At 69.7% G+C, this 43,479-nt stretch carries 37 protein-coding genes; 28 read left to right on the top strand and 9 right to left on the bottom strand.

The annotated features are described in order from the left end of the window. The coding region (locus tag MMG85_RS16425; protein ID WP_241047010.1) for a DUF3418 domain-containing protein at window positions 1-793 on the top strand (793 nt) is incomplete at its 5' end. 15 nt (window positions 794-808) lie between these two features. Here the strand turns inward: MMG85_RS16425 and MMG85_RS16420 are convergent. Continuing rightward, window positions 809-1,270: a hypothetical protein gene (locus MMG85_RS16420; protein ID WP_241047009.1), complete on the bottom strand. Its 462-nt coding sequence runs from the start codon at window positions 1,268-1,270 to the stop codon at window positions 809-811. Window positions 1,271-1,303: 33 nt separating this feature from the next. Continuing rightward, window positions 1,304-1,810, bottom strand: coding sequence for a hypothetical protein (locus MMG85_RS16415; protein ID WP_241047008.1), 507 nt, complete (start codon window positions 1,808-1,810; stop codon window positions 1,304-1,306). A 71-nt stretch (window positions 1,811-1,881) separates the two neighbouring features. Between MMG85_RS16415 and MMG85_RS16410 the strand changes: the two genes are divergently transcribed. Further along, window positions 1,882-4,038, top strand: a complete 2,157-nt coding sequence (locus tag MMG85_RS16410) for a bifunctional (p)ppGpp synthetase/guanosine-3',5'-bis(diphosphate) 3'-pyrophosphohydrolase (RefSeq protein ID WP_241047007.1) — start codon at window positions 1,882-1,884, stop codon at window positions 4,036-4,038. 17 nt (window positions 4,039-4,055) lie between these two features. Further along, on the top strand, window positions 4,056-5,654 hold the full coding sequence (locus tag MMG85_RS16405) for a hypothetical protein (protein WP_345778863.1): 1,599 nt from the start codon (window positions 4,056-4,058) through the stop codon (window positions 5,652-5,654). An 88-nt stretch (window positions 5,655-5,742) separates the two neighbouring features. On the opposite strand, the gene MMG85_RS16400 is transcribed toward MMG85_RS16405, so the two are convergent. Beyond that, the gene (locus MMG85_RS16400; RefSeq protein ID WP_241047006.1) at window positions 5,743-7,854 is read right to left on the bottom strand and encodes a glycosyltransferase; all 2,112 of its coding nucleotides are present in this window, start codon (window positions 7,852-7,854) and stop codon (window positions 5,743-5,745) included. A gap of 125 nt (window positions 7,855-7,979) precedes the next feature. Here MMG85_RS16400 and mrcB point away from each other — a divergent pair, with 125 nt between their 5' ends. From mrcB to tsaB, 4 genes are all read left to right on the top strand, one after another. Then, a complete protein-coding gene (gene mrcB / locus MMG85_RS16395; protein ID WP_241047013.1) occupies window positions 7,980-10,361 on the top strand; it encodes a penicillin-binding protein 1B in 2,382 nt (793 codons plus the stop codon). A 2-nt stretch (window positions 10,362-10,363) separates the two neighbouring features. Continuing rightward, entirely contained in the window at window positions 10,364-10,957 is a 594-nt protein-coding gene (locus MMG85_RS16390; protein ID WP_241047012.1) for a hypothetical protein, read from the top strand. 64 nt (window positions 10,958-11,021) lie between these two features. After that, window positions 11,022-13,103 carry an ATP-dependent DNA helicase gene (locus MMG85_RS16385; protein ID WP_241047005.1) on the top strand — a complete coding sequence of 694 codons (2,082 nt, stop codon included), beginning with the start codon at window positions 11,022-11,024 and terminating at the stop codon, window positions 13,101-13,103. Between the two features lie 54 nt (window positions 13,104-13,157). Next, window positions 13,158-13,901 (top strand): tRNA (adenosine(37)-N6)-threonylcarbamoyltransferase complex dimerization subunit type 1 TsaB, encoded by a 744-nt coding sequence (tsaB, locus tag MMG85_RS16380; RefSeq protein ID WP_241047004.1) that lies wholly within the window; start codon window positions 13,158-13,160, stop codon window positions 13,899-13,901. Window positions 13,902-13,913: 12 nt separating this feature from the next. Here the strand turns inward: tsaB and MMG85_RS16375 are convergent, their stop codons facing one another. Next, on the bottom strand, window positions 13,914-14,789 hold the full coding sequence (locus MMG85_RS16375) for a TonB family protein (RefSeq protein WP_241047003.1): 876 nt from the start codon (window positions 14,787-14,789) through the stop codon (window positions 13,914-13,916). A gap of 1 nt (window position 14,790) precedes the next feature. Beyond that, window positions 14,791-15,735 (bottom strand): glutathione synthase, encoded by a 945-nt coding sequence (gene gshB / locus MMG85_RS16370; RefSeq protein WP_241047002.1) that lies wholly within the window; start codon window positions 15,733-15,735, stop codon window positions 14,791-14,793. 243 nt (window positions 15,736-15,978) lie between these two features. On the opposite strand from gshB, the gene MMG85_RS16365 reads away from it, so the two are divergent. From MMG85_RS16365 to MMG85_RS16340, 6 genes are all read left to right on the top strand, one after another. Beyond that, window positions 15,979-16,380, top strand: coding sequence for a response regulator (locus MMG85_RS16365; protein WP_055940451.1), 402 nt, complete (start codon window positions 15,979-15,981; stop codon window positions 16,378-16,380). Window positions 16,381-16,433: 53 nt separating this feature from the next. Continuing rightward, the gene (locus MMG85_RS16360; protein WP_241047011.1) at window positions 16,434-16,964 is read left to right on the top strand and encodes a chemotaxis protein CheW; all 531 of its coding nucleotides are present in this window, start codon (window positions 16,434-16,436) and stop codon (window positions 16,962-16,964) included. A gap of 34 nt (window positions 16,965-16,998) precedes the next feature. Continuing rightward, window positions 16,999-19,035: a methyl-accepting chemotaxis protein gene (locus MMG85_RS16355; RefSeq protein ID WP_241047001.1), complete on the top strand. Its 2,037-nt coding sequence runs from the start codon at window positions 16,999-17,001 to the stop codon at window positions 19,033-19,035. Between the two features lie 90 nt (window positions 19,036-19,125). Next, window positions 19,126-25,242 carry an Hpt domain-containing protein gene (locus MMG85_RS16350; RefSeq protein WP_241047000.1) on the top strand — a complete coding sequence of 2,039 codons (6,117 nt, stop codon included), beginning with the start codon at window positions 19,126-19,128 and terminating at the stop codon, window positions 25,240-25,242. Next, on the top strand, window positions 25,229-26,470 hold the full coding sequence (locus MMG85_RS16345; RefSeq protein ID WP_241046999.1) for a chemotaxis protein CheB: 1,242 nt from the start codon (window positions 25,229-25,231) through the stop codon (window positions 26,468-26,470). The genes MMG85_RS16350 and MMG85_RS16345 overlap by 14 nt, the downstream gene beginning before the upstream one ends. A gap of 10 nt (window positions 26,471-26,480) precedes the next feature. Next, window positions 26,481-26,951 (top strand): chemotaxis protein CheW, encoded by a 471-nt coding sequence (locus tag MMG85_RS16340; protein WP_241046998.1) that lies wholly within the window; start codon window positions 26,481-26,483, stop codon window positions 26,949-26,951. 131 nt (window positions 26,952-27,082) lie between these two features. On the opposite strand, the gene MMG85_RS16335 is transcribed toward MMG85_RS16340, so the two are convergent. Both MMG85_RS16335 and bioA read right to left on the bottom strand, forming a co-directional pair. Then, the gene (locus MMG85_RS16335; RefSeq protein WP_241046997.1) at window positions 27,083-27,814 is read right to left on the bottom strand and encodes a 16S rRNA (uracil(1498)-N(3))-methyltransferase; all 732 of its coding nucleotides are present in this window, start codon (window positions 27,812-27,814) and stop codon (window positions 27,083-27,085) included. After that, window positions 27,805-29,205: an adenosylmethionine--8-amino-7-oxononanoate transaminase gene (bioA, locus tag MMG85_RS16330; RefSeq protein WP_241046996.1), complete on the bottom strand. Its 1,401-nt coding sequence runs from the start codon at window positions 29,203-29,205 to the stop codon at window positions 27,805-27,807. The genes MMG85_RS16335 and bioA overlap by 10 nt, the downstream gene beginning before the upstream one ends. A gap of 74 nt (window positions 29,206-29,279) precedes the next feature. On the opposite strand from bioA, the gene nudE reads away from it, so the two are divergent. The 5 genes from nudE to MMG85_RS16305 all read left to right on the top strand — a co-directional run bounded on the left by nudE (window position 29,280) and on the right by MMG85_RS16305 (window position 32,325). Then, window positions 29,280-29,828 (top strand): ADP compounds hydrolase NudE, encoded by a 549-nt coding sequence (gene nudE / locus MMG85_RS16325; protein ID WP_055940469.1) that lies wholly within the window; start codon window positions 29,280-29,282, stop codon window positions 29,826-29,828. After that, window positions 29,825-30,661, top strand: coding sequence for a 3'(2'),5'-bisphosphate nucleotidase CysQ (gene cysQ, locus MMG85_RS16320; protein WP_241046995.1), 837 nt, complete (start codon window positions 29,825-29,827; stop codon window positions 30,659-30,661). Before nudE ends, cysQ begins: the two co-directional genes overlap by 4 nt. Further along, a complete protein-coding gene (mazG, locus tag MMG85_RS16315) occupies window positions 30,645-31,487 on the top strand; it encodes a nucleoside triphosphate pyrophosphohydrolase (RefSeq protein ID WP_241046994.1) in 843 nt (280 codons plus the stop codon). Before cysQ ends, mazG begins: the two co-directional genes overlap by 17 nt. A 195-nt stretch (window positions 31,488-31,682) precedes the next feature. Beyond that, on the top strand, window positions 31,683-32,006 hold the full coding sequence (locus tag MMG85_RS16310; RefSeq protein ID WP_241046993.1) for a YnfA family protein: 324 nt from the start codon (window positions 31,683-31,685) through the stop codon (window positions 32,004-32,006). Window positions 32,007-32,022: 16 nt separating this feature from the next. Next, window positions 32,023-32,325, top strand: a complete 303-nt coding sequence (locus MMG85_RS16305; RefSeq protein WP_055940484.1) for a DUF962 domain-containing protein — start codon at window positions 32,023-32,025, stop codon at window positions 32,323-32,325. 109 nt (window positions 32,326-32,434) lie between these two features. On the opposite strand, the gene MMG85_RS16300 is transcribed toward MMG85_RS16305, so the two are convergent. Next, entirely contained in the window at window positions 32,435-32,776 is a 342-nt protein-coding gene (locus tag MMG85_RS16300; protein WP_241046992.1) for a DMT family protein, read from the bottom strand. Window positions 32,777-32,905: 129 nt separating this feature from the next. Here MMG85_RS16300 and MMG85_RS16295 point away from each other — a divergent pair, with 129 nt between their 5' ends. From MMG85_RS16295 to MMG85_RS16250, 10 genes are all read left to right on the top strand, one after another. Beyond that, window positions 32,906-33,607 carry a response regulator transcription factor gene (locus MMG85_RS16295; protein WP_055940490.1) on the top strand — a complete coding sequence of 234 codons (702 nt, stop codon included), beginning with the start codon at window positions 32,906-32,908 and terminating at the stop codon, window positions 33,605-33,607. 49 nt (window positions 33,608-33,656) lie between these two features. Then, window positions 33,657-34,928 carry a HAMP domain-containing sensor histidine kinase gene (locus MMG85_RS16290; RefSeq protein ID WP_241046991.1) on the top strand — a complete coding sequence of 424 codons (1,272 nt, stop codon included), beginning with the start codon at window positions 33,657-33,659 and terminating at the stop codon, window positions 34,926-34,928. 96 nt (window positions 34,929-35,024) lie between these two features. Continuing rightward, window positions 35,025-36,554: an efflux RND transporter periplasmic adaptor subunit gene (locus MMG85_RS16285; protein ID WP_241046990.1), complete on the top strand. Its 1,530-nt coding sequence runs from the start codon at window positions 35,025-35,027 to the stop codon at window positions 36,552-36,554. Window positions 36,555-36,556: 2 nt separating this feature from the next. Beyond that, window positions 36,557-37,303, top strand: coding sequence for an ABC transporter ATP-binding protein (locus tag MMG85_RS16280; protein ID WP_241046989.1), 747 nt, complete (start codon window positions 36,557-36,559; stop codon window positions 37,301-37,303). A gap of 97 nt (window positions 37,304-37,400) precedes the next feature. Next, window positions 37,401-38,636, top strand: a complete 1,236-nt coding sequence (locus MMG85_RS16275) for an ABC transporter permease (RefSeq protein WP_241046988.1) — start codon at window positions 37,401-37,403, stop codon at window positions 38,634-38,636. Between the two features lie 75 nt (window positions 38,637-38,711). Next, complete coding sequence (locus tag MMG85_RS16270) at window positions 38,712-39,668, top strand: isoaspartyl peptidase/L-asparaginase (RefSeq protein ID WP_241046987.1); 957 nt, start codon at window positions 38,712-38,714, stop codon at window positions 39,666-39,668. Beyond that, window positions 39,669-40,385, top strand: a complete 717-nt coding sequence (locus tag MMG85_RS16265) for a hypothetical protein (protein WP_241046986.1) — start codon at window positions 39,669-39,671, stop codon at window positions 40,383-40,385. Continuing rightward, window positions 40,364-40,741, top strand: a complete 378-nt coding sequence (locus MMG85_RS16260; RefSeq protein WP_241046985.1) for a VOC family protein — start codon at window positions 40,364-40,366, stop codon at window positions 40,739-40,741. Before MMG85_RS16265 ends, MMG85_RS16260 begins: the two co-directional genes overlap by 22 nt. 4 nt (window positions 40,742-40,745) lie before the next feature. Continuing rightward, the gene (locus MMG85_RS16255) at window positions 40,746-41,255 is read left to right on the top strand and encodes a hypothetical protein (RefSeq protein ID WP_241046984.1); all 510 of its coding nucleotides are present in this window, start codon (window positions 40,746-40,748) and stop codon (window positions 41,253-41,255) included. Between the two features lie 149 nt (window positions 41,256-41,404). Next, on the top strand, window positions 41,405-42,775 hold the full coding sequence (locus MMG85_RS16250) for a S8 family peptidase (RefSeq protein ID WP_241046983.1): 1,371 nt from the start codon (window positions 41,405-41,407) through the stop codon (window positions 42,773-42,775). A 72-nt stretch (window positions 42,776-42,847) separates the two neighbouring features. Here the strand turns inward: MMG85_RS16250 and MMG85_RS16245 are convergent. Then, the coding region (locus MMG85_RS16245; RefSeq protein ID WP_241046982.1) for an SGNH/GDSL hydrolase family protein at window positions 42,848-43,479 on the bottom strand (632 nt) is incomplete at its 5' end.

Here is a 43,479-nt window from a genome sequence, read left to right as displayed (position 1 = left end):
TGAAGCAGGCGTGCCCGCGTATCCGGCACTGCGCGACGACGGCGAGACCGTGGCGTTGCAGGTGTTCGCCGATCCGGCGGAAGCCGCTGCCGCGCACCCGGGCGGCGTCCGCCGACTGCTGGAGATCGCGCTGGCCGACAAGGTGAAGCAGGCGCGCAAGCAGCTGCCGGTGTCGCCGAAGACCGGCTTGCTGTACGCGGCCATCGAATCGCAGGAGCGGCTGCGCGGCGACATCGTCGATGCGGCGATGAACGCGGTGCTGTCGGCCGGACTGGACGCGGTGCGCGACCGTGCCGCGTTCGAGCAGCGGCGCGACGACGCGGGCAAGCGCCTGTTCGGCGAGGCGATGGAGCGCCTGAAACTGGCCGAGGCGATCCTGTCCGCGGTGGCGGAACTGAAGCCGCAACTGGAGGCGCCGCTGATGGGCTGGGCGCGCGGCAACCTCGACGATCTGAAGGCGCAGCTGGCGTCCCTGGTGCATCCCGGATTCCTGCGCGACACCCCGGCCGACGCACTGGCGCAACTGCCGCGCTACCTGAAGGCGATGACGTTGCGCGCCGAGCGCGCCAAGCGCGATCCGGCGAAGGACCAGGCGCGCATGCTGGAGCTCAAGCCGTTCGCCGATGCATTGGCGCAGGCACGCCAGGACGGCGCGTCGGACCTGCCGGCATGGCAGGTCCTGCGCTGGGAACTGGAGGAATTGCGGGTGTCGGTGTTCGCGCAGGAGCTGGGCGCGAAGAGCGGCATCTCGCCGAAGAAGCTCGCGCAGCGCCTGCAGGCCCTGCGCGGGTGAAGCCGGGTGCGCGCCTCAGTCGGCGCGCTGCACCTTCGGCCTCGGGTTGTGGCCGTCGACCTGGAGGTACCAGCCGCTGATCTTGCCCGGCGACACCACCACCTTGGCATTGCCCAGCGGCTTGGTCGCGCTGTAGTCGCCTTCGGTCACCCGCCAGCGCTGGCCATTGGCGAGGGTGAACACCGTGCCGCGCGACCAGCCGCGCAGGTTGCCGGTCAGCGTGCTGGTCACCGGCTCCAGTCCGGCGCCGCCGAACAGCGTGCCGGTGACGCGCGGGCCGTCGTCCTTGCGGACCGCCTCCACGGTTGCCCTGTTCTCTTCACTGAGAAGGGCGTTGAGTAGCCGAAGCTGTTCGGCGTTCAGCGTATCCAGGCCTGTAGCCTGCATCTGCTCGGGCGTGAGCCGCTTCTCGAGGGCGACATAGTCGCGTGCGGCCCATGCCGGGGAACACGCGCCGAACAGCAACGATAGAACCATCAGCCTTGAGGTAAGCATGGGAAGTCCTCGTAGTCACTCGACCCGGCGCACGGACGCCGCAGAATTGTAGCCATCGATCCGGAAGTACCAGTTGTTGCCGACGCGCGATGGCGTGATCTTCACGCCCGGCTTCTGCCGGACCACGCCGGACAGGGTCGCGCCGTCCACCTGTTCCCACACCTGTCCGTTCTCCAGCTTGTAGCGCCGGCCCTTGGCGAAGCCGCGGAACTCGCCCGCCAACACGTCGACGATCGGTTCGGCACTGCCGAAGTCGAAGAAGCCGCGCGTGGACTGCTGCACTTCGCGGCGCCCGGCTTCCTTCGCTTCCGCCGACACCCGCGCGGTCTGTTGTTCGATGCGACGTCCGAGCCATGCATCCAGCGCGGCGAGTTCGGCCGGGGTCAGTTTGTCCAGGCCCGCGGCCTTGAACTCGCTTTCGCTCATCGCCTCGCGCAGCGGCTCGGGCGTGCTGTCCTGGGCGACGGCGCACGTGGAGGCGACCGACAAGGCGATGGATAGAAACAAGCGGCTCATCTTCATGGTTGTTCCTGCGGTCGACTGGCCGGTAGTGTAGTCATTCCGGCGACGCTTGGTTGCCCCTCCGCACGGCCATGGTTCCCCCCGTCCACGACATCGCCACGCTGCTGCAACGGCCCGCCCTGCAGGCGCTGCCGGCGGCGCTGCGCCACGCGCTCGCCGGTGCGGCGACAGCCGCGGGCGCGCAGGACGGGATGCCTGACGCCATCGACATCCTTGCCGATACGCTGGACACGCTGGCGACGCTTGGAGCGGACGGCGAGGTCATCCTTGCCGCGGTATTGCATGGACTGCCGGCACTGCAGCCGGCGCTGGCCGCTGCCGCCGGCAAGCAGGTGCCCGGCCTGGCCGACCTGCTGGAGGGCCAGGTCGCGGCGGCCCAGGTCTGGGCGCTGCATGCGGAACAGTCGCGCGGCGTGAACACCGAGGGCCTGCGCCGGCTGTTGCTGGCGATCGTGCGCGACCTGCGCGTGGTGACCATCCTGCTGGCCCGCCAGCTCGCCCGCATGCGCGCGGCGGGCGCATTGCCGGAGGAGGCGCGCCAGGCGCTGGCCCGGCTCACGCGCGACATCCACGCGCCGCTGGCGAACCGGCTGGGCATCTGGCAGCTGAAGTGGGAACTGGAGGATCTGGCGTTCCGTTACCTGCAGCCGCAGGTCTACAAGCAGATCGCCACCCAACTGGACGAGAAGCGCGTCGGCCGTGAACGCTACATCGGCGCCGTCCTCGATGCCTTGCGCACGGCGCTGGCCGAACACGGCATCCATGCCGAGGTCAGCGGCCGGCCGAAGCATATCTACAGCATCTGGCGGAAGATGCAGCGCAAGCAGGTCGGCTTCGACGAACTCTACGACCTGCGCGCGGTCCGCATCGCGGTGGATGACGTGGCCGCCTGCTATGCCGCGCTGGGCATCGTGCACGCGCTGTGGGTGCCGATCCCGAGCGAGTTCGACGACTACATCGCGCGCCCCAAGGCCAACGATTACCGTTCCCTGCATACCGCCGTGGTCGGCCCCGAGGGCCGCACGCTGGAAGTGCAGATCCGCACGCACGAGATGCACGCGCAGGCCGAACTGGGCGTGGCGGCGCACTGGAAGTACAAGGAAGGCAAGAGCGGCGGCGACGCATTCGACCGCAAGATCGCCTGGATGCGCCGGCTGCTGGACGGCGCGGCCGACGGCGCCGGCAGCGAAGGCGCGCTGGCGGGCGAGCTGGATGCCGAGCTGGTCGAGGACCGGGTCTACGCACTGACCCCGAAGGGCGAGGTGGTCGACCTGCCGCGGGGCGGCACCGTACTCGATTTCGCCTACCACGTGCACACCATGGTGGGTCATCGCACGCGCGGCGCGAAGGTCAATGGCCGTATCGTGCCGCTGAACCATGTGCTGCGCAGCGGCGACCGTGTCGAGATCCTCACATCCAAGGAGCCGGAGCCGCGCCGCGACTGGCTGCTGCAGGCCAACGGCTTCCTCGCCAGTGGACGCTCGCGCGACAAGGTGCGCGCCTGGTTCCACAAGCTGGATCGCGCACGCAACCTGCAGGCCGGACGCGAGCTGCTGGAAAAGGAACTGAAGCGCCTCGGGCTTCACCATGCCGACCTGACCGGGGCGGCGAAGAAGTTCCATGCCGACAGCGTGGACGAGCTCTACATCCAGGTGGCGCTGGGCGACGTGGGGCCGCACCAGGTGGGGCGCGCGCTGCACGAGGAACAACGCGCGACGGTCGAGCCAGATGCGTCCGCATTGCCCGTACGGCGTCCGCCACGCAAGGTCGCCAAACCGGGCAAGTCGAAATTCACCGTGCAGGGCGTGGGCAACCTGCTGGTGCAACTCGCCCGCTGCTGCCAGCCGGTGCCCGGTGAACCGATCGCCGGCTACCTGACCCGCGTGCGCGGCGTCACCGTGCATCGCACCGACTGCGTCGCTTTCGCGCGGCTGGCCGCCACCAGTCCGCAGCGCGTGTTGCCGGTGGAGTGGGGCCAGGCCGGTGGCGGCTACGAGGTGGACGTGCAGGTCACGGCGTTCGACCGCAAATGGCTGCTCAAGGACATCACCACGCTGATCGCCCAGGAAGAAGCCAACGTGCTGGACATCAACAGCCAGAGCAACCGTGCCAGCGGTCGCGTGCATCTGCGCCTGCGGCTGAAGGTCGCCGACTTCGGCCAGCTGTCCACGCTGCTCGGCAAGCTCGACGCATTGCCCGGGGTGGAGGACGCGCGACGTTCAGGCTGAGTGGGTATGCTGCGGGCGTGACCCGCGAAGACCACCACGACGCCGGACGGGGCCGACGCATCGAGCCGCGCATCGACTGGACGCATGGCACGACGGCGGCCGACGGCCACCCCCGCGCGACGGTCCCGGCACGGCGTGATCGATCGCGTGCGCGCTGGCTCGCGGCAATGGCGGTCGCCGTTGTGCTCCTCTTGTCCGTCATCTTCCTGCGCCAGCCGCTGGCCGACCTGCTGTGGCCGCAGACCCGCGTGCAAGCGCTGCTCGACCAGGCGCACCAGGCCCTGCGTGCCGGGCGGCTGGATGCTGCCGATGGCACGGGCGCGCGCCAGCTGTATGAAGCGGCGCAGGCGCTGGATACCGACCGCACCGAGGCGAGCGAGGGCTTGCGCCGCGTGGCGCAGGCCGCCCTCGCGTCGGCGGACGACGCGCTGCGGCAGGACCGGTTCGAGGAGGCGCGTGCTCACCTGGCCCTGGCGCGTGAGCTGCAGGTGCCCCGTCCGCAGGCCGACGCGTTCGCGGCGCGGCTGCGCGCGCGCGAGGTCGAGCACGCCGGCATCGATGGACTGCTGGCAGCGGCCGCGCGTGCCCACGCGGATGAACGGCTGTGGGGCGGTGAGGACACGGCGTTGCCGCTGTACCGCCGCGTGCTGGCGCTGCAACCCACGCGCATCGAGGCGCTCGAAGGCCGGGAGGACGCCTTGTCCGACCTGCTGCACCAGGCAGCGCAGCGGCTCCAGCGCGGCGAGCTGGGCGATGCCGCGGCCCGGGTCACGGCCGCCCGCAGCTTCGATCCGGGCCATGTCGATCTGCCGCGGGTCGAGGCGGCCATGGCGACGGCCGTCGATGCGCGTCGACGCGCGGCTACCCGCGACCTGGCGCGCGGTCGACTGCCGTCCGCGCGCTCCGCGTACGAAGCGATCCTGTCCGCCATGCCGGGCGACGACGTGGCGCGGCAGGGCCTCGAGCAGGTAGGCGTCGCCTACGCCCGCCAGGCGGAACGCCACGCCGGTGATTTCGACTTCGTGCAGGCGCAACAGGCGCTCGAACGCGCCCGCCTGCTGGCGCCGCAGTCCCCGCGCGTGGCGCAGGCAGTGCAGGCCATCACCCGGGCGCGCGAGGTGCGGCAGCGGCAGGATGCGGCGCTTTCGATCCCGCCGCGCGAGCGCGAGCGACGCGTCGCCGCGCTGCTCGCGAAGATGGCGCAGGCCGAAGCGCAGGGCCACTGGCTTACGCCTCCCGGCGAAAGCGCCTACGACACGCTGCGCGCCGCACAGGCGCTGTCGCCCGACAGTGCCGACGTGAAGCAGGCTGCCACGCGCCTGTTGCCCGCCGTCCGCCGCTGTTACGAAGACGAACTGCGTGCCAATCGCATCCGCCGCGCGCAGGCCTGCCAGCAGGCGTGGCAGACCCTCCTGCCGCGCGACCCCGCCCTGCCTGATGCGCGGCGGCGGCTGGCGGAAAAATGGATCGCGGTGGGCACGGAGCGGCTGGGTGCGGGTGATGTCGCGTTTGCGGCGCAGTCGTTGCAGGAAGCGCGAGCGCTGGATGGCGCCGTGCCGGGGCTGGAAGACTTCGAGGCCCGCGTGCGCGTCGCCCAGGCGGCCACGGCGCCCTAGGGATACTCTGAACAACTCTACGTTTGCTCGTCATTCCCGCGGCTTTCAACAGGCGCATGTCTTTTGAAATCCGCGCGGACGCCGGCCGTTATTCAGGCCTTCCCTGGTGCCGGAAAACGCGTTGCACCGTGTCGCGCGCGGCCTCCATGGAGAAATGGCGCGCGATGTTCTCCCGGCCATTGCCGGAAAGCCGCTGCCACAAACCGGCATCGCCATACAGTCGCAACACGGCCTCGGCGAAGGCATCGGCCTCATCGGCGACCAGCACATCGTGTCCGTCGGTCAGATGCATGCCCTCGACCGCGCACGACGTGGCCACCACCGGCTGACCGTGCGCCATGCTCAGGTTGATCTTGCCCTTGACGCCGGCACCGAAACGCAGCGGTGCGATCGCGATGCGCGCGCCATCCATGTAGGGGCCCACGTCCGCCACGTGCCCGTGCACGACGATCCCCGGCTGCGACTGCAGCGCCAGCACGTCGGCGGGCGGGCTCATTCCGATGCAGTGGAAGCGGATGTCGGGCTGCCGCGCATGGATCAGCGGGAAGATGTGGCGGCCGAACCATTGCACGGCATCCACGTTCGGCGGATGGCGGAAACCGCCCACGAACACCAGGTCGCGCCGTTGTCCGAACGGAAGGCCGGTCGTGGCCATCTCGTGCAGGTTCGCCACCACCTCCACGCGAACCTCCGGCAGCAGCGTCGACAGCATCTCGCGCTCCACGGGACTCACCACCAACGTGGTGTCGGCCTGCCGCATCAGCGCGAACTCGCGATCGCGCGTGCGCTCGGCCGTGCGGCGCAGGCCGGCATCGTCGGCCAGTTCGGCGCCGCGCAGCTCGCGCAGGAAGTGCAGGTCGACCGTGTCGAACACCACCCGCGCCTGTGGCGCGAAGCGACGGACCAACGGCAGGAACTCCGCCGCAACATAGTGGCGGGAGAGCATCACCACGTCGAAGCGGGGGCCATGTTCGCGGAGCCAGGCGGCGGGGCGCGTCGCGAAGGGCGCATGCCACGATTCGATGCCGTGACGGCGAAGGCGGTCGGTATCGCGTTCCACGTAGTGCAGGTCCGCGGGCAGGAAGACCACATGCGCGTCGTCGGCGACCAGCAGCCGCATCAGATTGACCAGGCGCAGGGAAGCGGAATCGTGGTCCGGGCGCGGTGTTTCCGCATCGACCACCAGGATCTGGCGCCGGGGACGCACGATCGAGCCGGCCGTCGGCAGGCTGCCGGCCTGCGGTTGGCGCGCGAGCGCGTCCTTCCACTTCGCCGCGAACACGTCGCGATTGCGTACCTGATAGGCCTTGGTCCCGCTGCCGGTGTCGGTGCCGGAGGTGACGCCCTCCAGGTGCACGACGCGCGATGCAGGCTGGTACAGCACCCGAAGGCCGTGTGCGCGGAGGCTGAAGGCGAGGTCGGTATCTTCGTAGTACGCCGGCGCGTACCGCGCATCGAAGCCGCCTGTTTCCCGGAACAGCTCCGCGGGGACGGCGATCGCCGCACCGGAGCAGTAATCCGCGTCGCGCAGGCTGGCGTAGCGGGGATCGTCGGGCGAGTCGAAGCGGCCGTAGTTCCAGGCCGAGCCGTCGTCGAACACCACGCCGCCGGCTTCCTGCAGGCGGCCGTCGGGATACACCAGCTGCGCACCGACGAGGCCCACGCCCGCATGTGCGTCGAACGTCGCGAGCAGCGCATCGAGCCAGCCCGGTTGCGGCACGGTGTCGTTGTTGAGGAAGACCAGGTAGTCACCCTGGGCGAGCGCCGCGCCATCGTTGCATGCCGCGATGAAGCCGCCATTGGTGGGACGCCGGTGATAGCGCAGCCCGTCGATCTGCGGCATCCACGCGCCGGTTTCGTCGGTGGAGCCGTCATCGACCACGATGATCTCGCACGTCGCAGCCGCCGGATGCGCCGCCAGTGCGCGCAGGCAGGCGAGCGTATACGCCGCCTGGTTGTAGACCGGGATCACGATGCTGGCGCACGGCGCCTCGCTGGCGGGCACGGTGAACGGAGCGAAGGGTCCGGCGGCGGGAAACCAGAGCGGCCGGGAGATCGGCGGCGCGCGGCGCGCGAACTGCCGTCGCACCCGCGCCCAGGTGGGCCCGAGGCCGCGCGTACGCAGGCTGGCCAGGCCCCGACGGATCAGGCCGCGCGCGCGTTCCAGCATGAAGCGCGCGTCGGCCCACGACATCGACATTCCGTTGCAACTCCAGCTGAGCGAAGGGGAAACGGGCCGGGCGCACCCGTGGCGGCTGCGCTAGACTCGCCCGAATTCCCATTGTCGCATCCCCTGTGGCCCGCAACGACTACGACGACGAAGCGCTGGACGAAGACGACATCGATGACGGCGATGGGCCCGGCTGGCGGCAGCGCCTGCTGACCTGGGGCCTGGCGGCGGTGGGCTTGGGCCTGGGATTCCTGATCCCGTACACGCTGTATCTGAACCACCAGGTCACCGAGCGCTTCGGCGAACTGCGCTGGCAGATCCCCACGCGCGTGTACGCACGGCCGCTGCAGGTCGCGCCGGGGCTGGCGATGGATGCGCAGACCCTGAAGACCGAGCTGGATGCGGCGTCGTACCGCGACGACGGCGCGGGTGAGAGGCCGGGCACGTACATGCGCGACGGCGGTCGTTTCACCATATCCAGCCGTGGCTTCATCGACGTGGACGGGCGGGTGGCGCCGCGCCGGTTGCAGGTCAGCCTGTCCGGTGGCCGGATCGCCGCCGTGCGCGACGTGGCGCGCAAGCAGAACCTGAAAGTGGCGCGTCTGGATCCGGCGCGCATCGCCACGCTGTACGGGCAGAAGCAGGAAGAGCGCCGGCTGGTGCGGCTGGAGGAAGTGCCGGAACTGCTGGTGACCGGACTGCAGGCGGTCGAGGACCGCGATTTCAAGGACCACCACGGTGTCGACCTGTCGGGCATGGTCCGCGCGGCGTGGCTGCTGGTGCGTTCCGGTGGCGATACGCGCCAGGGCGCCAGCACGCTGACCCAGCAGCTCGCGCGCAGCGGCCTGCTCGGCATCGGCAAGGAACAGACGCCGACCCGCAAGTTCAACGAGATCCTCTACGCATTGATTCTCGAGGCGCGCTACGACAAGCGCACCATCCTGGAGGCGTACTTCAACCAGGTGTATTTGGGTCAGCGCGGCAGCCAGGCGATCCACGGCGTCGCCGCCGGTTCGGAGTTCTGGTTCGGTCGCGATCTCGACAGTCTCACTACCGAGCAGGTCGCGCTGCTGATCGGCATGGTGAAAGGTCCTTCGTACTACGACCCGCGGCGCAATCCGACGCGCGCGAAGGAGCGCCGCGACTACGCGCTGCTGAAACTGCACGAAACCGGCCTGATCGACGACGCCGAATACAAGCGCGCGCTCGCCGCGCCGCTGGGCGTGACCAAGACGCCTGGCATGGCCGCCGCCAACCGCTTCCCCGCCTACGTGGACCTCGTGCGCCGCCAGCTGGCGCGCGACTATCCCGAAAGCGCACTGCAGGGCGCGGGCCTGAGCGTGCTGACCGGCATGTCGCCGTCGGCGCAGGCCTATGCCGAAGCCTCGGTGACGCGCACGATCAAGGCGCTGGAGAACAAGCGCCGGCCGCCGCTGCAGGCCGGCATGGTGGTGACCGACGTGCACGACGGCGACGTGCTGGCCGTGGTCGGCAGCCGCAACGTGTCCGAAGTCGGCTTCAACCGCGCGGTGGAGGCGCAGCGGCCCGTGGGTTCGCTGCTCAAGCCGTTCGTCTACCTGCTGGCGCTGGCACAGCCGGACCAGTACTCGCTGGCGTCCTGGGTGGACGATTCGCCGGTCACCGTGCAACTCGGCAAGAACCGGCGCTGGACGCCGGCGAACTCGGACCGCCGCAGCCATGGCACCGTGCGCCTGGTCGATGCGCTGGCGCGCTCGTACAACCAGGCCACCGTGCGCGTGGGCATGAAGGTCGAACCGGACCGGCTGGCGCAGCTGATCCGCGTGCTGGCCGGGATCCAGGCCGAACCGAATCCTGCGTTGATCCTCGGGGCGACCGACCAGAGCCCGTACGCGATGGCGCAGCTGTACCAGTTCCTCGCCTCGGGCGGCGAGATCCAGCCGCTGCACGCGGTGCGTGGCGTGCTGGACCCCGATGGCAAGCTGCTCAAGCGCTACGACAAGACGCCGGCACCCGCGCAGGAAGGCGATTCCATCGCCGCCAACCTCATCACCGTGGCGTTGCAGCAGGTGGTGTCCAATGGCACCGGTCGCCAGCTGATCGGCGATGGCCTGGGCCGTTTGCAGTCGGCCGGCAAGACCGGCACCAGCAACGATGGCCGTGACAGTTGGTACGCCGGCTACACCGGTGACCACCTGGCGGTGGTGTGGATGGGCAACGACCAGAACGAACAGACCGGCCTGTACGGCGGCACCGGTGCGATGCGCGTGTGGTCGGGTCTGTTCGCCCGCCTGCCGAGCGCGCCGCTGAAGGTGTCGGGCAAGGGCCTGGACTGGCAGTGGGTGGTCGGCTCCAACACCACGGATGCCGGCTGTCCCGAAGCGCGCCAGTTGCCGTTCGTGTCCGGCTTTGCGCCTGCCTATGCCGCCTGCGTGGTCGAGCAACCGCCGGTCGAGGGCGAAGAGCAGGAAGGCGGCGGCTGGCGCAGCTGGTTCGGCCTGGACCGCAAGGAAGAACCCGCACCGCCGCCCCCGGAAACTCCCCCGCAGCAGCCGTGAAGATGAAGTCCGCCTTTCCCCTGTTCCTGTTCCTGTTCCTGTTTCTGCTGGCCGGTTGCGTCTCCGCGCCGGTGCCCGAGGTGCCGGTCGCGCGCGATCCGCTGACGCCCGAGCAGCGCGTGGCCGCCATCCACGCCGCGGCCGGCGCCGATGACCGCGAGCTTGCCGTGCAGCCGCTGCGCGATCCGCGGATCGAGGACCTGCGCGAGACGGCGCAGCAGGCCCGCGCGGTGCGCGACTTCGCCGCCGCCGCCGACGCGCTGAACCAGGCACTGCTGCTGGTGCCGGAAGATCCCGCCGTGCTGCAGGAGCGCGCCGAAGTGGCGCTGCTGCAGGGCGACTACGCCCGTGCCGACACGCTGGCGCAGCGTGCGTTCCAACTGGGCTCGCAGGTCGGCCCGTTGTGCCGCCAGCATTGGGAAACCGTGCGCCAGGTACGCCAGCACGAACTCGCCGTGCAGCCACCCTTGCCCGCACGCCACGCGCCGGAAGACGCCGCGCAGCACACCGCTCGGGCAGCGACCGCACAGGCCGCCATCGCGGAAGCGGAAAGCAGGCGCGATGCCTGCACCGTGCCGGTGATCGAGCGGATGTGAGGCGCATGCCGCGTCCGGCGCGACGCGGTACCCTTGCCGCTGCACGCCGCTCTCCGTTTCCCCGATGTCCCAGCTAGCCCAGGCCAGCCGCGACGCCCTCAGCGAGGGTGGTGCGCTGGCGGAACGACTCGATGCCTTCGCGCCCCGCGACGCCCAGCAGCGCCTGACGGCGGCGATCGCCGATGCCTTCGATGGACGCGACGTGCTGCTCGCCGAAGCCGGCACCGGCACCGGCAAGACCTTCGCCTATCTGGTGCCCGCGCTGCTGTCCGGACTGAAGACCATCGTCTCCACCGGCACGCGTGCGCTGCAGGACCAGCTGTACCACCGCGACCTGCCGCGCGTGCGCGACGCGCTCGGCGTGGCAGGGCTGAAGTCCGCGCTGCTGAAGGGCCGCAGCAATTACCTGTGCCGCTACCGCCTGAACCAGGCCAAGGGCGATCCGCAGGCGCTGCGCACCACGTTCACCAGTCGCGAACAGGTCGACCAGTTCCAGCGCATCGTCGCGTGGGGCGGACGCACCAAGTTCGGCGACATGGCCGAACTGGCCGCGCTGCCGGACGACTCGCCGCTGCTGCCGCTGGTCACCTCCACCATCGACAACTGCCTGGGCAGCGAATGCCCGTTCTGGGAGGACTGCTTCGTGGTGCAGGCGCGCCAGCGCGCGCAGGCCGCCGACATCGTGGTGGTCAACCACCACCTGCTGCTGGCCGATCTGGCGCTGAAGCAGGAAGGCTTCGGCGAAATCCTGCCGGGCGCGCAGGCCTTCGTCATCGACGAGGCGCACCAGTTGCCCGAACTCGCCGCCAACTTCTTCGGTGAAGGCTTCGGCATGCGCCCGTTGCAGGAACTGGCGCGCGACTGCCTGGCCGAGTCGAAGGACGCCGCCGGCGCGCTGTCCGCCCTGCAGCCACCGGTGCGTGCGCTGGAACAGGCGCTGCGCGAGGCCCGCGCGGCGATGGAAGGCCTGCCATCGCGCGGCACCCGCGAGCGCTTGCTGGCGAAGCCGGAGGTGGCAGCAGGTTTCGACGCGCTGATCGACACGCTCGGCGACCTGTCCGCAGCCCTCGCGCCGCTGGCGCCCGCATCGCTTGGACTGGAAGCCTGCGCGGCGCGGGCGAAGGAATTCGGCACACGGCTGTCGCGGTGGTATGAAGCGCCGGGAATCGGGAGTAGGGAATCGGGAATGGGTGAGCGGGGCGCTCCGGCGATTCCCGATTCCCCACTCCCCACTCCCGAGTCCAGCGACGTGCTCTGGTACGAACTGACGCCACGCGGCTTCCGCTGCCAGCGCACGCCGCTCGATGTGTCCGGTCCCTTGCGGCAGCACCGCGAGCAGTCGCGCGCGGCGTGGGTGTTCACCTCGGCCACGCTCGCCGTCGGCGGACGCTTCGACCATCTCGCCGAGCGCCTGGGCCTGGATGATCCGCCGACGCTGCTGCAGCCCAGTCCGTTCGACTGGCCGCAGCAGGCGCTGTGCTACCTGCCTAGCGGCCTGCCCGATCCGAATGCGCCCGGCTACGGCGCGTCGCTGATCGCCACGCTGCGGCCGGTGCTGGAAGCCTCGCAGGGGCGCGCCTTCCTGCTGTTCGCCTCGCATCGCGCCTTGCGTGAAGCGGCCGACGCCTTGCGCGGCGGGCCGTGGCCGCTGTTCGTGCAGGGCGAGGCGCCGCGCGGCACCTTGCTGGAGCGGTTCCGCGCATCGGGCAATGGCGTGCTGCTGGGCGCGGCGAGTTTCCGCGAGGGCGTCGACGTGGTCGGCGATGCGCTCAGCGTGGTGGTGGTGGACAAGCTGCCGTTCGCCGCGCCGGACGATCCGGTGTTCGAGGCCCGGCTGGAAGCGGTGCGGCGCGCCGGCGGCAACCCGTTCCGCGACGAGCAGCTGCCGCAGGCGGTGATCGCGCTGAAGCAGGCCGTCGGCCGGCTGATCCGCAGCGAGACCGACCGCGGCGTGCTGGTGCTGTGCGACCCGCGCCTGACCGGCAAGCCGTATGGGCGCGTGTTCCTCGATTCGCTGCCGCCGTTCCGGCGCACCCAGCGCGTGCAGGACGTGCAGCGCTTCTTCGGTGCCGAAATCGAGGAGGCGGTTGCGGCGCCGATGCGGGCTGCCGATGCCGACGACTGGTTCGCCGACGCGCGCTTCTGATCGTCCTTCCGTCGCAGCGTTTAAGCTAGCCCCCTCTTTCCGCGCGTCCGTCCCATGAAGCTGCTCGCCTTCGAAACCGCCACCGAAGCCTGTTCCATCGCCGTGTATGTCGATGGCGAGGTGCGTGAGCGCTTCGAGGTTGCGCCGCGGCGGCATGCCGAGCTGGCCTTGCCGTGGGCCGAGCAACTGCTTGCCGAAGCGGGGATCGCGCGGACGCAGCTCGACGCCATCGCCCTGAGTCGCGGACCGGGTGCGTTCACCGGCGTGCGCCTGGCGATCGCGCTGGCGCAGGGCATCGCGCTGGCGCTGGACCGGCCGCTGGTGCCGGTCTCCACGCTGGCGGTGCTGGCCGCACGCGTGCCGCCGCCGTGCGTGGTCGCCGGCGAGGCCGGCTGTGCCGTCGTGGCGGCGCCGCCGATCCTGGCCGCGATCGACGCGCGCATGGGGGAGGTCTACACGGGCACGTTCGCCTGGCGCGACCACGTGCTGACCGCGACGTCCGCGGAAGCCGTGCTGGCGCCGGCCGGCTACGACCTGCCCGGCGATGACGCCGGCTGGATCGGCGTGGGCACGGGCCTCGCCGCCGCAGACGGCGTGCTCGCCACGCGCCTGCAGCCCCGCTTCGCCCGCATCGACGCGCAGGCGCTGCCGCATGCGGCCGATCTCGCGCGGCTGGCGGCGGATGCCTTCGCGCGCGGCGAGGCGGTCGCGCCCGAGCAGGTCGAACCGGCCTACCTGCGCAACAACGTCGCCCTGACCCTGGAAGAACAGAAGGCCCTGCGCGCCTCGCGCGCCTGAGCCTGCCGCCGGCTATTCGTCGCGCACTTCGCCGCCCGGCAGGAAGCGCCAGGTGCGGGTGACATGCAGGACGTCGACGTTCTCCGCCGTTTCCGGCAACGGCGGGAACGGCGAGGACAGCTGCACGATGCGCTGCGCGGTGGAATCCAGCAGCGGGATGCCGCTGGACTGGATGATGCGGGTCTGCTCGACGCTGCCGTCGCGGCGCACCGCCACGCTGATCACCAGCGTGCCGGCCAGGCGCCGGCGGCGCGCCTCGTCGGGGTAGTTGAGGTTGCCCACCTGCTCGGCGCGGTCGACCCAGGCGCGCAGGTAGTTCGCGTACACGTATTCCTTGGTGCTGGCCGAGACGAACTTGCGCTTCGGCCGCTTGGCGTACAGCTCGGAGCGCAGGTGGTACTCCGCCGCCAGCCGGGCCATTTCGGCGTCGCGCTGCACCTTCTGCTGTCCCAGCGGCAGGTCGGGCTGGTCCGGCTGCGGGCGGGCTTCCGGCGTGGGCGTGCGCGTTTCGCTGTCGCGCGTGGTCACCACGCGGCTCTCCGGCGGCGGTACCGGTGCGGTGGTCTGCGCGCGCAGCGGCTGCGGTGCCAGGCCGGTGTCGGGCTGCGGAATCCAGCCGGCCTGGCTGTCGCGCGGGCGCTTGGCCTGCTCGCTCTCGCCGCCGCCTTCCTGGTTGGCCGCCGCCAGGAAATCGGCTTCCTTCGGGGTCAGCGGGGTGCTGGTCTGGCTGAGGATCACGTCCAGCGTGGGCATCACCGGCGCGGCGTCGTCCAGCGCGAAGCCCACGCCCAGCACCAGCAGGCCGTGCACGATCAGCGACAGCGCCAGGGTGGCGCCGAGGCGTTCGTTGGCGCCGATCTTCGGCGGTGGGACGGGAACCGCCGACATCTCAGGCCAGCTTCTTCTCGATGACGTCGAACAGCTGCCCGGCGATGTTCAGGCCGAACTGCGCGTCCAGCTCGCGCACGCAGGTGGGGCTGGTGACATTGACCTCGGTCAGGTAGTCGCCAATCACGTCCAGGCCGACGAACAGCATGCCGCGCCGCTTCATCTCCGGGCCGACCTGGGCGGCGATCCAGCGGTCGCGTTCGCTGAGCGGGCGGCCTTCGCCGCGGCCGCCGGCGGCCAGGTTGCCGCGGAACTCGTCGCCCTGCGGAATGCGCGCCAGGGCGTAGTCCACCGGCTCGCCATCGACCAGCAGCACGCGCTTGTCGCCGTCCTTGATACCGGGGATGAAGCGCTGCGCCAGGGTCAGGCTGCCGTCGCCGATCAGGGTTTCCAGGATGACATTGGTGTTGGGGTCGCCGGCCTTGACGCGGAAGATCGAACGGCCACCCATGCCGTCCAGCGGCTTCAGCACCGCCTCGCCGTGCTCGGCGACGAAGGCCTTCAGCGCGGCCGGGTCGCGGCTCACCAGCGTGGGTGGGCAGCACTGCGGGAAGAGCAGGGCGGCCAGCTTCTCGTTGAAATCGCGCAGGCCCTGCGGGTCGTTGACTATCAGCGCGCCGGCCTGCTGGGCGATGCCCAGCACATGGGTGTCGTAGAGATACTGGTCGTCGAACGGCGGGTCCTTGCGCATCAGCACGACCTGGCCGGGGCCGAAGGCCAGGTCCTGCGGCTCGCCGAGGGTGAACCAGCCGGTCTTGTCGTCGCGGACCGTCAGCGGCGCCACCTGGGCGTGGGCCACGCCGTCGCGCAGCGACAGCCGGCCAGGGGTGACGTAGCGCAGGCGGTGGCCGCGCCGCTGGGCTTCCAGCAGCATGGCGAAGGTGGTGTCCTTGGCGATCTTGATGGACCCGATGGGGTCCATGATGACGATGACGTCCAGCGGCATGGGGGAGGTTCGGCAGGAGACGCCGCGATGGTATCAGGGCGCGCGATATCGCCGCCCCGGTCGGTTGTGGAACGCATCTTGCCTCCCGTCACGACAAACTGCGACGCAGTTCGCATCATCCCGTTCATCGGGACGGCCGTCGACGCTGTCGCTTGACAGTGCGCGCCGGGATAGGGGATATAAGCAGCAACGCAGCGTGGCCGGTTCGTCAATGAAGCCACGCGCGCACGGGGAAATCAGGTAATGACGCAGAACGAAGGCCAGGCCGGTGGACTCCACGGCCTACGGGTCATGGTGATCGATGACTCGAAAACCATCCGCCGCACCGCGGAAACCCTGCTCAAACGCGAGGGTTGCGAGGTCGTGACCGCGACGGACGGGTTCGAGGCCTTGGCCAAGATCGCCGACCAGCAGCCGCAGATCATCTTCGTGGACATCATGATGCCGCGCCTGGACGGGTATCAGACCTGTGCGCTGATCAAGAACAACCAGGTGTTCAAGTCCACGCCGGTCATCATGCTGTCGTCCAAGGACAGCCTGTTCGACAAGGCGCGCGGGCGCATCGTCGGCTCGGAGCAGTACCTGACCAAGCCGTTCACGCGCGAGGAACTCCTCGACGCCATCCGCGCCCACGTCAGCACCTGAGGGGCTGGCGCCGTGGCGATCATTCGCATTGAAGGCACAGGGGGCGGGCGATGATCCGCACACCGTTCGATACGCTGGCCGAGTACGAGCGCCGCAGCCTGGCGCATGCCGTGCTGCAGCCGGCGCGCGAGGTAGCGCAGGACCAGTACCGCGGGGTCGGCTACCGGGTGGGCAAGCGCCGGCTGATCTCCAACTTCGGGGAAGTGGTGGAAATCGTGCAGATGCCGCCGGTCACGCCGGTGCCGGGCGCGCACCCGTGGCTGCTGGGCATCGGCAACCTGCGCGGCAACCTGTTTCCGGTGGTGGACCTGAAGCAGTTCCTTGAAGGCGAGCGCACCGTGCTGCACGAAGGCCAGCGCGTGCTGGTCATGCGCCAGGCCGGCGGCGACGTCGCGCTGACCATCGACGAACTGTACGGCCAGCGCAGCTTCCACCAGTCGCAGCAGGTCGAGCCGGGGGATCTGGCGGACGGCCGCTACGGGCATTTCATCGATCGCGCTTTCGCCAGCGACGATCAGCGGTGGGGCGTCTTCGCGTTGGGGTTGCTCGCGCGCACGCCCGAATTCCGCCAGACCGCGCTTTGAGCGCGCACGACAAGCACAATCCAGGGGTTGAACGATGAGCACTGCGACGGATTCTCCTAGCGCCGGCAAGGTCGGCAGTTTCGGCAACAACTTCTGGTTGCTGCTGCTGGCGCTGTCGGTGCTGGTCTTCGGTGCCAACACCGGTGTGGCCACCTACCAGGGCAGCCGGCTGTCCGGTGCCAGCACCGGCGCATCCGACATGCGCGTGCTGTCGCAGCAGCTGACCAACCAGGGCCGGGAAGCGGTCGCCGGCAACGCCGAGGCGTTCAAGGCGTTCAAGGAGACCAAGCGGTCGGTCGAGTCCACCGTGTCCGACCTGCAGAGCCGCTTCGGCAACGAAGCCGCCATCTCCGGCCCGCTGGCCAAGCTGAGCGCCACCTGGGCGCCGCTGGGCAAGAACGCCGACCAGATCGTCGCGTCCGAATCGGCCGTGCTGGCGCTGGCCGGCAACGCCGACCGCTTCGCCACCCAGGTGCCCAACCTGCAGGCGCAGCTCAACGAAGTGGTGCGCGCCATGTCCGCCGGCGGCGCGCCGTCCTCGCAGATCTACAGCGCGCTGCAGCAGGTCGTGCTGGCCGGCACCATGGCCCGTCGCGTGACCGAAATCCGCGCCGGCGGCGCCGGTGCCGCCACCGCCGGCGACGCGCTGGGCCGCGACGCCGTGCTGTTCGGCCAGGTGCTGGACGGCCTGCGCGACGGCAACCCGGACCTGGGCATCGCCCCGGTCCGCAACGCCTCCGCCCTGTCCGCGCTGCAGAATTCGCAGACCCTGTGGACCGCGATGAAGAAGGACCTGGACGCGATCCTGGCCAGCTCGCGCAACCTGTTCGCCGCGCAGTCGGCCGCCGCCGCGCTGACCAACGGCTCGGGCCAGATGCTGCAGGACAGTACCAACCTGTTCCAGGCGTTCTCGGCCTTCGGTTCGGTGCGCGACACGCGTCTGTTCCCCAACTTCTGGCTCGGCATCGCCTCGGGTATCGCGGCGCTGGTCTCCATCATCGGTCTGTTGTGGTCGCTGTACCGCACCCGCCAGCGCGAGCAGGAAATGCGCTACCAGACGCAGGTGGAATACAACAGCCGCAACCAGCAGGCGATCATGCGGCTGCTGGACGAAATCAGCTCGCTGGGTGAAGGCGACCTGACGGTGAAGGCCTCGGTGACCGAGGACATGACCGGCGCCATCGCCGACGCCATCAACTACGCCGTGGACGAACTGCGCAACCTGGTGACGACGATCAACGACACCTCGGTGCAGGTGGCGGCGTCCACGCAGGAAACCCAGGCCACCGCGCTGCAGCTGGCGGAAGCCGCCGGCCACCAGGCCGACCAGATCACCACCGCGTCCGACCGCATCAGCGAAATCGCGACCAGCATCGACCAGGTGTCGAAGAACTCCACCGAGTCGGCCGAAGTGGCGCAGCGCTCGGTGCAGATCGCCACCGAGGGCGCCGGCGTGGTGCGCGAGACGATCCGCGGCATGGACCAGATCCGCGACCAGATCCAGGAAACCTCCAAGCGCATCAAGCGCCTGGGCGAGTCCTCGCAGGAAATCGGCTCGGTGGTGGAACTGATCAACGACATTTCCGAACAGACCAACATCCTGGCGCTCAACGCGGCCGTGCAGGCGGCTTCGGCCGGTGAAGCGGGCCGCGGTTTCGCGGTCGTGGCCGACGAAGTGCAACGCCTCGCCGAACGCACCTCGGGCGCCACGCGCCGTATCGAATCGCTGGTGCAGACCATCCAGGCCGACACCAACGAAGCGGTCAGCTCGATGGAGCAGACCACCGCCGAAGTGGTGTCCGGTGCACGACTGGCCGAGGACGCGGGTACCGCGCTGGGCGAGATCGAGCGCGTGTCGAACGACCTGAACAACCTCATCAAGGGAATCTCCAGCGCCGCGCAGCAGCAGTCGTCGGCCGCCCTGGACATCACCCAGACGATGGGCGTGATCCGCCAGATCACCTCGCAGACCTCGCTGGGTGCCGGGCAGACCGCCGAGTCCATCGGCCACCTCGCGCAGTTGGCCGCGGACCTGCGCCGCTCGGTCGCCGACTTCAAGCTGCCGGGCTGAGGACGGGACGCACTGCATGAACTTCCTACGCCATCCCGCCCGCCTGCAGCGCGAGGCTGACGGCTCCGCCGTCGCCGCGGGAGCACGCCCATGAGTGCGCTGCGCGAAGCCATGAGCCACGCCGTGCTCGGTTGGGTGAAACCCGAACTGGACGAAACGCTGCGCCTGGTCCGCCAGGAAATCGAGGCCTTCGTCGAGGCGCCTGCCGACACCAGCCGCATGCGCTTCTGCGCCGGCTACCTGCACCAGGTGCAGGGCACGCTGCGCATGGTGGAACTGTATGCGCCGGCGATGGTGGCCGAAGAACTGGAACTGCTGGCCAAGGCCCTGCAGGACGGCAGCGCGGGCGACCGCGACGAAGCCTGCGCCACGCTGATGCGCGGCGCCGTGCTGCTGCCGGATTACCTGGAGCGGCTGCAGGAAGGCCATCGCGACATCCCCATCGTGCTGCTGCCGCTGCTCAACGAGATCCGCGCAGCGCGCGGCGCGTCGGGCCTCAACGAAAGCATGCTGTTCCCGCCCGGCAGCCGCGAGGAAGCGACGCCGAGCGAGGCCGAGATCGACCATGCGCGCAGCAGCCTCAGCGGTCGTAACCGCGAACTGCTCGACACCGTCGGCAACGCGGTCAAGGAAGAACTGCTGCGGGTGAAGGACGCGCTGGACCTGCACCTGCGGACCGGCAGCGATGCGCACGAACTGGAGTCGCAGGTCACCGAACTGGGCAACGTCGCCGATACCCTCGGCATGATGGGCCTGGGCGTGGCGCGCGACGTGGTGATGCAGCAGCGCGACACGCTGCGCGAAGTGGTGGCCGGCACGCGGCCGGCCGACGAAGGCACCCTGCTGGATATCGCCGGCGCGCTGCTGTACGTCGATGCGTCGCTGGACGACCAGGTCGCGCGGCTGGGCAGCGGCGGCGACGCCGCGCCGGATCCGAGCGCGGCCGAATCGCAGCGCACGGTCGAGGTGCTGGCGCAGGAAGCCATCATCAACTTCGCCGGCGCACGCGAGCGCTTCGTCGCCTTCATCGAAACCAACTGGGACCATGCCGAACTGGCGGATGTCCCGCGCCTGCTGGACGAAGTGGCCGGCGCCCTGCGCATGCTCGAGCTCGGCCAGGCCGGCGACTACGTGGTCGGCGTCAAGCGCTACGTCAGCGGTGAGCTGATCGGCAAGAAGCGCGTGCCCGGCGGCCAGCAGCTGGACACGCTGGCCGACGCGATGGCCAGCCTGGAGTACTACCTGGAAGCGTTGCGCGAGCGACGCCCCAATCGCGACGACATCCTCGAGATCACCCGCGGCAGCCTGGAGACGTTGCGCTACTGGCCGCTGCCGGCCGACGCCACCGCAGCCGCGGAAGCGCCCGTTGTCGAGGCGCCGGTCGCCGCACCGACGCCGACCCAGGTCGCCGAAGCGCCCGCCGCACCGGAACCCGACGTCGAGGCGGCTGCGCCCGCAGCGGTGTCGTTCGGTGCGCTGTCGCTCGAGCCGCTCGATGCCGCACCGTCCGTGCCGGCACCCGGCGGCGCCAATCCGTTCGATCCGGTCGGCTTCGAGGAAGCCGATGGTAGTGATGCGCCGGTGCCGTTCGAGGCGCAGACGCTCGCGCCTGAGGCGCCGGTCGAGGCCGACGACATCGCGGCGTTCGACAGCACAGCGGTCGACCTGCCGGTCGAAGCCGCCGTCGCGGAAGCGCCTGCGCCGGTCGTCGACACCGAAGCCGACACGCTGCCCGACCTGCGCCACGAGATCGCCGCTGCCGCCGCGGCCGTGCCGCCGGCGGTCATGGGTGGCTTCGATGGCGACAGCACCGATATCGACGACGACATCCGCGAGGTGTTCCTCGAGGAGTTCGACGAGGAAATCGTCAACCTGCGGCAGCTGCTGCCGGCATGGCGCAGCAACACCGAAGACCTGGAACGCCTGCGGCCGATCCGCCGCGTCTTCCACACGCTGAAGGGCAGCGGCCGCCTGGTCGGCGCCAAGACGCTCGGCGAGTTCAGCTGGAAGGTCGAGAACATGCTCAACCGCGTGCTCGACCGCACGCGCGCGCCCAGCCACGCCGTGGAGGTCCTGCTGGAGCAGGCCTGCGAGACGCTGCCGCAGCTCAACGCCGCATTGCGCGGCCAGGGCAGCGTCACCGCCGACCTGGCCGGCCTGCAGGACGTCGCCGATCGCCTGGCAGCAGGCGAGGACGCGTACTACAGCGCCGAGCCGGTGGTGCTGGACGAAGAGGCCGACTTCGTCGAGCCCGCCGCCGTCACGCCGGCTTCCTTCGCCGACGATGCGCCGGCCGTGTTCGAGCCGGAAACCGAGGGCACGCCGGCCTCCGTCGATGCGGTGCTGCGCGAGATCCTGGAAGCCGAGGTCGACAACCACCTCGACACGGTCGACCACTGGCTGCAGCAGGCGCAGGTGGAGGCCACCCCGGTCACCGAAGAACTGCTGCGCGCGATCCACACGATGAACGGCGCGCTGGCGATGGCCGACGTACCGGAAATCACCCACGTCACTTCGCCGGCCGAGCAGTACGTCAAGCGCCTGCTGGCCGCGGGCGAAACGCCCACGCCGGAAGGCGTCGCTGCCCTGGCCGATACCGCGCAGGCGATCCGCCGCAGCGTGGCGGCCCTGCAGGCGCCGTCGCCGCGCATCCCGGTGTTCGCCGCGCTGGCGGGCCAGCTGCGCGCGCTCGGCGACAGCCTGCCCGACCTGCGCCATGGCGCGCAGATCGTCGACGACACCCGGCAAGGCACCTACGTCGGCCAGACGACCGCACCGGTCGCGCCGTCCGACATCGAACTGCTGGCGATGGACCTGTCGGCCTATCTCGACAGCGAGGCGGCCAACGGCGCCGGCGGGTTCGACACCGTCGCTCCGGTCCAGGATGCCGGCCTTGCCGATGCTGCGACGTCGCCGGTCGAAGAGACCGCCGATGCCGTGGACGCCCCCGTGGCATCGACCGAAGCGCCCGCCGTGCCGGAAACCCCGGCGCCGGTGGACCGGAGCGTCACCTTCTACGACATCGATTACCGCATCACGCCGCGTACGCCGGCGCCCGAGGCGGGCGTCGCCGCGCCGTCGGGCGAAACCGCGCACGATGCCGAAGCGCTGGCTCCCGCGGAAGAAACCCCCGCTGAAGACATCGCCATTGCCGACATCCAGGCCGATGCCGACGTAGCCGATCATGTCGAAGCCGTTTCGACGGCCACCGAAGAGACGGTCGCGCTTTCCGGGGCGGATGCCGCCGGGCAGGCCACCGACGACGCGGTCTCCCTTACCGAGGACGATGCGCTGGTGGTCGATGGCGACCTGCCCGCGTTCCTCGTCGAAACGGACGCAACGACGCCGGCAGACGCCGACGCGTCGGTCGCCGAAGAAAGCCTGTCCGTGGTCGACGAGATCGCCGCTTCGGACGAGGTGGTGTCCGTGGACGCAACCGACACCGCTGCGGAAACGCAGCCGGACATCGCCGACGCCGCCGAGATCGAAGAGATCACCCTCGAGGGCGATGTCGCCGGCCTCGATGCCGTGGACAGCGTCGAAACGCTGCAGGAAACGGTGGAAGACGAGGGCGTTGCCGACGAAGCCACGATGGCCGTCATCGCGGATGACGCGTCCTTGGCCGACGTCCAATCCAATGCCGACGTCGTCGCTGACGCGGCGCTGTCCGCCGAGGACAGCGCCGACGGAATCGCCGTCGAAGAGATGGCGCCGGAAGCCGCCGCCCTCGTCGACGCCGCGGAGACCACCGACGTCGTGGATGCCGCGGATGCGGAAGAGACCGCGTTGCAGGATGTCGAAGCCGTTGCCTCCGTCGAAGTCGAGGAGTCTGCCGTGACCAGTGCACCCGCCGACATGCCGGAGCCGGAAGACGCGCTCGACGTCACCGGGCTCGACCTGGACCTGGTCGAGATCTTCATCGAAGAAGGCAACGACCTGCTCGACCACTCGGACGACCTGATCGCCAAGCTGCGCGAAACGCCGGAAGACCGCACGCTGATCACCAGCCTGCAGCGCGACCTGCACACGCTGAAGGGTGGCGCACGCATGGCGGGCATCCACGCCGTCGGCGACCTCGGCCACGCGATCGAATCGATGCTGGAGTCGATCGCCGGCCAGCGCACCGAGCTCGACCGTCGCGCCGTCCAGTTGCTGGAGCGCGGCTTCGATGCGCTGCACGCGCAGCTGGCCCGCGTCACCGCGCGCCGCGCGGTCGCCATTCCGGACGGCATGATCGCCGAGTTCAACGCGCATGCCCGCGGCATCGTGCTGCCCGACGCGCCCGTCGCCGCCGACACGCCTGCCGGACCGGTCGAACTGGCGCCGCTGTCGGCGCCGATCGACACCGACGCCGCGGCCGCGGCGCCGGTCGAGGAGGAGTTCTTCCCGGTCGGCCAGCAGGAACAGGTGCGCGTACGCGCCGACCTGCTCGATCGCCTGGTCAACAACGCCGGCGAAGTCGCAATCTACCGTGCCCGCCTCGAACAGCAGCTGGGCGCGTTCCGCGGCGCGATGGCGGAGCTGGACCGCACCAACATCCGCATGCACGACCAGCTGCGTCGCCTCGATCTGGAAACGGAGGCGCAGATCGTCGCCCGTTACCAGCGCGAGCACGACAAGCAGGATCCGACCTTCGATCCGCTGGAACTGGACCGCTTCTCCACGCTGCAGCAGCTCAGCCGCGCGCTGGCCGAGTCGGCCGCCGACATCAGCGGCCTGCAGGGCGTGCTGGACGACCTGGCGCGCCAGTACGACAGCCTGCTGCAGCAGCAGTCGCGCGTCAGCTCGGAACTCCAGGACGGCCTGATGCGTGCGCGCATGCTGCCGTTCGAGGGCATCGTGCCGCGCCTGCGCCGCGTGCTGCGCCAGGCCGCGACCGAGACGCACAAGCAGGTCAGCCTGCAGTTCTCCGGTACACACGGCGAAATGGACCGCAACGTGCTGGACCGCATGACCGCGCCGCTGGAGCACCTGCTGCGCAATTCCGTCGCGCACGGCCTGGAAACGCCGAAGGAACGCCGCAAGGCCGGCAAGCCGGAAGAGGGCACCGTGCACGTGGCCCTGCGCCGCGAAGGTTCGGAAATGGTGCTGGAGGTGTCCGACGATGGCGCCGGCCTGAACCGCGATGCCATCCGCAAGCGCGCCGAGCAGCGCGGTCTGCTGCAGCCGGGCGCCGTGCTGCCCGACAGCGCGCTGGACCGCATGATCCTGGAGCCCGGCTTCAGCACCGCCGACAAGGTCAGCCAGCTGGCCGGCCGCGGCGTGGGCATGGACGTGGTCTACAACGAAGTGCGCCAGCTGGGCGGTTCGCTGGAAATCAGCTCGGTGCCCGGCAAGGGCGCGACCTTCACGCTGCGCCTGCCGCAGACCCTGGCGGTCAGCCAGGCGGTGTTCGTGCAGATCGGCGAAACCCAGTTCGCGGTGCCGGTGGCGGCGGTCAGCGGTATAGGCCGCATCAGCCACGCGCGCTTCAGTGCGGGCGCGGGCAGCTACCACTACGCCGGCGAAGACTATCCGCTGTACAACCTCGGCCACCTGGTCGGCCAGGGCCCGGCCAAGGCCGAAGGCCAGCCGCAGGTGCCGCTGTTGCTGGTGCGTTCGGGCGACCTGCGCGCCGCGGTGGCGGTGGACCAGGTGCTGGGCAACCGCGAAATCGTGGTCAAGCCGGTCGGTCCGCAGATCGCCTCGATCCCCGGCATCTACGGCGCCACCATCACCGGCGACGGCAGCGTGGTGGTGATCCTGGACGCCGCGCCGCTGGTGCGCCGCCACCTGGCCCAGCCGCAGGAGCCCACGCAGCAGGCCCCCGCGCTCGAGCAGCGTCGCGTGCCGCTGGTGATGGTGGTGGACGACTCGCTGACCATGCGCAAGGTCACCAGCCGCGTGCTGGAACGCCACAACTTCGAGGTCAGCGCCGCGCGCGACGGCGTCGAGGCGCTGGAGAAACTGGAAGAGCGCGTGCCCGACCTGATGCTGCTGGATATCGAAATGCCGCGCATGGACGGTTACGAGCTGGCCACGGCGATGAAGGCCGATCCGCGCTTCAGGGACGTTCCGATCGTGATGATCACGTCGCGTACCGGCGACAAGCATCGCCAGCGCGCCTTCGACATCGGCGTGCAGCGCTACCTGGGCAAGCCGTACCAGGAGCTCGACCTGATGCGCAACGTGTACGACCTGCTGGGAATCGCCCGTGTCCGTGAGTGAAGCCAAACGCGTTGCCCTGCTGGCGCGCCCGGGCGAGGCGCGCGAGCGCCTGCGCGTGGCGCTGCATGAGGCCGGCGCCGAGATCGTGCTGGAAGACGACCCCAACACGCTCGACGCCGATGCCCTCGGCAGCAGCGCGCCGCAGGTGGTGCTGGTGGCGCTGGAGCCGGCCATCGAGGACAGCCTGGAGCGCTTCGACAGCGTGCTGCACGATCCCGCGGTGGCGGTGATCTTCGACGAGGCCGACCTGGCCGCGCGTCGCCAGGGATGGGACGCCCAGCGCTGGGCGCGCCACCTGGCCGCCAAGCTGCACGGCCACCAGGACGTGCTGCCGCCCGGTCGCGAAGAAGACGTGGGCCTGCAATTGGAACCCGGCCTGCCGGTGACGCCGGCGCAGCTGCATGCAGGCGAACAGGTGTCCGACTACCTGGAATCGGTGGCCGGCATGGCGCTGGAACTGCCCAGCGACGACTTCGCCTACACCGGCGGCTTCCAGCCGCGCGCCGCCGACGAGCAGGTCGTCGATGCCGATGCGTGGCTCAGGTCGGCGTCGGAGCAGGCGGAGTCGGCGTCGCTGCCGCCGCCTCTTCCCGCCGCGCCGGCGGTCGCCGAGCCGCCGCCGCTGCCCGCGCCCAAGGCCAGCTTCGATCTGTCGTCGCTGGAACTGGAACCGCTGGAGGGCGGTGGCGTGGCCCCCGCCGCGCGCACCCAGGGTGCAGTGCTGGTGTTCGCCGGCATCGGCGGCCCGGACGCCGTGCGCAAGCTGCTGGCCGACCTGCCCACCGGTTTCCCGAAGCCGGTGATGGTGCACCTGCGCCTCGATGGTGGCCGCTACGACAACCTGGTCCGGCAGATGGAGCGCGTGGCGCACATGCCGGTGCTGCTGGCCGAAGCCGGCAAGCCCGCCGAAGCGGGGCACGTGTACGTGATGCCCGGCGACGTGGTCCCGTTCGTCGATGACGGCACCGTGGGTTTCCGCCCCGGCGCGGTGATCCACACGGTCATTCCACAACTGCCGCCGGCCGACAGCGCGGTGCTGCTGCTCAGCGGCAGCGATACGGCGCTGGTGGAGGCCGCCGCCGAGCTGGGCAACGCCGGCGCGCTGGTCATGGGCCAGTCGCAGGAAGGCTGCTACGACCCGGCCGCACCGAAGGCCCTCGCGGCGCGTGGCGCCGAACTGGGCTCGCCCGCGCAGATCGCGCAGCGCCTGACCGACCGCTGGTTCTGAGGAACACACGATGGCCCATTCCAACGACGAAATCCGCGGCGTCCTGATCCAGGCGGGCGAATACCGCCTGCTGCTGCCCAATGCCACCGTCGCCGAAGTGCTGACACGCGCACCGGTCGAGCCGGTCGCCGACATGCCGGACTGGCTGCCGGGCCGGATCGACTGGCACGGCTGGCCGGTGCCGCTGGTCGCGTTCGGTCGCCTGACCGGCAACGCCAACGACCCGGTCGCGCTGAACAGCAAGATCGTCGTGCTGAAGGCGCTGAGCGGCGACAAGGATCGCCCGTACTTCGCCCTGCTGACGCCGTCGTTCCCGCGCCTGGTCTCGGTGCCGCGTGACGGCCTGCTCGCCGACGCGACCGAGGAGGATCTCCCGGTCGGGGTGAAGGTCCGCGTGCTGCTGGGCGACGAAGCCGCCGTGCTGCCCGACCTGGAAGTGGTCGAAACGATGATCGACGAGGCGCTGGCCAGCGCGGCTTGATCGCCCGCCGACCAAGCAAACCCCGTTTCCGGTAGGAGCGGCCCATGGCCGCGATGCTTCTGCCGGTTGCGTGATCGAAAAGCATCGCGGCCATGGGCCGCTCCTACAGATGTCCCGGGACGCTTCTTTCCCTACAGATCGCCGAACCTCGACTGCAGCGCGGCGATGGCCGCCAGGCCGGCGGTCTCGGTGCGCAGGATGCGCGGACCCAGCCGCAGCCCGGTGAACCCGGCAACAGACAACGCATCGCGATCGCGCGGCGACCAGCCACCTTCGGGACCGATCGCCACCACCACCGCACCGCCGGCGATCTGCACCGTGGCCAGCGAGACTTCGCCGGTCGGATCGAGGGTCAGCTTCGTCGTGTCGGCGCCGACGGTGCGCGCCGCGTCGACCAGGGCGGCGGGTGCAGACAATGTCGGCAAGCGCGCGCGCCCGCTCTGTTCGCAGGCCGAGGCGACAACGCTGCGCCAGTGCGCCATGCGCTTCTCCGCGCGCTCGGCATCCAGCTTCACCTCGGTGCGCTCGGCCATCACCGGCACGACCGCCGCCACGCCCAGTTCGGTGGCCTTCTGCAGGATCAGGTCCATCTTCTCGCCGCGCGCGACGCCCTGCAGCAGGGTGACATGCAGCGGCGACTCGTTGTCCACGCTGCGTGCGGCGATGATCTCGGCCCGCACTTCACGCTTGCTGATCGCGCTGATGCGCGCGTCATAGTCATGGCCGTCGCCGTTGAACAGCACGCACGCATCGCCTTCGCGCAGGCGCAGCACGCGGGCGAGGTGGTTGGCGGCGGTCTCGGGCAGGGCGAGGGACACGCCGACGGCCAGCGGCGCGTCGACATGGCAGCGGGTCAGGCGCATGCAGTGGCCTCGTCGATGGCGTGACGGGTGACGTCGGCGAGCCGTTGCAGGGCGTCGTCGTCGATGCAGTACGGCGGCATCCAGTACAGCACGTCGCCCAGCGGGCGCAGCACCACGCCACGCGCCAGCGCGGCGCGGTACGCCTTCAGGCCGATGCGTGCGGTGGCGGGGAAGGGCATGGCCTTGTCGCCGTCGCGGGTCAGTTCGAACGCCAGCATCATGCCGGCCTGGCGCACGTCGGCCACGTGGCGGTGCGCGGCCAGCGGCTCGGCGAGTGACGCCATCGCGCGCGCGGTGGCGCGATTGCGCGCCAGCACATCGTCGGCGCGGTAGATGTCCAGCGACGCCAATGCCGCCGCGCAGGCCAGCGGATTGCCGGTGTAGCTGTGCGAATGCAGGAACGCGCGCTCGCGCGAGTCGTCCAGGAAGCCGTCGTACAGCGCCTGCGTCGCCAGCACCGCCGCCAGCGGCAGGAAGCCGCCGGTCAGGCCCTTCGACAGGCACAACAGGTCGGGCATCACGCCGCTCTGCTCGCTGGCGAACAGCGTGCCGGTGCGGCCGAAACCGACCGCGATCTCGTCGGCGATCAGGAATGCGCCGCTGGCGTCGCACAGCTCGCGCACGCGGGTCAGGTAGTCGGCGTGGTGCATGCGCATGCCGCCGGCGCACTGCACGCGCGGCTCGACGATCACCGCGCAGACCTCGCCCGGATGCCGTTCCAGCAGCGCGGCCAGTGCATCGGCGGCGCGCGCGGCGCAGTCGGCAGGTGATTCGTCGGGCTGCGCCAGGTAGGCGTCGGGCGAGGGCGCAAACAGCGCCTCGGTCAGCAACGGCGCATACACCCGCCGGTACAGCGGAATGTCGCCTACCGCCAGCGCCCCCAGCGTCTCGCCGTGGTAGCCGTTCTCCAGCGCGATGAACTTCGTCCGCGTGTGCTCGCCGCGATTGTGGAACCAGTGGAACGCCATCTTCAGCGCCACTTCCACGCCCGCCGAGCCGTTGTCGGCGTAGAACACCTTGGACAGCGGCGCACGCCCCGCCTGCCGCGGCGCCACCGCCAGCAGCCGCTCGGCCAGTTCCACCGCCGGCGCATGGGTGAAGCCGGCCAGCATCACCTGTTCCAGCGACTGCGCCTGCGCGGCGATGGCCGCGCCGATCCGCGGTTCCGCATGGCCGAACAGGTTGGTCCACCAGCTGCTGACCGCATCCAGGTAGCGCGTGCCGTCGTGGCCGATCAGCCACGCGCCCTCGCCACGGGCGATCGGCACCAGCGGCAAGGTGTGCGGGTGTTCACGCATCTGCGTGCAGGGATGCCACAGCACGGACAGATCGCGGGCACGCCAGTCGTCCGCCTCTGCTAGCATTCCCGCTTGATGATCCTGTTGTCGCATCCCCCCATGATATCGGGCACCGCCCCCTGCCGTCGCCGCGCACCGCGCGGTGCGGGCGGACGACGTTCCGCCGCATGAGCCGCCTGCCCACCATCCATGGCATCACCCAGCGCGCCGACGGCCCGGACCGCCATGTCGAAGAGCTGGACCTGGAATTCAGCAACGGCGAGCGCCGCCGCTACCACCGGCTGCGCTCGCAAGGCCATGGCGCGGTGGTCGTGGTGCCCATGCAGGACGAGGAAACCGTGCTGCTGGTGCGCGAATACGCCGCCGGCATGCACCGCTACGAACTGGGCCTGGTGAAGGGCCGCATCGACGCCGGCGAGACGCCCGAGCAGGCCGCCGACCGCGAACTGAAGGAAGAAGCCGGCTTCGGCGCGCGCCGCCTCGACGTGCTGCGCGCCCTGACCCTGGCACCCACCTACATGAGCCACCAGTCCTGGCTGGTGGTGGCAAGAGACCTGTACCCCGAGCGCCTGCCGGGGGATGAACCCGAGGAGTTGGAAGTAGTGCCCTGGAAGTTGCAAGACCTCGACCAGCTGATGCTGCGCGAGGATTTTTCGGAAGGTCGTTCGCTGGCGGCTCTGTTCATCGCCCGCGAATGGTTGAACGCGCGGACATGAGTCGAATGACCGCAGACCTGCACGAAGCCGTCATCGTCATCGCCCGCGAAGCGGGCCTCGCCATCATGGCGGTGTACGAGAACGCCTTCGACGTGCAACGCAAGAGCGACGACAGTCCGCTCACCGCCGCCGACATGGCGGCCCACCAGGTCATCGCCGATGGCCTGCGCCGGCTGACCCCGCAGTGGCCGGTGCTGTCGGAAGAAGCCGCCGACATCCCGTGGGCCGAGCGCAGCCAGTGGCCGACCTACTGGCTGGTGGACCCGCTGGACGGCACCCGCGAGTTCATCAAGCGCAACGGCGAGTTCACCGTCAACATCGCGCTGATCGAACAGAACGAACCGATCTTCGGCGTCGTCCATGCCCCGGTGACCGGCGAGACCTGGCACGCGCGCCAGGGCCGCAATGCGTACCGCCGCGTCGGCGACGTGGATGCGCAGATCCGCACGCGCGCACCGGCCACCGGCACGCTGAAGGTCGCGGCCAGCCGCTCGCATCGCGACGCGCGCACGCAGGCCTTCCTCGACGGCATGGGCGGGATCGAGGAGGTCTCGCTCGGCTCGTCGCTGAAGTTCTGCCGCATCGCCGAGGGCACGCTGGACGTCTACCCGCGCTTCGGCCCCACCAGCGAGTGGGATACGGCCGCCGCGCAATGCGTGCTGGAAGCCGCCGGTGGTGCCCTGCTGGCGCCGGATGGCCGCGCGTTCCGCTACAACCGCCGCGAGACGCTGCTCAACGGCGATTTCGTGGCGCTGGGCGACATGACGCTGCCATGGCGCACCTGGCTGGCGCAGGCACAGGAAGGCGCGAACGGACATGCCCGCAGCGCCTGATGGCGACATCGCGCGGCTGCTGGCCATCATGGCCAAGCTGCGCGATCCCGACGGCGGCTGCCCGTGGGACCTGGAGCAGGACTTCTCCAGCATCGCGCCCTACACGGTGGAAGAGGCCTACGAGGTCGCCGACGCGATCGACCGGCACGATCTGCCGGCGCTGAAGGACGAACTGGGCGACCTGCTGCTGCAGGTCGTCTTCCATGCGCAGATGGCGAGCGAGCAGGGCGCCTTCGCCTTCGGCGATGTCGTCGATGCCATCTGCGACAAGATGGTGCGGCGGCACCCGCATGTGTTTGGCCCTTCGACAGGCTCAGGACAGGCTGCCTCGTTCGCCGACGCCGAAGCGCAGACCGTCAACTGGGAAGCGATCAAGGCCGCCGAGCGCAAGGCCGCCGGTGAAGACGACACCTCGGCCCTGGCCGGCGTCGCCCGCGGGCTGCCCGAGTGGCAGCGCGCGATCAAGCTGCAGTCGCGCGCGGCGCGGGTCGGCTTCGACTGGCCCGACACCGGACCGGTCATCGACAAGCTGCACGAGGAGATCGACGAGGTGCGCGTGGAACTCGCCGCTGCGCCGTCGCCCGAGCGCGACGCGCGGCTGGAGGACGAGATCGGCGACCTGCTGTTCGTCGCCGCCAATCTTGCGCGCCACGCCAAGGTGGACGTGGGCGGCGCACTGCGCCGGGCCAACCTGAAGTTCGAGCGTCGTTTCCGTGCGATGGAAGCGATCGCCACCGCCGAGGGCACCACGATGTCCGCGCTGACGCTGGCGCAGCAGGAAGCACTGTGGGCACGAGTGAAGCAGGATGAAGGTGGCGCTGCGTAAGGACGCCGCAACCACCGCCCCAGCCCGCTCCAGACCGTCATTCCCGCGAAGGCGGGAACCCAGCGCCTTTCTGCACCGAGCCGAACCATCGCGATCCTCCGCTCGCGAACAAGGCCGTAGCGGGATCATCCAACGCGTTGTGTTGCCGGGGTCAACGGGCTGGCGGCGGGCCAGGGCCCGCCCTACGCTGTCGGCATGAAGACCTTGCTGTTGTTCCTTGTCACCGCGCTGGCCGAGATCGTCGGCTGCTACCTGCCGTACCTGTGGCTGCGCAAGGGCGGCAGCGCATGGCTGCTGCTGCCGGCGGCGGCCAGCCTGGCCGTGTTCGCCTGGCTGCTGACCCTGCATCCCACGGCTTCTGGCCGCGTGTATGCCGCCTACGGCGGCGTCTACGTGACCATGGCGATCGCATGGTTGTGGGCCGTGGACGCGGTGAAGCCGACGCGCTGGGACCTGTTGGGCGCCGGCTTGTGCCTGGCCGGCATGGCGGTGATCATGTTCGCGCCACGCGCCGCCTGACCCTGTGGGAGGGGACATGAGCCGCTTCGCCAGCTTCCGCGAGTTCTATCCGTTCTACCTTGCCGAACACAGCCACCGCACGTCGCGGCGCCTGCATTTCATCGGCAGCTGCGGCGTGCTGGCGCTGCTGGTGCTGGCCATCGTCGACCGCAACGCCTGGTGGCTGCTGGCCGCGCTGTTCTGCGGCTACGGCTTCGCCTGGGTCGGCCACTTCTTCTTCGAGAAGAACCGCCCCGCCACCTTCAAGCACCCGTTCTATTCCTTCGCCGGCGACTGGGTGATGTTCAAGGACATCCTGACCGGGAAGATCCGGTTCTAGGTAGCGTGCGCCGCGCACACGACCCCTTGATCTCCGTGCGCATTACGTAGCGTGCGCCATGCGCACGCCCCGCGGGATCATGGCGCCCCCTCCGTGCGCATGGCGCACGCTACGGCTCGTAGAACATCAGAAACGCCGCGCCCACGATCAGCGCGAAGGCCGCGTAGTGGTTCCATTTCAGCGGCTGGCCCAGGTACCAGGTGCTGAAACCGGCGAAGACCAGCAGGGTCAGGATTTCCTGGATCGTCTTCAGCTGCACCACCGAGTAGACGGCGCTGCCCATGCGGTTGGCCGGCACCATCAGCATGTACTCGAAGAAGGCGATGCCCCAGCTGGCCAGGATCACCATGAACAGCGGTGCGGACTTGTACTTCAGGTGGCCGTACCAGGCGAATGTCATGAAGACATTGGAAGCCAGCAGCAGGAACAGGGGCAGGACGCGGTCGATCATGGCGGGGCCAGGGGCAGGAGGACGGCGAAGCGTAATCCCAACTGCCGGCTGAATGCAGCGGCCGTCTTCACACGATGTCCACCGGGCGCCCGGTAGCTTCACAAACCTGAAGCCTCTCAAGGAGTTGTCATGCGACACAGTCAGGAAACCGCGGGTCTGGTGCTGGTGGTGGAAGACAACCGCAACATTTCCGAGATGATCGGGGAATATCTGGAAGGCCGCGGTTTCGAGGTCGATTACGCCACCGATGGTCTGGACGGTTACCGGCTGGCGGTGGAGAACAGCTACGACGTGCTGGTGCTCGACCTGATGCTGCCGCGACTGGACGGCATGGAAGTCTGCAAGCGCCTGCGTACCGAAGCCCGCAAGTCCACGCCCGTGCTGATGCTGACCGCGCGCGACACGCTGGACGACAAGCTGACCGGCCTGAGCTCCGGCGCCGACGACTACCTGACCAAGCCCTTCGCGATCCAGGAACTGGAGGCCCGCCTGCGTGCCCTGATCCGCCGCGAGCGCCGCCAGGTCGGTGCCGAGGTGCTGAAGGTCGCGGACCTGGTGCTGGACCCGGTCAGCATGCGCGCCACCCGGGGCGGCACCGAGCTGATGCTGTCGCCGATCGGCCTGCGCCTGCTGACCATCCTCATGCGCGAGTCGCCGCGCGTGGTGACCCGGCAGGAGATCGAGCGCGAGATCTGGGGCAACGGCCTGCCGGACTCGGACACGCTGCGCAGCCACCTGTACAACCTGCGCAAGGTGATCGACAAGCCTTTCGACAAGCCGCTGCTGCACACCGTGCAGAGCGCGGGCTACCGCATCGCCGACATCGGCTGACCTGGCCGTCGGCGCGCGGCATACTCCTGCCTTCGCCCGACGACTCCGCATGCGCCAAGGCCTGCCCCGCAAACTCAGGATCGCCTTCATCCTGCAGGCCGTGATGGTCAGCCTGGCCATCGTGCTGGGCGTGTACCTGATCTCGGCGGTCATCAAGCACAGCCTGATGAACACCGCGCTGCAGGAAGAAGCCGCGCATTTCTGGGAGCTCTACAGCGCCAGCACGGCGCAGCCGCCGCCGAACACCCACAACCTGCGCGGCTATCTGGTGGTGAAGGGGCACTCCAACCTGGTGCTGCCGGAAAACCTGCGCAGCCTCGCCCCCGGCTTCCACGAACTGAGGGACGACGATCTGCTGGTGCTGGTCGACGAGCAACCGCAGGGCCGCCTGTACCTGGTGTTCCTGCGCTCGCAGGCCGAGCGGCTGGCGTTCTACTTCGGCACCGTGCCGATCATCATGACGCTGGTGGCGATCTACCTGGTGTCGTGGCTGACCTACCGCGCGTCCAAGCGGCTGGTGTCGCCGGTCAGCTGGCTGGCGCGGCAGGTCTCCGAATGGGATCCGCGCCGCCCGGATGTCAGCGCCCTGGCCGCCGACCGCCTGCCCAGCGACGTGCAGGGCGAGGCGCGGCAACTGGCCGCCGCGCTGCACGGCCTGGCCCAGCGCGTCAGCGCACACGTCGCGCGCGAACGCGATTTCACCCGCGACGCCAGCCACGAGTTGCGCACGCCGCTGACGGTCATCCGCGTGGCCACCGACATGGGCATGGCCGAAGACTCGCCGCCGCGCGTGGCGCGCGCCCTGCAGCGCATCCAGCGTGCCGGCCGCGACATGGAGGCGGTGATCGACGCCTTCCTGATCCTGGCGCGCGAAGCCGAAGTGGAGCCGCAGAGCGAGGACTTCGACGTGGCCGACATCGTCATGGACGAGGCCGAGAACGCGCGCACGCTGCTGCTCAACAAGCCGGTCGACCTGGAAGTCACCCTGCACGCGCGCCCGCGCCTGCACGCACCGCCGCGGGTGTTCCAGGTGGTCGTCAGCAATCTGCTGCGCAATGCCTGCACCTATACCGATCGCGGCCGCATCGACGTGCTGCTGGAACCGGACCGCGTGGTCGTACGGGACACGGGCATCGGCATGGCGGCCGAATCGATGCAGCGGGTGTTCGAGCCCTTCTACCGCGCCGACCCCTCGCGCCCGCACGGCAGCGGCCTGGGTCTGTCCATCGTCAGCCGCCTCTGCGACCGCTTCGGCTGGAAGATCGAACTCGACAGCGAACTGGGCCGCGGCACCACGGCGACGATCCGCTTCGTTCCGTAATCTATACGGGAACTGACCAGGGCCGCGGGCTGTCAACGCCGCGGCCTCCGGCGCGTTCCTTTTCCCGACTCCCCACCTTCCGAGCCGACTCACTGCATGAGCCAGCCTGCACGCACTGCTTCCCGCAAGCCTTCTCCGCTTCCCAAGATCCTGCTCGGGGTCGCCGTCGTCGCCCTCCTCGGCGCCGGTGCGTGGTACTGGACCGCGCGCAAGGGCGAGGTCGCGGAAAGCGCCTACCGCACCGCCACCGTCGAGCGTGGCGACATCCGCGTGGCGATTTCGGCCACCGGCACGCTCAGCGCCATCTCCACGGTCACCGTCGGCAGCCAGATTTCCGGCCAGGTCACCGACGTGCTGGTCGACTACAACAGCGAAGTGAAGAAGGGCGAGGTGCTGGCGCGCATCGATCCCAGTACCTACGAGGCGCAGATCGAACAGGGCAATGCGCAGATCGCCAGCGCGCAAGCCAACCTGCGGCAGGCGCAGGCCACGCTGGCCAATGCCGAGATCGACTACACCCGCAAGGCCGACCTGGGCCGGCAGCAACTGGTCGCGCAGAGCGATGTCGACCTGGCCCGCGCTGCCCGCGACCAGGCGCGCGCGCAGGTCAACGCGGCGCAGGCGTCGATCCGCCAGCAGACCGCGTCCACCCAGACCACCCGCGTCAATCTTGATCGCACGGTGATCCGCTCGCCGGTCGATGGCGTGGTGCTGACCCGCACCATCGAGGCCGGCCAGACCGTGGCGGCCAGCCTGCAGGCGCCGGAGCTGTTCACCATCGCCGAAGACCTGTCGAAGATGAAGATCGAACTGGCCGTCGACGAGGCCGACATTGGCCAGGTCAAGGTGGGGCAGGCGGTGTCGTTCACCGTCGATGCGTTTTCCGACCGGCAGTTCCGCGGACAGGTGCAGCAGGTGCGCCTGTCGGCGACCACCACCAGCAACGTGGTGACCTATCCGGTGGTGGTCAGCGTGGACAACAGCGACGGCACGCTGCTGCCCGGCCTGACCGTCAACGCCGAGATCGAGGTCAGCAAGCGCGACAACATCCTCAAGGTCTCCAACGCGGCGCTGCGCTACAAGCCGACCGGCGAACAGGCCGCGACAGCCTCGACCGCACAGGCCGCGCCGCAGGGCGGCCAGAACCGCGGCGGCGGTATCAGCGACGACCTGGCGCGCGTGGCCGGCACCCTGCAACTGAAGCCCGAACAGCAGGCCGCGTTCGATACGGCGCTAGCGGCGATGCGCGAGCGCCAGGCCGCGCGCATGGCGCAGGCGCAGCAGGGCGGTGGCAGCATGTTCGGCCGCCCGGGCGGCGGTCAGCGAGCGGGCGGCAACGCGGGTGGCGGTGCGATGCAGGCGCAGATGCGCCAGCGCATGGCCGACCGCATGCAGCAGGATTTCGCCCCGTTCCGCGCCACCCTGGACGCTGCGCAGCAGCAGCGCTGGGATGGCGAACTGCGCACGCTGCTCAGTGCCAAGCGCGCGCCGGTCTACAAGCTCGTCGATGGCGCGCCCGAGATGGTGCAGGTGCGCGTGGGCGCCAGCGACGGCACCAGTACCGAGGTATCCGGGCCGGTGAAGGAAGGCGATGTGGTGGTCGTGGGCGAGCGCGCGAGGGAATGAGCATGCCGTCCGCGAATGCCGGCGACCGCGTGCCGGTCATCCAGACGCACGCACTGGGCAAGGTCTATTCCGCCGGCACCGAGGCGGAAGTGGTGGCGTTGCGTGGCGTGGACATGCGCGTGGACCGGGGCGACTTCGTCGCCATCATGGGCCCGTCCGGTTCCGGCAAATCCACGCTGATGAACCTGATCGGCTGCCTGGACACGCCCAGCGACGGCACCTATTTCTGCGACGGCATCGACGTGGCCACGCTGGACGCCGAAGAGCTGGCGATCCTGCGCCGCGAGAAGATCGGCTTCGTGTTCCAGGGCTTCCATCTGTTGCCGCGCATGACCGCGCTGGACAACGTGGCTATGCCGCTGGGCTATGCGCAGGTGCCGCCCGGCGAACGCGCCGAGCGCGCGCGCCAGGCGCTGGCCGCGGTGGGCCTGGCCGAGCGTGCCGGGCATCGGCCCAACGAACTGTCGGGTGGCCAGCAGCAGCGCGTGGCGATCGCCCGCGCGCTGATCAACCAGCCGCCGATCCTGCTGGCCGACGAACCGACCGGCGCGCTGGACAGCAAGACCGGCGAAGAGATCCTGGCGCTGTTCAAGCGCCTGCGCGACGACGGCCACACCGTCATCCTGATCACCCACGACGCCGAAGTCGCCGCGCATGCCGACCGCGTGCTGGTGATGCGCGATGGCGAGTTGCACGAGGAGCCGGGATTCGGGAATCGGGCATCGGGAGCCGGAGGAACGCACCCATGATCCGTCCTCTTTTCCTGCCGGCCTTGTTCCCGCTCATGCGACGCGGCCTTGCGTTTGCGAATCCCGACTCCCGATTCCCCACTCCCGGCCTTCTGCCATGAAATTCTCCGACATCCTGCGCACCGCACTGCACGCGTTGCGCGGCAACTGGATGCGCAGTGCGCTGACCTCGCTGGGCGTGATCATCGGCATCGCCGCCGTCATCGTGATGGTGTCGGTGGGCCAGGGCACGCAGGCGGAAATCGACAAGCTGGTCTCGGGCCTGGGCTCGCAGCGGCTGGACATCAGTCCCGGCGCCGGGCGCGGCGGCGGCGGCGTGCGGATGAGTTCCGGCAGCTTCTACACGCTCAAGGAAGGCGACGTGGAGGCGATCCGCAACGAGATTCCCGAGGTGCAGTACGTGGCGGGCGCGTTGCGCGGCAACACGCAGATCGTGTTCGCCGAGAACAATGCGTCGACCAGCTGGCAGGGCGTACAGGCCGACTTCTTCGAGATCAACAGCTGGGTCATCGCCAACGGCGAAGGCTTCGATGCGCAGGATTATTCGAGCGCCGACAAGGTGGTGATCCTCGGCGAGACGGTGCGGCGCACGCTGTTCGGCGAGGACAGCGGCGTGGGCCAGACCGTGCGCCTGGGCCGCGTGCCGTTCACCGTGGTGGGCACGCTGGCGCCGAAGGGGCAGGGTGGTTTCGGCCAGGACCAGGACGACGTGATGATGGTGCCGCTGGAAACCGCGCGGCGCCGGTTGATGGGCTCGATGGGCCTGCCACCGGGCGCCGTGCAGCAGGTCGCGCTGACCGTGGCCGACGCCAAGGACCTGAGCTACGTGCAGGGCGAAGTGGAAGCGCTGCTGCGCCAGCGGCACAAGATCGCGCCGGGCGAGGAGGACGACTTCAACGTCCGCAACATCTCGGAAATCGTCGCCACCCGCACCGCCACCACCAAGCTGATGTCGCTGCTGCTGGGCGCGGTGGCCACCATTTCGCTGATCGTCGGCGGCATCGGCATCATGAACATCATGCTGGTATCGGTGACCGAGCGCATCCGCGAGATCGGCCTGCGCATGGCGGTGGGCGCCGGGCCGGGCGACGTACGCCGGCAGTTCCTCGCCGAAGCCATGCTGCTGTCGCTGGGCGGTGGCGTGCTGGGCATCGTCATCGGTGTGGCCGGCGCGCTGCTGGTCGGCCAGTTCAGCGAGCTGCCGGTGGCGTTGAACGGCCAGGTGATCGGACTGGCCGCGGGCTTCTCGATCGCCACCGGCCTGTTCTTCGGCTACTACCCGGCCCGCAAGGCTTCGCAGCTCGATCCGATCGAGGCGCTGCGCTCGCAATAGGGGATCGGCGGGGCTGGTGCGGCGCAACGGCGGGAGTATGCTGGACGCCCGTTGTGCCCACACCGGACCTGCGCCATGAGCCCGCATTCGTCCCGCCGGCCCCTTGCCCTGGCCATCCATGGAGGCGCCGGCGTGATCGAACGGGGCAGCCTGGCGCCCGAGGTAGAAACCGCGATCCACGCCGAACTCGCCCGCGCCCTCGACGTGGGCCACGCCATCCTCGCGACCGGTGGCAGTGCGCTGGACGCGGTGGAAGCCGCAGTGACCGTGCTGGAGGATTCGCCGTACTTCAACGCCGGGCGCGGCGCGGTGTTCACCGCCGAAGGCCGGCATGAGCTGGATGCCGCCATCATGGACGGGCGCCATCGCCGCGCGGGGGCGGTCGCGGGCCTGATGACGGTGCGCCATCCGGTGCGGCTGGCGCGGCGCGTGCTGGAGGACTCGCCGCACGTGTTCCTGATCGGCGACGGCGCGGAACAGTTCGCCGATACGCAACCGGGCATCGAGCGCGTGCCGAACGGGTGGTTTTCCACGGAGTCGCGGCGTGCCCAGCTGCGCGATGCGCAACAGCGCGAACAGCAGGCGTGGCATGGCAACGACGACCTGCGCGGCCAGTACTTCGGCACGGTCGGCGCGGTGGCGCTGGACAGCCGCGGGCATGTGGCGGCGGCGACGTCGACCGGCGGCATGACCAACAAGCGCTGGGGTCGCGTGGGCGATTCGCCGGTGATCGGGGCGGGCACCTGGGCCGATGCGCGGTGCGCGGTGTCGTGCAGCGGCTGGGGCGAGTTCTACATCCGCAACGCCGCCGCCCACGACATCGCCGCCCGCGTGGCCTACCGCGGCGACCGCCTGCGCGACGCGGTGGAGGACGTCATCCTGGGCGAAGTGCCACAGCATGGCGGCGACGGCGGGGCCATCGCGGTCGATACCGACGGCAACGTCTCGCTGGTGCTCAGTACCCGCGGCATGTACCGCGGCTGGGTGCGGCCGGACGGCACGCGCGGCACCGCCATCTACCAGGACGCCTGAGTGACCGCGTCGCCGGGAGAGCAAGCCGCTGCATTGACCCTGGCCGATCATCGCGCCCTCCGTGCGCAGGCGCTTCGCCTGTGCCGTCGTGCCGACGAGGCGGACGACCTGGTGCAGGAAACACTGCTGGCCGGCGTGCTGGCCGGCCGCCACGATATGCCGTGGCTGTCGGGGGTGCTGCGGCGCCAGGCGGCGATGGCGGCACGTGCGGGTGTCCGCCGCCGACGGCGCGAAGCCCTCGCCGGAATGCAGGCCGATGACGCCATCGAACCGTTCGCCTGCCACGAGCCGGAGCCTTCCCCGCGACCGCCCGCATGGCTGGCGACGCTGCCGCCGTCGGCGCGCCGGCTGGCGGTGCTGGCGCTGCATGGCCTGTCGGCGGACGAGATCCGCTGGATCCTGCGCATCCCCGCCACCGCGTTCCGCCAGCGCCTGACCTGCATCCGCAAGGCGCTGGCCGCGCAATCCCCGTCGGTGCGCGCGGAGGGCATCGCGCTGGCCTACCTGCGCGATCCGGCACGTAGCGCGGACATCCCCTTCGGCCTGACCCGGCGTGCCCTGAAGGCCGCCATGCAGGCGGGCGACGGGCTGGGCACGCACGATCCGGACGGACACCTGATCCTGATCGACGCCGATGCTCACACTTCGCCTTCCCGCGGCAACCCATGTACGGGAATCACACAGGAGGACATCCCATGCTCACGCACTGCAAGGTAGGCGCCATCGTGTTCTTTGTTTCCGACCTCGCGCGGTCGGTGGATTTCTACCGGGGCACGCTGGGCCTGCCCATCGACGCGCTGGACGGCCACGACGGCCCGTGGGCGATGGGCGAGGTCGGCGAGCTGACGCTGGTCTTCATCCCGCGGCCCGCGCGGGCGGGCGAATCGCCGGTCGTCGTCTTCAGCCTCGACGGCGGCATCGACGACCATGCCGAAGCGCTGGCCGCCAAGGGCGTGGAGATCGTGGTGCCGGTCAGCGAATCGCCCGATGGCGGACTGTCGCTGGACTTCCTCGATCCTGACGGCAACGTGCTGAGCCTGCACCAGCCGGCCGGTGCCGCGCGGCGGACATGACAGCGTGATCGCGCGCGGCGTGTGGGCGATGGTGCTCGCGGTCGGCGTGGTGGAGGCGGCGCGCGGTGCCAGCGTGTGGGAGGGTCTGGCCAGACGCTGGCAGGGAACCGGTCAGGTCAGCGGCATGGACGCCACGCTGGCCTTGACCTTCGCGCCGGCGCTGGAAGGGAAGGCGCACCGCCTGTCCTTCAGCAACCGCATGCGTGCTGCCGATGGCAGGGAGTGGTCGTTCGCGGCGGAAGTGATCTATCTCTGCCGCGGCGCGCCGCCATGTCGTGGCCACTGGTACGACACCCGCGGCATGGTCCTGCCGCTGGCCGCGACCCCGCAGGCCGACGCGCTGGCGGTCGAGTGGGGCGACGCGGCCACCGAACGCGGGCGCACCACCTATCGCCTCGAAACGGACACCCTGCACATCACCGACGAAGTGCTCGGCAAGGACGGTCAGTGGAAGGTGTTCGGTCGCTCCAGGTTACGGAGATCGGGAGAGACGGCGGGCGACAGTGCGAGGTGATGACTATCAGCCCCGCGATCATCGCGATGCTCGCTCGGCACATGAAAATGTGAGCTGAAAACCCGTATCTAGAACGAAAATTACAAGCTAGATTCGACTCGCTGCGCTGTCCTGCGCAGCCATCACAAGACTCGGAGTCGGATCGGCTTATGAAGAAGAATCGCATGGCGATGTGGGTGGGTGTGGCACTGGTGGCGATGGGCGCAACGCAATCCGCCAGCGCGGGTGGCAGGCCCGACCTGGTGATCAAGGGATTGAAGGCAGGGCAGCCGCACGCCAATGGCGAACTGCTGGTGAAATACCGCGACGGCGCGGCCTCGGCCGATCGCGATGCGGTGGTGCAGGGTCTTGGCGCGCACAAACTGGAAACGGTACGCCGCGGCAACGGCCGCAACGGCGAAATCGCGCTGCTCAAGCTGCCCGGCAACGTGGATCTTTCTGCCGCCGTGCAGGCGCTCAGCGCCGATCCGGCCATCGAGTATGCCGAGCCCAACTGGACCTACCAGCACCATGCGGTCTCCAACGACACCTACGCCAGCAACGGTTCGTTGTGGGGCATGTACGGCGATGCCGGCAGTCCCGCCAACGCCTACGGTTCGCAGGCGTCTGAAGCGTGGGCTGCCGGACACACCAGTTGCGGCAACGTCGTGGTCGGCGTGATCGACGAAGGCATCTACTTCAATCACGAAGATCTGGCCGCCAACATCTGGACCAACCCCTACGATCCGGCCGACGGCGTGGACAACGACGGCAATGGCTACGTCGACGACGTGCGCGGCTGGGACTTCGACGGCAACACCAACAACATCAATTCCGGCGGTGCCAACGACGACCACGGTACCCACGTGGCCGGCACCATCGCCGGCGTGGGAGGCAACGGCAAGGGCGTGGCCGGCGTGTGCTGGAGCGGCGTCAAGCTGATCAGCGGCAAGTTCCTCGGCCGTCGTGGTGGCAGCACCGCCAACGCGATCAAGGCGATCGACTATTTCACCGACCTGAAGGTACGTCACGGACTGAACATCGTGGCCACCAACAATTCGTGGGGTGGTGGCGGGTTCTCGCAGGCGCTGCAGGATGCCATCACCCGCGCCGGCAACGCGGAGATCCTGTTCATCGCGGCGGCCGGCAACGATGCCTACGACAACGATGCGACCGCGAGTTATCCGTCCAACTATCCGAACGCCAACATCATCGCGGTCGCCTCGACCACCAATACCGGTGGCCTCTCCAGCTTTTCGCAGTGGGGACGCACCACGGTGGACCTGGGCGCGCCGGGTTCGGGCATCTGGTCGACCGTGCCGAAGGCATCCAAGGGCAGTCTGGTGTCAGGCTATGCCAGCTATAACGGCACCTCGATGGCCACCCCGCATGTGACCGGTGGCGCAGCGCTGTACGCCTCCACGCGTCCGGGGTCGACGGCGGCGCAGATCAAGGCCGCCATCCTCGGCGCCACCGTGCCGACGCCCTCGCTGCAGAACAAGACCGTCACCGGTGGGCGCCTGAACGTCAGCGGCTTCTGAGCAAGCGGTCCTGCAACGGAAGAAGCCCGGCGATGCCGGGCTTCTTCTTTTTGGGGGAGAGCAAGGGCCGCCCTACTGCACGTACGGCGCGATCACCCGCTGCCAGATGTCGTAACCGGCGGCGTTCATGTGCAGGCGATCCTCGACGAACAGCGCCTCGTTCGGTTGCCCGCTGGCGTCCAGCATGGGCGTGAAGATGTCGATGTAGTCCACGCCGAGCCGCTTCGCTTCGGCCTGCACCAGCGCATTGGCTTCGCGCTGCGCAGGCATCAGGTGCGCGCGCGAGGGGCTGGGCTTGGTGCTGATGTAGCCGATCCTGGTCTTCGGCAAGTCGCGGCGCACGCGCTGGACGAAGGCGATGAAGTCCGCGCGCACCTGTTGTGGCGTGCGGCCCGAATTGATGTCGTTGTCGCCGGCGTAGATCAGCACCTGCCGGGGCGCGTACGGGACGATCATGCGGTCCGCGTACCACGTGCTGTCGCGCAGTTCCGACCCGCCGAAGCCGCGGTTGATCACCGGCACGCCGGGGAAGTCCTGCGCCAGGGTCTCCCACAGGCGGATCGACGAGCTGCCGGTGAACACCACGCCCCCGCGCGGGGGCGGCGACTGTGCGTCTTCGGTGGCGAAGCGCTGCATGTCGGTTTCCCAGACCGCATTCGACACCTGCTCCGGGATGCGCGGGGCGGTCGTGGCGGGCGCATCCG

The organism is Pseudoxanthomonas sp. LH2527 (assembly GCF_022539275.1).
Lineage (GTDB): Bacteria > Pseudomonadota > Gammaproteobacteria > Xanthomonadales > Xanthomonadaceae > Pseudoxanthomonas_A.
This window is presented reverse-complemented; position numbering and strand designations above follow the sequence as displayed.

Bases quoted from the DNA above. Each gene is read 5' to 3' on its own strand.
- MMG85_RS16295 (WP_055940490.1), top strand. From the start codon at position 32,906: ATGCGACACAGTCAGGAAACCGCGGGTCTGGTGCTGGTGGTGGAAGAC.
- MMG85_RS16270 (WP_241046987.1), top strand. From the start codon at position 38,712: ATGAGCCCGCATTCGTCCCGCCGGCCCCTTGCCCTGGCCATCCATGGA.
- MMG85_RS16285 (WP_241046990.1), top strand. From the start codon at position 35,025: ATGAGCCAGCCTGCACGCACTGCTTCCCGCAAGCCTTCTCCGCTTCCC.
- cysQ (WP_241046995.1), top strand. From the start codon at position 29,825: ATGAGTCGAATGACCGCAGACCTGCACGAAGCCGTCATCGTCATCGCC.
- MMG85_RS16250 (WP_241046983.1), top strand. From the start codon at position 41,405: ATGAAGAAGAATCGCATGGCGATGTGGGTGGGTGTGGCACTGGTGGCG.
- MMG85_RS16340 (WP_241046998.1), top strand. From the start codon at position 26,481: ATGGCCCATTCCAACGACGAAATCCGCGGCGTCCTGATCCAGGCGGGC.
- MMG85_RS16310 (WP_241046993.1), top strand. From the start codon at position 31,683: ATGAAGACCTTGCTGTTGTTCCTTGTCACCGCGCTGGCCGAGATCGTC.
- MMG85_RS16290 (WP_241046991.1), top strand. From the start codon at position 33,657: ATGCGCCAAGGCCTGCCCCGCAAACTCAGGATCGCCTTCATCCTGCAG.
- nudE (WP_055940469.1), top strand. From the start codon at position 29,280: ATGAGCCGCCTGCCCACCATCCATGGCATCACCCAGCGCGCCGACGGC.
- MMG85_RS16400 (WP_241047006.1), bottom strand. From the start codon at position 7,854: ATGTCGATGTCGTGGGCCGACGCGCGCTTCATGCTGGAACGCGCGCGC.
- MMG85_RS16300 (WP_241046992.1), bottom strand. From the start codon at position 32,776: ATGATCGACCGCGTCCTGCCCCTGTTCCTGCTGCTGGCTTCCAATGTC.
- MMG85_RS16305 (WP_055940484.1), top strand. From the start codon at position 32,023: ATGAGCCGCTTCGCCAGCTTCCGCGAGTTCTATCCGTTCTACCTTGCC.
- tsaB (WP_241047004.1), top strand. From the start codon at position 13,158: ATGAAGCTGCTCGCCTTCGAAACCGCCACCGAAGCCTGTTCCATCGCC.
- MMG85_RS16375 (WP_241047003.1), bottom strand. From the start codon at position 14,789: ATGTCGGCGGTTCCCGTCCCACCGCCGAAGATCGGCGCCAACGAACGC.
- MMG85_RS16365 (WP_055940451.1), top strand. From the start codon at position 15,979: ATGACGCAGAACGAAGGCCAGGCCGGTGGACTCCACGGCCTACGGGTC.
- MMG85_RS16390 (WP_241047012.1), top strand. From the start codon at position 10,364: ATGAAGTCCGCCTTTCCCCTGTTCCTGTTCCTGTTCCTGTTTCTGCTG.
- MMG85_RS16420 (WP_241047009.1), bottom strand. From the start codon at position 1,270: ATGGTTCTATCGTTGCTGTTCGGCGCGTGTTCCCCGGCATGGGCCGCA.
- MMG85_RS16275 (WP_241046988.1), top strand. From the start codon at position 37,401: ATGAAATTCTCCGACATCCTGCGCACCGCACTGCACGCGTTGCGCGGC.
- MMG85_RS16415 (WP_241047008.1), bottom strand. From the start codon at position 1,810: ATGAAGATGAGCCGCTTGTTTCTATCCATCGCCTTGTCGGTCGCCTCC.
- MMG85_RS16410 (WP_241047007.1), top strand. From the start codon at position 1,882: ATGGTTCCCCCCGTCCACGACATCGCCACGCTGCTGCAACGGCCCGCC.
- MMG85_RS16260 (WP_241046985.1), top strand. From the start codon at position 40,364: ATGCTCACGCACTGCAAGGTAGGCGCCATCGTGTTCTTTGTTTCCGAC.
- gshB (WP_241047002.1), bottom strand. From the start codon at position 15,735: ATGCCGCTGGACGTCATCGTCATCATGGACCCCATCGGGTCCATCAAG.
- MMG85_RS16280 (WP_241046989.1), top strand. From the start codon at position 36,557: ATGCCGTCCGCGAATGCCGGCGACCGCGTGCCGGTCATCCAGACGCAC.
- MMG85_RS16335 (WP_241046997.1), bottom strand. From the start codon at position 27,814: ATGCGCCTGACCCGCTGCCATGTCGACGCGCCGCTGGCCGTCGGCGTG.
- MMG85_RS16385 (WP_241047005.1), top strand. From the start codon at position 11,022: ATGTCCCAGCTAGCCCAGGCCAGCCGCGACGCCCTCAGCGAGGGTGGT.
- mazG (WP_241046994.1), top strand. From the start codon at position 30,645: ATGCCCGCAGCGCCTGATGGCGACATCGCGCGGCTGCTGGCCATCATG.
- MMG85_RS16350 (WP_241047000.1), top strand. From the start codon at position 19,126: ATGAGTGCGCTGCGCGAAGCCATGAGCCACGCCGTGCTCGGTTGGGTG.
- bioA (WP_241046996.1), bottom strand. From the start codon at position 29,205: ATGCGACAACAGGATCATCAAGCGGGAATGCTAGCAGAGGCGGACGAC.
- MMG85_RS16355 (WP_241047001.1), top strand. From the start codon at position 16,999: ATGAGCACTGCGACGGATTCTCCTAGCGCCGGCAAGGTCGGCAGTTTC.